Source organism: Stenotrophomonas sp. GD04054, from assembly GCF_029836955.1.
GTDB lineage: Bacteria > Pseudomonadota > Gammaproteobacteria > Xanthomonadales > Xanthomonadaceae > Stenotrophomonas > Stenotrophomonas maltophilia_A.
In genome coordinates this window covers 1-54647 of record NZ_JAOECR010000034.1, presented here as the reverse complement: position 1 = coordinate 54647, position 54647 = coordinate 1, and the positions used below count along the sequence as shown (strand labels likewise).

The following is a 54647-nucleotide window of genomic DNA, read 5'->3' as shown; positions in this document are numbered from 1 at the left end:
CCACACCGCCCCGCCAGGTCCGGCATCTCCGCCGCCGCTTCTGCTGTTGCTTCGGTTGTGGCCGTCGCCTCTGCGGGTCCCGGGCCGCAGGCCCGGGCGACAAAACCCTACCGATCGTCGTGCAGGGTGCCGCCCGGCAGGAACACCCACGTGCGGGTGACCTGCAGGATATCGATCTCATCCTCGGTCTTCGGCAACGGCGGGAACGGCTGCGCCAGCTTCACCACCCGCAGCGCCGCCTCATCCAGCAACGGCGTCCCGCTCGAACGCAGGATCCGGCTGCTTTCCACGCTGCCATCGCGGCGCACACCCACGCTGATCACCACCTGGCCACCCAGGCGGCGCTGCCGGGCCTCGTCCGGGTAGTTCAGGTTGCCGACGCGCTCGGCGCGATCGACCCAGGCACGCAGGTAGTTGGCATAGGCATATTCGCGCGTGCTGGCCGACACGAACTTGCGGTTCGGACGCTTGGCGTACTGCGCCGAGCGCAGGTGCACTTCGGCGGCCAGGCGCGCCATCTCCACGTCGCGCTGTTCGCGTGCGCTCAAGGGCGCATCCGGTTCGGGCTGATCCGGCGTGGGCCGGGACTGCGCCTGCGCGACCACCTCTTCGCCATTGCGGCTGCTGACCACCCGCGCCTGCGGCGGCGGAACCGGTGCGGCCGATTGCTGCTGCTGCGGAATCGGGCTGATTCCGGACTGGGCCTGCGGCACGATGCCGGCCTGGTTGTCAAGCGGACGCTGTGCGCGGTCGTGTTCGCCACCGCCTTCCTGGTTGGCTGCGGCCAGGAAATCAGCCTGCTTCGGCGTCAGTGCGGTGCGGGTCTGGCTGAAGATCACTTCCAGCGTCGGCACCAGCGGTGCATCGCCCTTCACGGCGAAGCCCACGCCCAGGATCAGCAGGGCGTGGACCAGCACCGACAGCGCGATGGTCGCCCCCAGCCGTTGCGCTTCGCGCGGCGGCGGGGGCAGTACGGCAGGTGCGGCAGACATCAGCGCAGGCCGGCCTCGAGTGCGTCGAACAGGGTGCCGGCAATGTTCAGGCCGTACTGTGCGTCCAGTTCGCGCACGCAGGTCGGGCTGGTCACGTTGACCTCGGTCAGGTAATCACCGATCACGTCCAGGCCGACGAAGCGCATGCCGCGACGCTTCATCTCCGGCCCGACCTGGGCGGCGATCCAGCGGTCGCGCTCGCTCAGCGGGCGGCCTTCGCCGCGGCCACCGGCGGCGAGATTGCCGCGGAATTCATCACCCTGCGGGATGCGCGCCAGGCAGTAGTCGACGGGTTCGCCATCGACCAGCAGGATGCGCTTGTCGCCGGCGGTGATGTCGGGAATGAACTTCTGTGCCAGCGCCATCCTGTGGCCGCCGTCGGTCAGGGTTTCCAGGATCACATTCAGGTTCGGATCGCCCTGGCCGCTGCGGAAGATCGAGCGGCCGCCCATGCCATCCAGCGGCTTCAGCACGGCCTGGCCGTGTTCCAGGGCAAAGGCCTTCAGCGCCTTGGCGTCGCGGCTGACCAGGGTCGGCGGGCAGCACTGCGGGAACAGCAGGGCGGCAAGCTTCTCGTTGTAGTCGCGCAGGCCCTGCGGGTTGTTGACCACGCAGGCACCGGCAGCGGCGGCCACATCCAGCACCTGGGTGTCGTAGATGTACTCGGCGTCGACCGGCGGGTCCTTGCGCATCAGCACGATCTGGCCGGGACCGAACTCGGTACGGCTGAACGCACCCAGCTCATACCAGCCGGCCGGGTCGTCGCGCACCTGCAGCGGTGCGGTCTGGGCCACCGCCACGCCACCTTCCAGGGCCAACCCGCCCGGGCGCACGTAGTGCAGGGCATGGCCGCGGCGCTGGGCTTCCAGCAACATGGCGAAGGTGGTGTCCTTGGCGATCTTGATGTGGGCGATGGGGTCCATCACCACGATGACGTTCAACGGCATGGGCGCACCTGTCTGGCAAGGCGTTGATGGTAGCGGCAACGCCGGTCGCGCGCCTCCCCGCCGTACTGCAACGCTGCGTCCGCCCGGCGCCGCGCACGCATTGCGAAACCCGTCACGTTCAGGAGGGTGCCATGCCCCACGCCACGGGGCGGCCTTGAAGCGGGCGCGGAAAGTGCGATATAGATACGCTTTCGTAGCGGCCCCCGACAGAGATCGGGCCGTGCGCTTGGGGATAGGCAATGACTGAAAACACGACTGCGGGCGGGGAACTCGCAGGACTCCGGGTGATGGTCATCGATGATTCGAAGACCATCCGCAGGACTGCGGAAACGCTGCTCAAGCGCGAAGGCTGCGAGGTGGTCACCGCCACCGACGGCTTCGAAGCACTTGCGAAGATCGCAGACCAGCAACCGCAGATCATCTTCGTCGACATCATGATGCCGCGCCTGGACGGCTACCAGACCTGTGCGCTGATCAAGGGCAACCAGCTGTTCAAGGCGACCCCGGTCATCATGCTGTCGTCCAAGGATGGCCTGTTCGACAAGGCGCGGGGACGCATCGTCGGCTCGGAGCAGTACCTGACGAAGCCTTTCACGCGTGAAGAACTGCTGGGTGCCATCCGCACATACGTCAACGCCTGACCAGGGGGGAAAGGCACAATGGCTCGTATCGTTCTGATCGAGGATTCACCGACCGACCGCGCGGTGTTCACCCAGTGGCTGCGCCGTGCCGGCCATGAGGTGCTGGAAGCGGACAACGCCGAGGATGGACTGCAGCTGGTCCGCGACCAGGTGCCGCAGCTGGTGCTGATGGACGTGGTCCTGCCCGGCATGAGCGGCTTCCAGGCCACCCGCGCGATGGCCCGTGACGCAGCGATCAAGCACATCCCGGTGATCATCGTCAGCACCAAGGCGATGGAAACCGACAAGGCATGGGGCCTGCGCCAGGGCGCAGCCGATTACATCGTCAAGCCGCCGCGCGAGGATGAACTGATCGCGCGGATCAACGAACTGGTGGCCTGATGCGCTCGCCCTTCGACATCCTCGAAGCCTATGAACGGCGCAGCCTGGCCCATGCGGTGCAGCTGCCCGAGCGGCAGTTCGCCCAGGACCTCTGGCGTGGCGTGGGCTACCGCGTCGGCCAGCGCCGGCTGGTGTCCGATTTCCGCGAAGTGGTGGAAATCGTGCCGATGCCGCCGGTGACCCCGGTGCCGTGCGCGCAGCCGTGGCTGCTGGGCGTGGGCAACCTGCGCGGCAACCTGTTCCCGGTGGTCGACCTGAAGTACTTCCTGGAAGGCACGCGCACCGTGCAGCAGGAAGGCCAGCGCGTGCTGATCATGCGCCAGGCGGGTGGCGACGTCGCGCTGACCATCGATGAACTGTTCGGCCAGCGCAGCTTCGAACTGGACCAGCAGATCGCGGCCGGCACGCTGGCCGAAGGACGTTACGGCCACTTCGTCGATCGCGCCTTCCACGCCGACGGCCACGACTGGGGCGTGTTCTCGCTCTCGCTGCTGTCGCGTACCCCTGAATTCCGGCAAGCCGCGGCCTGAGGCCGGGCATCGCCCCCTGCATTGAAGATCGAGGTTGAACGATGAGTACTGCTTCGGACGCCACCAAGACCGGCAAGCTGCGGCTGGGCGGCAGCAACCTCTGGTTGTTCCTGCTGCTGGCATCGATGATCCTGTTCGGCGTCAACACCGGCGTCGCCACCTGGCAGGGCAGTCGCCTGGCCGATGCCGGCTCCAAGGCGGCCGACCTGCAGGTGCTGTCACAGCAGCTGGCCAACCAGGGCCGTGATGCGGTGGGCGGCAACGCGCAGGCGTTCACCGCCTTCAAGGCCACCCGCAACGCGATCGAACAGAACGTGTCGACCCTGCAGGGGCGCTACGGCAAGGAACCGGGCGTGTCCGGTGCGATCGCCACCCTGGCCGAGACCTGGGCGCCGCTGGGCAAGCAGGCCGGGCAGCTGGTTGCCAGTGAACCGGCGGTGCTGGCGCTGGCCGGCAATGCCAACAACTTCACCGGCGCGGTGCCGGGCCTGCAGGCCCAGCTGAACGAGCTGGTGCGCGCGATGTCCGCCTCGGGCGCGCCGTCGTCGCAGGTGTACAGCGCACTGCAGCAGGTCGTGGTGGCCGGTTCGATGGCCCGCCGCGTGACCGAAATGCGTGCCGGTGGCAGCGCCGCTGCCACCTCGGGCGATGCACTGGCACGCGACATCACCGTGTTCTCGCAGGTGCTCGACGGCCTGCGCAACGGCAACGAGGAACTGGGCATCACCGCCGTGCGCGGTGCCGCCGCCGTGGCCGCGCTGGAGCAGTCGCAGCAGAAGTGGGAAGCAATGAAGCAGGACGCCGATGCGATCCTGGCCAGCTCGCGCCAGCTGTTCGCCGCCCAGTCCGCCGCCACCGCGCTGGGCCAGGGTTCGGCGCACATGCTGGACGACAGCCGCAAGCTGTTCGAGGCGTTCTCCTCGTTCGGCTCGGTGTCCGATACCCGCCTGTTCCCGAACTTCTGGATCGGCGTGGTCTCCGGTGCGCTGTCGCTGATCGCGATCATCGGCTTCGTCTCCACCAACGTGCGCAGCCGCTCGCGCGAGCAGGAACTGCGCTACCAGACACAGGTGGAATTCAACAGCCGCAACCAGCAGGCGATCATGCGGTTGCTGGACGAAATCTCCTCGCTGGGTGAGGGCGACCTGACCGTGAAGGCCTCGGTGACCGAGGACATGACCGGCGCCATCGCCGACGCGATCAACTACGCGGTGGACGAGCTGCGCCACCTGGTGACCACCATCAACGACACCTCGGCCAAGGTCGCGCTGTCCACCCAGGAAACCCAGGCCACCGCCATGCAGCTGGCAGAGGCGGCGGGCCATCAGGCCAACCAGATCACCTCGGCCTCGGACCGCATCGGTGAAATCGCGGCGAGCATCGAACAGGTGTCGCGCAACTCGGCCGAGTCGGCCGACGTGGCACAGCGCTCGGTGGTGATCGCTGCCGAAGGTGCCGGCGTGGTGCGCGAGACCATCCAGGGCATGGACCAGATCCGTGACCAGATCCAGGAAACCTCCAAGCGCATCAAGCGCCTGGGCGAGTCGTCGCAGGAAATCGGCTCGATCGTGGAACTGATCAACGACATTTCCGAGCAGACCAACATCCTGGCATTGAACGCGGCGGTGCAGGCGGCTTCGGCCGGTGAAGCGGGCCGCGGTTTCGCGGTCGTGGCCGACGAAGTGCAGCGCCTGGCAGAACGCACTTCGGGCGCAACCCGACGCATCGAGAACCTGGTCCAGGCCATTCAGGCCGATACCAACGAAGCGGTCACCTCGATGGAACAGACCACCGCCGAAGTGGTGTCCGGTGCACGCCTGGCCGAGGACGCCGGCACCGCACTGACCGAAATCGAGCGCGTGTCCAATGCACTGAACACCCTCATCAAGAACATCTCCATCGCCGCCCAGCAGCAGTCGGCTGCGGCCTCGGACATCACCCGCACCATGGGCGTGATCCGGCAGATCACCGGCCAGACCTCGCAGGGTGCCGGGCAGACCGCCGAATCGATCGGTCACCTCGCGCAGCTGGCGGCCGACCTGCGTCGTTCGGTCGCCGACTTCAAGCTGCCGGCGTGACGCGGGCAGGGCGGCGAGCAAGGAACCAGTCGATGAAGCATTTCCATTCCCCACGCCAGAACTCGCGCGGCTTCCGCGCGGCGGCGAACGGAGCGCGTCCATGAGCAGTCTGCGCGATGCGATGAGCCACGCAGCGCTGGGCTGGGTCAAGCCCGAGCTGGACGAGACCCTGCGCCAGGTGCGCAACGAGGTCGAGTACTACGCGGAAGACCCGGCCGATGCCAGCCGCATGCGCATCTGCGCCGGCTACCTGCACCAGGTGCAGGGCACCCTGCGCATGGTCGAGCTGTACGCCCCGGCGATGGTGGCCGAGGAGCTGGAACAGCTGGCCAATGCCATCGGCGCCGGTAGCGTGGCTGATCGGGATGAAGCCTGCGCGACCCTGATGCGCGGCAGCGTGCTGCTGCCCGATTACCTGGAGCGCCTGCAGAACGGCCACCGCGACATTCCGATCGTGCTGATGCCGCTGCTCAACGAAATCCGTGCCGCGCGTGGCGAAGAGGGCGTGCATGACAGCGTGCTGCTGGCGTTCGCGCCGGACAGCGTCAGCGCCACCGAGGCCGAGCTGGACCATGCCCGGGGCAGCCTGAGCGGGCGCAACCGCGAGCTGCTGGATACCGTGGGCAGCGCGGTGAAGGAAGAACTGCTGCGCATCAAGGATGCGCTGGACCTGCACCTGCGTACTGGCGGTGCGCCCGAACAGCTGCAGACCCAGGCCAACGAACTTGGCGCCGTGGCCGATACGCTGGGCATGATGGGCCTGGGCGTTGCCCGCGGCGTGGTCGTGCAGCAGCGCGATGCGCTGCGTGGCGTGGTCGAAGGGCGCCAGCAGATCGACGAGAACCTGCTGCTGGATATCGCCGGCGCATTGCTCTACGTGGACGCGTCGCTGGACGACCAGGTCGCCCATCTGGGCGCCGGCGGCAGTGGCGAAGATGACCCCAGCGCGGTGGAGAACCGGCGCACGGTGGAGGTGCTGGCACATGAGGCCATCGCCAACTTCGCCGCCGCCCGCGAGCATTTCGTCGCCTTCATCGAAACCAGCTGGAACCATGCCGAGCTGCAGGACGTGCCGCGCCTGCTGGGCGATGTGTCCGGTGCGCTGCGCATGCTCGACCTGAACACCGCCGCCGATTACCTGCGCGGTGTGCAGCAGTACATCGAAGCCGAGCTGATCGGTCGCCAGCGCGTGCCCAGTGGCCGCCAGCTGGACACCCTGGCCGATGCCATGGCCAGCCTGGAGTACTACCTCGAGGCTCTGCGCGACCGCCGCCCGGGCCGCGAGGACATCCTCGACATCACCCGCAGCAGCCTTGAAGCGCTGCGCTATTGGCCGTTGCCGGACCGCAATGCGGTGGAGCCTGTTGCCGCCGCGCCGATTCCGTTCGCATCGCTGCTGGTGGACCGCGAGCCGATCGCGCTGCAGGCCGAGCCGGTGCAGCCGGAGCCCATCGAGATTCCAGTGCAGCCGGCCGCGCCCGCCGCCGGCACGGTGCCGGTGCCGCTGCCGGACTTCACCTTCGATCCGCCACCGGCCGCGCCTGCACCGGAGGTGGTGGACAACCGCCTGATGTTCGGGGCGCTGGGGAGTGTCGCCTCCACACCGCTGTCGCTGCATGACGACGCGGATGCACCGCTGGTCTTCGCCGCCTCCAGCGCGCCTGCGCCCGAGGTACCGCAATGGGATCTCGCACCGTTCCATCCGGACTCCGAGCCGACCGCGAGTGCCGAAGACGAGCGCAGTCCGACCTTCGCCAGCTTCGACCCGGTCAGTTTCGAACGGGCCGAAACCAGCGTGGAACCGGCGCCGCAGTGGACACTGTCGGGGGCAACACCGCCGGCATTGGCCGATGTGGCTGTGATGGATGTCGAGGACGACGTCGACGCGTCGGTGCCCTTTGACACCGCTGACGTTGCCGCGCCCGTGTTCGACCCGGTGGCTGCCGAGCACGATGTGGTCGCCGCCGGTGACGACGTGGTGTTCCGTTTCGACGCCGATGCGCTGGACAATGCCGACGACGTGCTGTCGCTGCACGCGATGGAGACGCTGTCGCTGGACGACGACGCCGGATTGCACCCGGCGCTGGAGATCGTCGATCCCGCTGCATCCGTGCGGGTGGACGAAAGCCCTGTGGTTGCCGAAGCGGACGCGGTTCCGGCGGATGTGCAGGAGGAGGTGCCCGCGCCGATGGCCGAGGTGCTGACGCCGGTCTCCGATGCACCGGCACCGGCGGTGTCGGTGATTGATATCGACACCATCGCGCCGATCGACTTCAGCGAAGCCGACGCGCAGTTCTTCGCCGAGCTGAGCGCCGCGGCGGCCGATTTCAATCCGCAGGCCATGGCGGCTCCACCCGCTGCGGACATCCCGGTCGTGGCCGGCACCGAGACCGGCTTCGAGGCCGGCTTCGACGACGATGCCGAGAACATCGACGAGGACATCCGCGAGGTGTTCCTGGAAGAGTTCGACGACGAGCTGGCCAACCTGGGCACGCTGCTGCCGGCATGGCGCATGCAGCTGGACAACATGGACCGGCTGCGGCCGATCCGCCGCATCTTCCACACCCTCAAGGGCAGTGGCCGCCTGGTGGGTGCACGCACCCTGGGCGAGTTCGCCTGGAAGATCGAAGGCATGCTCAATCGCGTGCTCGATGGCAGTCGCCCGGCGACTCCGGCGGTGCTGGCGATGATCGACAACGCCCATGCCGCGCTGCCGCAGCTGAACGCCGCGCTGCGCCATGGCCAGCGCATCAGCGTGGACCTGCAGGCGATGCAGGCCATTGCCGATCGGGTCGGTGCCGGCGAGGAGACCTTCTACGTGCCGTTGCCGGCTGCGGCCGCACCGGCAGCGACACTGGCCGAGTCCGAAGGCGAAGACGAAATCAGCCGCCTGCTGGAAGCCGAGGCCGCTGCGTCGGCGCAGGCCGATGCCACGGCGGTGGCGGAAGACGCCGGTACCCCGGCCAACATCGACAGCGTACTGCGCGAGATCCTCGAGGCCGAGGTCGAAGTCCACCAGGCGACCCTGCAGGAATGGCTGCGTTCGGCGCAGCAGGCACCGCAGCCGGTCAGCGACGCACTGCTGCGTGCGGTGCACACCATGAACGGCGCCTTCGCGATGACCGAAGTGCCGGAAATCACGGCGGTCACCGGCGGTGCCGAGTTCTACATCAAGCGTGCACTGGCCGCCGACGTGGTGCCTGGCGACGAGGGCGTAGCCGCACTGGATGCGACCGCGCAGGCGATCACCGCGACCATGGAAGCGCTGCAGGCCGAACAGCCGCGGATTGTTCCGCAGGGCGCGCTGGTGCAGCGGCTGCAGGCATTGGCCGGCGAGCTGCCGGAAGCGCGCTGGCCGCTGTTCGCGCTGGAAGACGAGGACGAAGAGGGCGTCGAGCTGGCGCCTGATGCCGAGCAGGCATCCGCGGCCGAAGCGCCGCTGGCCGGGCTGGACACGCTGGACGAAACCAGCATGCCGTCCGCTTTCGATGCGGCGACCGATCTCATTGCCGAGCCGCAGTCGCATGCCGAAGATGCGCTGGAACCGGTTCCAGCTGCAACCGGGCTGGAGGCGCTGGACGTCGCAGCCGATAGCGGCCTGGACGTGGGTGAGCTGACCGCCAGCGACGATCTTTCGCGTTACTTCGACGCCGGCTGGCCGTCGGTGCCGGGCGAAGGTGAACCTGCCGCGGACGACACCGGCGCGATTGAATCGATCCAGCCGATTGAACGTGCGCCTGATGTTGCCCAGCACGAATCAGATGCCGTGCCGGCGATCGCGACGGTCGACGACGCTGACCTGACCATGGCGGACGATCTGTCGCCGTACCTCGATGCCAGTGCGCTGCCGGTGGATGACCGCGACGCGGAAGAGTTGCCGGTGTCTGCGGAAGTTGACGCGATCGACCTGAATACGCCGTTGCCGTTTGATTCGGGCAGTGACGATGACAACGTCATTGACGACGCTGCTGCACTGCCACTCGACAGCGAGCTGTCGAGCCTGCAGGATGAAATGGCTGTGCCGGGTTTTGCAGAACCGGTCACGCTGGCAGCCGCGCTCGAGGCCGGCCTGCACGTGATCGAGGAGGAGCAGACCCTGGACGACGACGGGCAATGGCCCGTGATCGGCCTCCAGGCCAGCGAACTCGCGCCGGGCGAGGCAGATGCCTTTGCCGAGGATGCGGACGTCGGCGGGGAGGCGGCGGTCGGTGAAGGAGAGAGCGCCGATCAGCCGTCCCCGGCGACGGTGATTGAGGAGATCACCGCGGAGGCGCCGCAGGGCGGCACTGCTGCGGTGCGCTTCTTCGAAATGGAAGACGCACCGGGCCAGGGCACGGTCGATACCGATGCACAGGTTGCAGCGACCGACATCGTGCCGCGTGCGCCGCACCACGAGCAGGCACCTGTTGCGGCGGATGCCGAGGACGGCGCCGATGCACTCGACTTCAGCGTGTACGACCGCGAGCTGGTCGATATCTTTGTCGAGGAAGGCAAGGACCTGCTCGACCACTGCGATGGCCTGATCAGCGAGCTGCGTGATGCGCCGCAGGACCGCGAGGTGCTGGCCGGCCTGCAGCGTGATCTGCACACCCTGAAGGGTGGCGCACGCATGGCTGGCATCAATGCCATCGGCGACCTTGGCCACAGCATCGAATCGCTGCTGGAGGCGGTGGCCGCTGGCCGTACCGAGATCGAACGTCGCGACGTGCAGCTGCTGGAGCGTGGCTTTGACCGCCTGCACCAGCTGCTCACCCGCACCGGCGCGCACCGCGTGGTGGAGCCGGCGCAGGATCTGGTCGAAGCCTTCGAGGTCCGCACCACCATCGATATCGCCGCAGCCGCTGCGGCCGCGCGTGCGGCCAGCGAGATCGAGACCGTGCCCGCACAGGCCGCGGGCCCGCTGGCGACCCCGATCGAAGCGCCGCTGTCGGCTCCGCTTCCGGCCGAGGGCGTGGTCGATGAAGATCCGCTGGCGCGTCCGCAGCAGGAGCAGGTGCGCGTGCGTGCCGACCTGCTCGACCGCCTGGTCAACCATGCCGGTGAAGTGGCGATCTACCGCTCGCGGCTTGAACAGCAGCTGGGTGCCTTCCGTGGTGCCATGGGCGAACTGGAGCGCACCAATGCGCGACTGCGCGACCAGCTGCGGCGACTCGACCTGGAAACCGAGGCGCAGATCGTCGCCCGCTACCAGCGCGAGCAGGACCAGGCCGACCAGAAGTTCGATCCGCTGGAGCTGGACCGCTTCTCCACCCTGCAGCAGCTCAGCCGTGCGCTGAACGAGTCGGCGGCCGACCTGGGTGGCCTGCAGGGCGTGCTGGACGATCTGTCGCGCCAGTACGATTCGCTGCTGCAGCAACAGTCGCGCGTCAGCTCCGAGCTGCAGGATGGCCTGATGCGCGCGCGCATGGTGCCGTTCGATGGCCTGGTGCCGCGCCTGCGCCGCGTGGTCCGCCAGTCCGGCATGGATACCGGCAAGCAGGTCCACCTGACCCTGGAAGGAACCCACGGCGAACTGGACCGCAACGTCCTCGACCGCATGGTCGCGCCGCTGGAACACATGCTGCGCAACTCCGTGGCCCATGGCCTGGAAGCGCCGGAACAGCGCCGCGCCGCCGGCAAGCCGGAGGAGGGCGAGATCGCCATCCGCCTGCACCGCGAAGGTTCGGAAATCGTGCTGGAAGTGGCCGATGACGGTGCTGGCCTGGACCGCGAGGCGATCCGCCGCCGCGCCATCGACCGTGGCCTGCTGGCCGCCGATGCGCAGCCGAACGAGCAGGAGCTGGACAACCTGATCTTCGCGTCCGGCTTCACCACCGCCGACCAGGTCAGCCAGCTGGCCGGTCGTGGCGTGGGCATGGACGTGGTGCGCAACGAAGTGCGCCAGCTCGGTGGCTCGGTCGACATCCAGTCGGTGCGGGGCCAGGGCGTGCGCTTCACCCTGCGCCTGCCGCAGACGCTGGCCGTCACCCAGGCGGTGTTCGTGCAGATCGGCGAAACCACCTTCGCGGTGCCGGTGGCCTCGGTCAGTGGTATCGGCCGCCTGTCGCGCGAGCGTTTCGAAGCCGCCGACAGCAGCTACCGTTACAGCGGTGAAGACTATCCGCTGTACGACCTCGGCAGCCTGGTCGGGCAGGCCCCGGCGCGTGCCGATGGCCAGGACCAGGTGCCGCTGCTGCTGGTCCGTGCCGGTGATCTGCGTGCCGCCGTGGCGATCGACCAGGTGCTGGGCAACCGCGAAATCGTGGTCAAGCCGGTCGGCCTGCAGATCGCGTCGGTGCCGGGCATCTACGGCGCGACCATCACCGGCGATGGCCGCGTGGTGGTGATCCTGGACGTGGCGCCGCTGGTGCGCCGCTTCCTCGCCAACCCGACGCTGCCTGTGCTGGCCAACGCACCGCGCCAGGAGCGCCAGGTGCCGCTGGTGATGGTGGTCGACGACTCGCTGACGATGCGCAAGGTCACCGGCCGCATCCTCGAACGCCACAACTTCGAGGTCAGCGTCGCCCGCGACGGCGTGGAAGCGCTGGAACGCCTGGAAGAGCGCGTGCCGGACCTGATGCTGCTGGATATCGAGATGCCGCGCATGGATGGCTACGAACTCGCCACCGCGATGCGTGCCGACCCGCGCTACAGGGACGTGCCGATCGTGATGATCACTTCGCGCAGCGGTGACAAGCACCGCCAGCGCGCCTTCGAGATCGGTGTCCAGCGTTACCTGGGCAAGCCGTACCAGGAACTGGACCTGATGCGTAACGTGTACGACCTGCTGGGGATCGCCCGTGTCCGTGAGTGAAACCCAAGCGGCTCCGGCCGTGGCCCTGCTGGCCCGTCCCGGCGCGGCGCGTGAGCGCCTGCGTGAGGCGTTGTCGCACGCCGATGTGCAGCTGGTGCTGGAAGATGATCCCAACACGCTGGAGGCGCGGGTCCTGCAGGAGGCGCGCCCACAGTTCGTGGTGATCGCGCTGGAAGCCGCCATCGAGGACGCCTTGGAGCGCCTGGAAGCGGTGCTGTCCGCACCGGGTCTGACCCTGGTCTTCGACGAGGCCGAACTGGCTGCACGTCGTGATGGCTGGGAGGCTCAGCGCTGGGGCCGTCATCTGGCCGCCAAGCTGCATGGCCACCAGCAGGTGTTGCCGCCGGGGGCCGAAGAAGAACCCAGCCTGCAGTTGGAGCCGGGCCACCCGGCACCGCCACCGGCGCCGCAGGAAGAAGCGCTGCAGCCGCACCTGGAGCAGGCATTGAGCTGGGCCGACGAGGTCCCCGCTGACACTCTGTACTCGCCGCCTGTACAGCTGCACGAACCGATCGCGCTGGAACAGGCGCTGGCGGCCTTGCAGCCGGTGGTGCCTGAGCGGCTGGAGGCCCCCGCACTGCCGTCGCTGGCAGAGACCGCGTCCGCAGCACCGCCGCTACCGCCGGTCTCCTTCGACCACACCGCCTGGTCGCTGGTCGAGGACGAGGCCGATGCCTCGGCAACCGCTCCGCACCACGCTGCGGTGGAGGCTCCGCTGCCTTCCTTCGATACCGGTCATCTGAGTCTGGTCGATCTGGATGCCGCAGCGCCCGTGGGCGCACGCGCCGGATCGCTGCTGGTGCTGGCCGGCATCGGTGGCCCGGATGCGCTGCGTCGCCTGCTCGGCGCGCTGCCGCCTTCGCTGAGCGTGCCGGTCCTGGTGCACATGCGCCTGGATGGCGGGCGCTACGGAAACCTGGTCAAGCAGATGGCACGCGTGTCGCCGTTGCCGGTGCAGCTGGCTGAAGCCGGCCAGCGTGCAACTCCGGGTGAAGTGCACGTGCTGGCCGATGACATCGGCGTGCAGGCAGCCAGTGACGGCCTGCATTTCGTCAGCGACGCGCAGGGCATTGCGATTGCCGCGCTGCCAGCTGACCACACCGCGCTGGTCCTGCTCAGCGGCGCTGACCTTGCGCATGTTGGTCCGGCGCTGGATCTGGCCGCCGCCGGTGCATGGGTGGCCGGGCAGGTGGGCGAGGGCTGCTACGACCCGGCTGCAGCCACGGCGGTGGTTGCTGCCGGCATGGTGGCCGGTGAACCGCAGGAACTGGCGCAGGCGATTGCCGCGCGCTGGGGTGAGCAGGACGACAACGGAGAAGCACCATGAGCTATGCCAGCAATGACGAAATCCGTGGCGTCCTGATCCAGGCTGGCAACGCGCGCGTGCTGCTGCCCAATGCCACCGTGGCCGAAATGATGTCGCGCGTGCCAGTGCAGCCGGTCTCCGATGCGCCGCGCTGGCTGGTCGGCAAGATCGGCTGGCATGGCTGGCAGGTGCCGCTGGTGTCGTTCGCACGTCTTTCGGGACTGGGCGAAGAAGCCGTGGGCGGCCACAACAAGGTGGTGGTGCTGAAGGCCCTCAGCGGCAACGCGCAACGCCCGTACTACGCCCTGCTGACGCAGAACTTCCCGCAGCTGATTTCGGTGCCGCGCGACGGCCTGCTGGCTGACGCCTCGGAAGAAACCCTGCCGGACATCGTGCACATGCGTGTGCTGCTGGGCGAGCAGAGCGCGCTGCTGCCGAACCTGGACGCGCTGGAAGCCGCGCTGGATTCGCTGGCGGCCTGATCGGCAATCCGCCGGTCGGGTTCCCGGTAGTGCCGGCCGCTGGCCGGCAACCTCATGATCCCTTGGATGCCGGCCAGCGGCCGGCACTACCACCAATCAACCTTACCCCAGGTCGCCCAACCGCGCCTGCAATGCCGCGATCGCGGCCAGCCCGGCGGTCTCCGTGCGCAGGATGCGCGGCCCCAGCTGCAGGCCCTGGAATCCTGCCGCTGCCAGCTGATCCCGGTCGCGCGGCGACCAGCCGCCTTCCGGGCCGATCGCGATCACGATGCCGCCCGTCGGCGCCGCGTCGAGCGTCGACAGGCGATGGGCACCGTGCGGGTCCAGCGTCAGCCGCAGCGTATCGGCCGGCAGCGTCGCCGCCGCCTGCGCCAGCGACAGCGGGGATCCCACCTGCGGAATGCGCGCGCGCCCGGACTGGCCGCAGGCCGAGGTCACCACGTTGTTCCAGTGCGCTACGCGCTTCTCCGCGCGCGCGGCATCCAGCTTCACTTCGGTGCGCTCGGCATTCACCGGAACGATGGCGCTCACGCCCAGCTCGGTGGCCTTCTGCAGGATCAGGTCCATCTTCTCGCCTCGGGCAATGCCCTGCAGCAGAGTGATCGCCAGCGGCGATTCGTTGTCCACCGCCTGCACCGCATCGATGCGCACCTGCACCTCGCGCTTGCCGGCGGCAGTCAGCGTGGCGCTGTAGTCATGGCCGTCGCCGTTGAACAGCACGCAGGTGTCTCCCTCGCGCAGGCGCATCACCCGCACCAGATGGTTGGCGGTCTCTTCCGGCAGGGTCACGGTCTGGCCGCTGTGCAGCGCCAGGTCGATGGGGCAGCGGGTCACGCGCATGCAATCGCCTCGTCAATCGCCGCCAGCGTGGTATGTGCCAGCAGCTCCAGTTGTTCGTCATCCACGCAGTAGGGTGGCATCCAGTACAGCACGTCGCCCAGCGGACGCAGTACCACACCGCGCTTCAGCGCGGCCTTGTAGGCGTGCAGGCCCAGCCGCATGGCCGGGTCGAACGGTGTGCGCTTGTTGCCATCGCGCGACAGCTCGAACGCCACCACCATGCCGGCCTGGCGCACGTCGGCCACGTGCGGATGGTCGCTGAACGGTGCGGCCAGCGTGCCCATCACCGAGGCGATGCCGCGGTTGCGCGCGATCACATCGTCGTCGCGGAAGATGTCCAGCGTCGCCAGCGCGGCCGCGCAGGCCAGCGGGTTGCCGGTGTAGCTGTGCGAATGCAGGAAGGCGCGCTCGCGCGAGTCGTCGAGGAACGCGTCGTACAGGGCCTGTGTGGCCAGTACCGCGGCAAGCGGCAGGAAGCCGCCGGTCAGGCCTTTCGAGAGGCACATCAGGTCCGGCATCACCCCGGCCTGCTCGCAGGCGAACAGGGTGCCGGTGCGGCCGAAACCGGTGGCGATCTCGTCGGCGATCATGAATGCACCGTGCGCATCACACAGTTCGCGCACGCGCTGCAGGTACACCGGGTCGTGCATGCGCATGCCGCCCGCGCACTGCAGGCGTGGCTCCAGGATCACCGCACAGATCTCGCCCGGATGCTGGTCGAACAGTGTGGCCAGGCCATCGGCGGCCTGGCGCGCGCGATCGGCGGCGCTCTGGCCGGGCTCGGCCAGGTAAGCGTCGGGCGAGGGCGCGAACAGCCCTTCGGCCAGCAGCGGCGCATAGACGCGGCGATACAGCGGGATGTCACCCAGCGCCAGCGCGCCCAGGGTCTCGCCGTGGTAGCCGTTCTCCAGTGCGATGAAGCGCGTGCGCCGCGGCTCGCCACGGTTCTGGAAGTACTGGAATGCCATCTTCAGCGCCACTTCCACGCCAGCTGAACCGTTGTCGGCGTAGAACACCTTGGCCAGCGGCTCGCGGCCGGGCTGCCGCGGCGCCAGCGCCAGCAGGCGTTCGGCCAGGGTGATCGCGGGCTCGTGGCCGAAGCCGGCCAGCATCACCTGTTCCAGCTGCCCGGCCTGGGCGGCAATGGCACCGCCGATGCGCGGCTCGGCATGGCCGAACAGGTTGGTCCACCAGCTGCTGACCGCGTCCAGGTAGCGGTTGCCGTCGTGGTCGAACAACCAGGCGCCCTGGCCGCGTGCGATCGGGACCAGTGGCAGGGTGTGCGGATGCTCGCGCATCTGCGTGCACGGGTGCCACAGCACCTTGAGGTCGCGTTGCCGCCAGTGCTCGACCAGCGGGGAGGGGGTTGGGTCTGCTAGCATTTCGGGCTCATGAACATGTTGCTGCCTGCACATTCTATCGGCCCCGGCGCAGGCGCCGGCCGCCGCGGAGATTCCGCATGAACGATGACCGTGCCGGCCGTCGCTTGCCGATCATCCATCGGATCACCGATGAGGAGAACGGTCCATTCCAGCGCCAGCACCTGGACCTGGAGTTCTCCAACGGCGAACGCCGCCGCTTCGAGCGGCTGGTCAGCCGGGGGCATGGCGCGGTGGTGGTGGTGCCGATGCTCGACGACGAAACCGTGCTGCTGGTACGTGAATACGCCGCCGGCATGCACCGCTACGAACTGGGCCTGGTCAAGGGCCGGATCGATGCCGGCGAGACCCCCGAGCAGGCCGCCGACCGCGAACTGAAGGAAGAGGCCGGTTACGGCGCGCGCCGGGTGGATGTGCTGCGCGCGATGACCCTGGCCCCGACCTACATGAGCCACCAGTCGTGGCTGGTGGTGGCGCGCGACCTGTACCCGGAAAAGCTGGCCGGCGACGAGCCGGAAGAGCTGGAAGTCGTCCCGTGGAAGCTGGCCGAGCTGGACCAGCTGATGCTGCGCGAGGACTTCTCCGAGGGACGCTCGCTGGCGGCGCTGTTCATTGCCCGCCAGTGGCTGCAGGGATTGCGATGATCAAACTGACCACGGACCTGCGCGAGACCGCCATCGCCATTGCCCAGGAAGCCGGACAGGCCATCATGCAGGTCTATGCCGATGGCTTCGACGTGCAGCTCAAGGACGACAACAGCCCGGTCACCGCCGCCGACCTGGCCGCCAACCAGGTCATCGAGCAGGGCCTGCAGCAGCTGACCCCGGATCTGCCGATCCTGTCCGAGGAATCGGCGCAGGTCCCCTGGGAACAGCGCCGCCACTGGGGCGCCTACTGGCTGGTCGATCCGCTCGATGGCACCCGTGAGTTCGTCAAGCGCAACGGCGAGTTCAGCGTCAACATCGCGCTGATCTACCAGGGCGCACCGGCCTTCGGCGTGGTGCTGGCCCCGGTGACGGGCATCGTCTGGCATGCCATGCGCGGCGAGCTGGCCTATCGGCGGCAGGGCCTGCACGACACCGTGCTGCGCACCCGCACGCCGGCCACCGCACCGCTGCGGGTTGCCGCCAGCCGCTCGCACCGCTCACCGGAAACCGAGGCGCTGCTGGCGCGCATGGGCCGCATCGAGACCATCGCGCAGGGCTCGTCGCTGAAATTCTGCCGGATCGCCGAAGGTGGCCTGGATGTCTATCCTCGTCTGGGCCCGACCTCCGAATGGGATACCGCCGCCGGCCAGTGCGTACTGCACGCCGCCGGCGGTGCGGTACTGTCGGCAGCGACCGGCAAGCCGTTCCGCTACAACCGCCGCGAGACCCTGTTGAACGGTGATTTCATTGCCCTTGGTGACACCAGCCTGCCCTGGCGCGACTGGTTGTCCGATTGACCCTGGAGACCGCATGAGCGCGCACGACACCCCCACCACCGGCAGTGCCGCCAGCAACGAATTGGAACGCCTGCTGTCGATCATGGCGCGCCTGCGTGATCCGCAGGGTGGCTGCCCCTGGGACCTGGAGCAGAACTTTGCGACCATCGCCCCGTACACCATCGAGGAAGCCTACGAGGTGGCCGATGCCATCGATCGGGGCGACCTCGATGATCTCTGCGATGAGCTCGGCGACCTGCTGCTGCAGGTGGTGTTCCATGCGCGCATGGCCGAGGAGCAGGGCGCCTTCGCCTTCGCCGAGGTCGCGCGCGCGATCAGCGACAAGATGCAGCGCCGCCACCCGCACGTGTTCGCCGATGTCAGCGTCGATGACGCCGACGGGGTGACGCGTAACTGGGATGCGATCAAGCGCGCCGAGCGAGTCGCCAAAGGAGAGCAGGACACTTCCGCGCTGGCCGGCATCTCGCGTGGCCTGCCGGAATGGCAGCGGGCAGTGAAGCTGCAGTCGCGCGCGGCCAAGGTCGGTTTCGACTGGCCGGGCCCGCTGCCGGTGCTGGACAAGGCGGCGGAGGAACTGCAGGAGCTGCGCGAGGAGTTCGAGCGCGGCGACATTGCCGGCAACAAGGCGCGCCTGCAGGAAGAGCTGGGCGACCTGCTGTTCGTCTGCGCCAACCTGGCGCGCCACGCCGATATCGATCTGGGTGCGGCGCTGCGCGGGGCCAACCACAAGTTCGAACGGCGCTTCCGTGCGATGGAAGCGCAGGCTGACGCCCATGGTGGAGCGCTGGCGTCGATGGACCTGGATGCGCAGGAAGCACTGTGGCAGCACGCCAAGGCGGCGGAGAAGGCGTGAAGACGCTCGCGCTGTTCCTGCTGACCGCGCTGGCCGAAATTGTCGGCTGCTACCTGCCGTGGTTGTGGCTGCGCAAGGGCGGCAGCGTGTGGCTGCTGCTGCCGGCTGCCGCCAGCCTGGCCCTGTTCGCCTGGCTGCTGACCCTGCACCCGACCGCCAGTGGCCGGGTCTATGCGGCCTACGGTGGTGTCTACATCGGCACCGCGCTGTTCTGGCTGTGGCTGGTCGATGGCATCCGCCCCAGCCGCTGGGACCTGTTCGGCGCAGCCCTGTGCCTGGCCGGCATGGCGGTGATCATGTTCGGGCCGCGCACGCCCCCGGTGTAGCGTCGAGCCATGTTCGGCCGCTTCGGCTTTTGTAGCGTCGAGTCATGCTCGACGGCTTCCGCTCTTATGTAGCGTCGAGCCATGCTCGGCCGCGTCGGCTTTTGTAGCGTCGAGCCATGCTCGACGGCTTCCGCTCTTATGTAGAGTCGAGCCATGCTCGACTGCAACTGGGAGGGCCAGTCGAGCATGGCTCGACGCTACAAAGGCAGCGCCACCGGATCATGCACTGCCTTGTCAGAATCGGCCACGCTGTCCAGGCCGCTTTCCCTCCCGGGAAGGCGCATGATGGCGGTGACCACGGCCCCCGGAACACGCACATGTCCCGCTTCGCCAGCTTCCGCGAGTTCTATCCGTTCTATCTCAGCGAGCACCGCCACCCGGTATCGCGCCGGCTGCACTTCGTCGGCAGCTGCGGCGTGCTGCTGCTGGTCGTTGCAGCGATCCTGCGCGGGCAGCCGGTGCTGTTGCTGGCCGCCCTTTTCTGCGGTTACAGCTTCGCCTGGGGCGGCCATTTCTTCTTCGAGAAGAACCGCCCGGCCACCTTCCAGCACCCGCTGTACTCGTTCATGGGCGACTGGGTGATGTTCGCCGACATCCTGCGCGGGCGCGTGCCCTGGTAGCTCCGCTGTGAATGTGGCCTTCACGCGCTATGCTGGGGCCTGGACGTCATAGATAAGGAAAGCAAGATGTTCCCGACCATGTTCTTTACCGTGGTACTGGCCTTCGTGGCCGTGGTGATCCTGTTCAAGGCAGTACGGATGGTGCCCCAGGGCTACGAGTGGACCGTCGAGCGCTTCGGGCGCTACACGCACACCATGACCCCCGGCCTGCATTTCCTGATCCCGATCGTGTACGGGGTGGGGCGCAAGGTGAACATGATGGAGCAGGTGCTGGACGTGCCCAGCCAGGAAGTGATCACCAAGGACAACGCCGCCGTGCGCGTGGACGGCGTGGTGTTCTTCCAGGTACTGGATGCCGCCAAGGCCGCCTATGAGGTGGCCAACCTGGAAGTGGCGATGATCGCCCTGGTGCAGACCAACATCCGTACCGTGATCGGTTCGATGGATCTGGATGAATCGCTCAGCCAGCGCGAGGTGATCAATGCCCAGCTGCTGAGCGTGGTCGACCATGCCACCAATCCCTGGGGAGTGAAGGTCAACCGCATCGAGATCCGCGACATCCAGCCGCCGCGCGATCTGCTGGATGCGATGGCGCGGCAGATGAAGGCCGAGCGCGAGAAGCGCGCGCAGATCCTCGAGGCAGAGGGTTCACGGCAGTCGGAGATCCTGCGCGCCGATGGCGAGAAGCAGGCCACCGTGCTGGAAGCCGAAGGCCGTCGCGAAGCCGCGTTCCGCGATGCCGAGGCGCGCGAGCGCCTGGCCGAGGCCGAAGCGATGGCGACCAAGGTGGTGTCGGCCGCGATTGCCGAGGGTGACGTGCAGGCGATCAACTACTTCGTCGCGCAGAAGTACGTGGAAGCGTTCAAGGAGCTGGCCAGTTCGCCGAACCAGAAGCTGGTGCTGATGCCGATGGAGGCCAGTGGCGTGATCGGTTCGATCGCGGGCGTGGCCGAACTGGCGAAGCAGGCGCTGGCCAGCCAGGACAACAAGGCCGCCGGCAAGCGGCCGCCGCCGCTCGGAGGCTGACATGCGCTGGGAAGTCGTCGGTTGGGGCGCGCTGGCGCTGCTGCTGTTCGCGGCCGAAGCGCTGGCGCCGGGTGCGTTCATGTTGTGGATCGGCATTGGCGCGGCGGCAGTCTTCGTACTGGTTGCGGTGTTCAGCGACATTCCACTGTTGTGGCAGGTGATCGCCTTCGTCCTGCTGAGTGTGGTCTCGATCCAGTGCTACCGGCGCTGGGGGAGGCCGCGGGCACGGCCCAGCGATGCGCCGTTGCTCAACCGCCGTGCCGAGCAGCTGGTCGGCCGGGAGGTGGTACTGCAGCAGGCCATCGTTGGTGGCCAGGGACGGGTCAGCATTGACGATGCGTCCTGGCAGGTGAGTGGACCGGAGTTGCCTGCAGGTACGTGGGTGCGGGTGCGCAGCGTGCAGGGCACGGTGCTGGTGGTCGAGGCCATGGCCCAGGGCTGAGGCTGCGGTGGTTTGGCCGCGTCCGCGGGTCGTCAAGGCCAGCGGGCGCGGTCGCATGAGGTTTGCTTGCAGATAGCCGCTGCGCTGCGGCACGCCTGCGGGCGACCGATCTGGGATAATGGGGATTCTTGTTTCCTCTGCTGCCGGACCCGGTCATGACCCAGAAGACGCTGCTCAACGATACCCACCGCGCCCTCGGCGCCAAGATGGTCGATTTCGGGGGTTGGGACATGCCCATCCACTACGGCTCGCAGCTCGACGAGCACCACCTGGTTCGTCGCGAGTCGGGTGTGTTCGACGTCAGCCACATGACCGTGGTCGACCTGCGCGGTGACCAGGTCAAGCCGTTCCTGCGCCGCCTGCTGGCCAACTCGGTCGACAAGCTGAAGGTGACCGGCAAGGCGCTGTACTCGTGCATGCTGAATCCGCGCGGCGGCGTCATCGACGACCTGATCGTCTACTACCTGGGCGACGATTTCTTCCGCATGGTGGTCAATGCCTCCACCCGCGAGAAAGACCTGGCCTGGCTGCGCGAGCAGGCTGCACCGTTCGGCGTCACCGTCGAGCAGCGCCCGGACCTGGCCATCCTCGCCGTGCAGGGCCCGCAGGCGCGCGACATCGTCATCGGCCTGGCCCGTGATGCGGACCGTCAGGCGCTGGCCAAGCTGGGCCGTTTCGCCGCCCTGCAGGTGCAGTCCGATGACGGCGTCGAACTGTTTGTCGCCCGTACCGGTTACACCGGCGAAGACGGCTTCGAAATCCTGCTGCCGCAGGACGCCGTGGTCGCGTTCTGGAACCGCCTGCTGGCGGCGGGCGTGAAGCCGGCCGGCCTCGGCGCACGCGACACGCTGCGCCTGGAAGCCGGCATGAACCTGTACGGCCAGGACATGGACGAAGAGATCAGCCCGTACGAAGCGGCGCTGGCCTGGACCGTGTCGCTGGACGAAGGTCGCGACTTCATCGGCCGCGACGTGCTGGAAGCGCAGAAGGCTGCCGGCACCGCCCGCCAGATGATCGGCCTGGTGATGGACGAGAAGGGCGTGCTGCGCCATGGTCAGGCGGTGACCACCGCCGGCGGCCAGGGCGAGATCCTGTCCGGCACCTTCTCGCCGACCCTGGCCAAGGGCATCGCCTTCGCCCGTGTACCGGCCGGTGAACTCGGTGAGGTCACCGTCGACATCCGTGGCCGGCAGGTGCCGGTGCGCGTGGTCAAGTTCCCGTTCGTGCGCGAAGGCCAGGCCCAGCCCGGCGTGCTCGCCGACGCCTGATCCGAAACTGCCGATCGTCACTGACAGCAGTGGCGGCCGGTTGGTTACACTAGCCCCGTTTTTTCCACCCCTGCATATCTCTGGAGCAGTCCCATGAGCGAGATCCCCGGCGACCTCAAGTTCCTCAAGTCCCATGAGTGGGCCCGTGTCGAAGGCAATGGCCGTGTCACCGTCGGTATTTCCGACCACGCCCAGGGCCTGCTGGGTGACCTGGTCTACGTCGAACTGCCGGAAGTCGGCGCCGACGCAAAGGCTGGCGAGCAGATCGCCGTTGTCGAGTCGGTGAAGGCCGCCTCGGACGTCTACAGCCCGATCAGCGGCAAGGTCGTCGAGGTCAACTCGGCGCTGTCCGACAAGCCGGAAACCATCAATGAAGATGCCTACGGCGAAGGCTGGATGTTCGTGGTCGAACTGACCAACGCTGAAGAGGTCAACGAACTGCTGGATCCGGACGCATATGCCGAAGCCCTGGAAAACGACGACCACTGAGTCGTCACTTCCGGGTTCTGGAACGGCCACCTTCGGGTGGCCGTTTTTGTTTTGGCGAGTGCGTCGGACTCATGACGGCGGGTTCGCTCTGCACCCTCGGCGTGGCATCAGCCGACAGACGAACGGTGCCGATCAGCGTGCGCAGTTTTGCGCAAATCCGCGTTTCCGCCCCGCGCCCAAGCGATCGAATGTGAAAACTTTTCGCCCCCCGTTGCGGCCCCGTTGTGCTGGCGTTGGCGACGGTGCCGGTGACCATCGGCGATGCACGTGTGCTGTTGTCCGGAACATGTGCCTATCTGCGCAGAGTGCTTATTTCAAGTGTTTTTTGTTCAGAGAGCGCATCGACTTCGTCGTATGCGGCGCGCGTGCGCGCCGCTTCAATGGTCGTTGCAGGGCGCGCACGGCGGTGGCGAGGGCGGCGTCCGGGATGGCGCGGATGTGAAAATTTTTCGCGGGGGTTGTTGACAGTAAAAAAAACCGTGATTAGGTTTCGCCTCAGCAGACCTTGCCTGCCCAACCGAGTGCGCAGAATCAATCGTCCGATGCGAAGCAGCCCCTTCAAGACCACCGCGACCCTGATGACGGTGGACATGGCCCCGCTTCCCCCGGAGAAATGCAAGGCAACTCCCGTTCCGATGTCCGCTCCGCCGATCGAGGCGGGCATTGCCGCATCCGTAACGGCGCGCCTGACGCGCCGGCGGTCCCCGCACGCAGCATCCGCGGGTTTGATCCACCTGGGCGTTTCAACTCCCTATCACTGACGAGGAGCCATCCCATGGCAACCAAGAAAGCTGCGAAGAAGAAGCCCGCCGCCAAGAAAGCGGTGAAGAAGGTCGCGAAGAAGGCCGCTGCCAAGAAGGCAGTGAAGAAGGTCGCGAAGAAGGCGACCGCCAAGAAGGCAGTGAAGAAGGCTGCGAAGAAGGTCGCCAAGAAGACCACTGCGAAGAAGGCAGTGAAGAAGGCGGCGAAGAAGGTAGCCAAGAAGTCCACTGCCAAGAAGGCAGTCAAGAAGACCGCGAAGAAGGCCGTCAAGAAGGTAGCCAAGAAGGCCACCAAGAAGACTGCCAAGAAGGCAACGGCCCGCAAGCCGGCCAAGAAGGTCGCGAAGAAGGCCACTGCCAAGAAGGCCGTCAAGAAGACCGCCAAGAAGGCAGTAAAGAAGACCGCGAAGAAGGCGACCAAGAAGGCTGCCCCGAAGAAGGCAGCGAAGAAGGTTGCCAAGCGCAAGCCGGCCGCCCGCAAGAAGAAGGCTGCTCCGGTCGCTCTGCCGGCAACCCCGGCGCCGCTGATCTAAGTACTTCCCGATAGCCGCATCCTGAAACCCCCTTCCCTGACTGCCCAGCGGGGAGGGGGTTTTTTTATGGGCCGTTTGCAGGGTCGAGCCGTGCTCGACTGCTTTTCCGACGGTCGACGCTAGCGGTGCGGCGCCGGTGGAAAGCGCTCCACCAGGAAGTCCAGGAAGCTGCGCAGGCGGGTCGAGTGGTAGCGATCGTGGGCGTAGACCACGTGCATCGGCCGACCGGTCTGGCCGAACTCAGGGAACAGCTGCACCAGGCGTCCGGTGTCGATGTCGGCAGCCAGCAGCAGTGCCGACTGCAGCACGATGCCCAGCCCGTGCAGCGCTGCCGTGCGCAGCGCTTCGCCGTTGTTGATCTGCAGCCGGCCGCCGGGCACACGCTCGAGTTCGCCAGCATCGGCCTGCAGCCACTGTGCGAGTGCGCTCGGTTCGAAGGACAGGCACTGATGCAGGGCGAGGTCCTGCAGGCTGCGAGGCGTGCCATGCCTGGCCAGGTACGCCGGCGATGCGCACATCATCAAGCGATACGGTGCCAGCGCACGCGCCACCAGCATGCTGCTGTCGGCCAGCGTGCCGATGCGCAGCGCCGCTTCGAAACCCTCCTCGGCGAGGTCGACCACGCGGTCGCTCAGCGTGACTTCGACCCGGACATCCGGATGGCGTGCCATGTATTCGGCCAGTGCCGGTACCAGTGCGTGCGTGCCGAAGATCACCGGCGCACTGATGCGCAACGTGCCCGCCGGTGCCAGCTGCTGGTGCTGCGCCTGTGCGTCCGTTTCTTCCACCAGCCGCAGGATCTCCCGGCAGCGCGTGTAGTAGTCCTCGCCGAAGGGCGTCATGTGCTGGCGCCGGGTGGTACGGCTCAACAGCTGCATCCCCAGCCGTGCTTCCAGCGCACGCAGGTGCTTGCCGGCCATCGTCGCCGAGATATCCATCGCCGCCGCCGCAGCGCTGAGGCTGCCCTTGTCCACGATCAGCACGTAGACCTGCATGCTCTCCAGCAGATTCATCTGACACCCCGGGTGTTGAATGCTGAAACCTGCGCGGAGTTTATCAATCAGGGGTGATCAAACAGCATGTACTGCACGGGCCGGATGTACCGGCTGGCGGATTGGGAGAACATCATGGATCTGGGGCTTGAAGGGCGTACCGCGCTGGTCACCGGGGCGGGCAGTGGCATCGGTGCCGGTGTGGCCAGGCTGCTGGCGGCACAGGGAGTACGCATTGCGATCAGCGCACGGCGTGCCGAGCCGCTGCATGCACTGGCGGCGGAGATCGAATCTGCAGGCGCGCCGGCACCGATCGTCCTGCTGGGCGACCTCACCGATGCGGAGCAGGTACGCCACATTGCGGATGCAGCCTCGGCGGCACTGACGCGTGTCGACATCCTCGTCAATGCGGCTGGAGGAGGCCGGCCGACCACGGTGGATGCGGGGGATGATGTCTGGGAGGAAGCCATGGCCTTGAACTTCTCTTCGGCACGACGCCTGACCCAGGCACTGCTGCCGGCGATGCAGGCGCAGGGCTGGGGGCGGGTGATCAACCTCAGCGGTTCAATGGAACCGCGCGCGGTGAATGCTGCCACGGCGGCGAAGGCGGCGTTGCATCTGTGGAGCAAAGGGCTGTCGTCGGCGCTGGCCTCACAGGGCATCACGGTCAATGCAATCGCGCCGGGACGCATCAACAGTGCTCAGATCCGGGACCGGCTGCATCCCACCGAGGAAAGCCGGCGTGAGTTCATCGAACGCAACATTCCGATCGGGCGTTTTGGCGATCCGGAGGAGGTGGCGCCGCTGGTGGCCTTTCTGGCCTCGCCCTTGGCCGGCTACATCACCGGCGCGGTGATTCCGGTGGATGGCGGCATGCACTACTTCGCGCATTAGCCTTCCGTTTGTAGAGTCGAGCACTGCTCGATTGCTTTGCTCTACAACTGCCACTAAAAAGGGCGACCCGCAGGCCGCCCTTCGCACACACGGTGAAGCCCGCCAACTCAGCGCGGCGAGGCCACCGCACGGTTGCTCGAAGCACCCTTGCCCTTGCGCTTGTCCTGCTGCGCCGGGCTCGCGCCCTCGGCCATCAGGTTGTCGCTGCCGAAGTCGGTGTCCACGTCCAGCCAGCGCTGCGTCGGCAGGCCGAGCGCGGAATCGAGCACCGTCGGCAGCAGGCCGCTGGGCAGGCCGCTTTCGCCGTTCCACATGATGGCGATGCCGAGATCGCGTTCCGGCACCAGCGCGACCAGGCCGCGATAGCCCTGCACGGCACCGGCATGGAACACCACATCGTGGCCGGCGTAGTCGAAGGTGCGCCAGCCCAGTGCGTAGCCGGCCGAATGCAGGCGCTCGCGGCGCCAGCCCGAACGCATTTCGCCCGGGGTGTTGATCAGGCTCGAATGCAGGGTGGCCAGCAGCGGTGCCGGCAGCACGTCCGGGCGATGGCCGGTGTGGGCCAGCAGCCACTGCGCCATGTCGCTGGCGCTGGCGTTGACGCCGGCGGCCGGGGCGACGCGGTAGTAGGTCGGCTTCGGTGTCAGCGACACCCAGCCATTGCGGCTGCGCACGTGCGGACGCGCCCAGCGCGAGCTGGCCTGGATGCCGGCCAGGCCGAGGCTGGCATCGTTCATGCCCAGCGGCTTGAAGATGCGGCGCTCGACCGACTGCTCGTAGAAGCTGCCCGAGGCGGCATAGACGACGTCGCCGATCAGGCTGAAGGCCACGTTCTGGTAGGCGTAGCAGTCGCCGGGCAGGCACTTCAGGCTGGTATTGGCCAGCTTCTGGGTGAGTGCGTAGTACTCGGCGTTGCCTTCGATGTCGCGGTCGTAGGCGTTGTACGGCAGGCCGACGCGGTGGCTGAGCACGTCGGCCACGGTCAGGCGATCGGTCGCTTCCGGAGAGTTCAGGCGGAAGCCCGGCACGTAGTCGGTGACCTTGCTGTCCCAGCGCAGCGTGCCATCGTTGACCAGCAGTCCGGCCATGGTGCCGGCGAAGGCCTTGGAAAGCGATGCCAGGCGGAACACGGTGTGGGCGTCGACCGGCAGCGGGTTGTTGACATCGGTAACGCCATAACCACGCGCGCTGAGTACGCGGCCACCCTGCACGATGGCCACGGCCATGCCGGGCACACGCTCGCCATAGGTGAGCTGCTGCGCCATCGATTCGATGTTGGCCACGTTGAAGCCGGCCGCCGGCAGCTGCACCTGCGGCACCAGGCCGGTGCGGTAAGCGGCGGGCTGGGTGTGGGCGACGGCGGTGGCGGCGGATTCGATGTTGGCCGGCATCGGCGGCAATGGTGGTGGGGTCTGCGCAGTGGTGGACAAGGCAACGGGCATCAACATGCCCAGCAAACCGGTGGCCGCCGAACGGATCGGACGACGCAGGCTGTTCTTTTTCATCGTGGAGACCCGTGCGCGACTGCTGATGGCGATTCTAGCGCCGCTTTTCCCTTGTGCACAAACAAAGCGAAGATGAATGCGCATCTCGTTGAAAAAGTTGGAATTTTGACGCCCCGAAAGCATGTGTCGGAACGTGTCGTCCGGGCGGGGCCGTGACACTGCGTTGCGGCCTTCTGCGTGGCTGCTGCTGGCGATGTTGCAGTGCATTGGCTAACGTACGCGCTTCACCGCCCCCGGAGCCTGCCATGCTGCTGTCCAACCGCCGTCTGCTGGCGAGGGACACCGCGTGAGCGCGGTGAAGGGCAAGGGGCCGTTGCGTGGGCTGACGGCGGCACTGCGTGAGTCGCCGGCGCTGTGGTGGTCGTTCCTGTACTTCTTCTGCCTGCTCAGTGGCTACTACGTGCTGCGCCCGGTGCGGGAGGCGATGGCCGCCTCGGCCGACCTGGAAACGGTGTTCCCGCCGATGCTGATCGCCTGGTTCGCCAGTCATGGCATCGCGCTGAAGGATTTCGTCCTGCAGTTCCTGTTCTCCTGCGTGTTCGTGATCATGCTGGTGCTGCAGCCGGTGTACGGCTGGCTGGTCAGCCGCTTCCCACGGCGGGTGTTCCTGCCGGCGGTGTATGGGTTCTTCATCGTCACCCTGCTGGGTTTCTACGTACTGTTCGACAGCGGTGTGCCGGGCCGCGGCATGGCGTTCTTTTTCTGGATCACCGTCTTCAACCTGTTCGCGGTGGCGGTGTTCTGGAGCTTCATGGCCGATGTGTTTTCCAACGCGCAGGCACGAGCCTTCTACGGTTACATCGGCGCGGCCGGCACCATCGGTGCCTTTCTCGGGCCGATCATCACCGGTGCCCTGGTGCAGCGTGTGGGCATCGCCAACCTGATGCTGGTCTCGGCCGGATTCCTCGCCATCTGCCTGTTGAGCATCTGGCGACTACGGCACTGGGCGGTGCTGCGTGAGCAGGAGCAGCAGCTGGTATCCGGCGAGCAGCCGATGGGGGGCAGCGTGCTGGACGGTCTGAAACTGATCGTGCGTGAGCCGTTGCTGCGCTGGCTGGCGATCATGGTGGTTTTCGGTGTGGGCGTGGGCACCCTGCTGTACAACCAGCAGGCCAGCATCGTGCGTGCGGCGTTCAACGATGCAGGCGCTGCCACGGCCTTCTTCTCGCGTATCGACCTGGCGGTGAACGCACTGGCGCTGCTGATGCAGCTCGGCCTGACCCGCTGGCTGCTGTCGCGCCACGGTATCGCGCCGGCCCTGTTGATCCCTGGTTTTGCGATCCTGATCGGCTTTTCGGTGCTTGCCGCTTCACCCATGCCGTTGATGGTCGCAGTGGTGCAGGTGATGACCCGCGCCAGCGAGTTCGCATTGGCCAAGCCGGCACGCGAAACCATCTATACCCGCGTGGACCGGCAGTGGCGCTACAAGGCCGGTGCGGCCATCGATACCGTGGTGTACCGCGGCGCGGACCTGAGCTTTGCGTGGGTGCACAAGGGCTTGTCGCTGTTTGGTTCACACGTGGTGTTCATCGGCGGCGTGGTGGTTGCCGCGTGCATGACCGCCGCCGCATTCGGTGTGCTGCGCGAAGAAAAGAAGCTGCCGCGCGACCGCTGAGCCGCGCGGGGTCGGCTCCCTCTCCCACGGAGAGGGCTCTGACCCCATCACCCCATTCATCTATCCAAGGAACCGCCCATGTACTGGATCGCACTCGCCCTGACCCTGCTGGTCGCCCTGCTGCACGTCTATTTCCTGGTGCTGGAGATGTTCCTGTGGACCCGCCCGCTGGGCCTGAAGACCTTCCGCAACACGCCAGAGAAGGCAGAGACCACGCGCGTGCTGGCGGCCAACCAGGGCCTGTACAACGGCTTCCTGGCGGCGGGCATCGTGGTGGGGCTGGTGATCGATCAGCCGGTGCTGGTGACGTTCTCGCTGGCCTGCGTGGTGGTGGCCGGGTGCTATGGCGCGTACAGCGTGAGCCGGCGCATTTTCATGATCCAGGCCGTACCGGCCATTCTGGCGCTGGTGTCGCGAGCGCTCTGACGTGGGCGCGTGCTGGCAGGCGCCGCCGATCAGCGGCTGATGGCGCGCATGAAGCCCAGCCACATTGGCACGGCATGCAGCGCCGCACCCAGCACGAACAGGCCCGTCAGCAGGTGTACGCGCCAGTCGTTGATGCGCAGGAAGACGAATTGTTCAAGCGCGCGGCCCACCCAGAACACCGCCATGAAACCCAGCAGGACCAACCCCAGACGAGTGCCGACCAGGTCCGGGGCAAAGATCAGCGCGATCAGCCCCATTCCCAGGAACACATAGATCACGCGCAGATTGAGGATCTGCATGATCGCGCGGTTGACCGTGCCGAGCTGGGCGAGTTCGCGTTTCCAGCCGAACAGCCGCCAGAACGCCAGATGGAAGGCGGCAAACCCCAGGCTGTGAATGCCTGCCAGGCGCACAAGCAGTTCAGCGGTCGTCATGGTTGATCAGCCTATACGCGGAGGGCGCGGCGATACCCACATCGCGATGGTCGCATGGAACACCTCGGTCCCTGCCGCATCGGTCACGCTGACCTTCACGGGCAGGTCGTAGCCGTCCGCAGCACTGACGATGGACAACATGGGCGTCGCCACGGCCTTCAACGTGCCCAAGGCCTTGGCCTGGTATTTCACTTCCATGCCCTTGGGGATCCAGCGCATGTCTGGCGGCAGGCTGGCGTCCACCATCACCCCGCCGACCAGCTCGGCCAGGTTGCACATCGCGATCGCATGTACCGTGCCGATGTGGTTGTTGATGCGGCGGTGCTGGCGGATCACGCCTTCGCAGCGGCCTGGCTCCAGTGCGGTGATGGTGGGCGCGATGCTGGCGAAGTAGGGCGCCTTGAAGCACACCGCGCGTGAGAACAGCCAGTTGCCGGCAGGCCAGCGCTGCAGGCGGTGGTAAAGCGAGAGCAGGGGCGTGGACATGGTTGATGTTCCGGTCGGCGGATAAAGCGACGGCGGGCCGAGGCCCGCCGTCGTGGCAACGCGTGTCGCGGGCGATCAGGCCGCCTGCGAATGCGGGTCCTTGTGCTGGCGGTCGTAGTAGCTGGCCGCGCGCAGTTCGTGGGTGTCGAAGTCGTCCACGGTGATGGTGTCCAAGGTCAGCGTACGCAGTTCTTCCAGCAGGCTGCGCTCGTCCTGGGTGATCACGCCTTCGGCCACGGCCTCGTCCAACTGGCTCTTGAAGTCCAGCGCTTCGATGCCCTTGCTCTTCAGCGCCTTCAGGAACTTGCGCTCCACCGGCTCGGCCATGATCGCCTTGCTCAGGTAGCTGTTGATACGGCCGCCCGGGTTGTTCTCGCACGGGGTCAGGAACACGCCGCTGGCCAGACGGTCGCGGGCTTCGTTCGGCGCCATCAGCAGAGCGGCAACACGGCGGCTCAGGCGGTCGCCGGGGGCCTCGGCACGACGGCCCAGCGGGAAGATCAACGCCCACATCAGCCAACCGATCGGACGGATCGGGAAGTTGCGCAGCGCGGCCGACAGCGATTCTTCGATCTTGTGCACGCTGTCATGGAAGGCCCAGGCCAGCAGCGGCTGGTCGGCCTGCGGTGCGCCTTCGTCGTGGTAGCGCTTGAGCATGGCGCTGGTCATGTAGACGTGGCTCAGCACATCGCCCAGGCGGCCGGACAGCGATTCCTTGAACTTCAGCTTGCCGCCGAGGGTCATCATCGAGATGTCGGCCATCAGCGCCAGGTTGGCCGAGTAACGGTCCAGCTTGCGGAAGTAGCGGCGGGTGTAGGCGTCACCCGGGGCAGCACCGAAGCGTGCACCGGTCAGGCCGAACCAGAACGAACGCACGGCATTGGAGAGGCCATAGCGGATGTGGCCGAACAGGCTGCGATCGAACTCCTGCAGACCGGCACGGGTATCCGGATCCTGCGCGGCCTTCATTTCCTTCAGCACCCACGGGTGGCAGAGGATCGCACCCTGGCCGAAGATCAGCAGGCTGCGGGTCATGATGTTGGCGCCTTCCACGGTGATCGCGATCGGCGCGGCCTGCCAGCTGCGGCCGGCAAAGTTGCGCGGCCCCAGGATGATGCCCTTGCCGCCGATCACGTCCATCATGTCCGAGATCACTTCGCGGCTCATGTTGGTGCAGTGGTACTTGGCGATCGCCGACGGCACCGACGGCACGTCACCACGGTCAACCGCCGCGGCGGTGGCCTGCGACAGCGCACTGATCTTGTAGGCCTTGCCGCCGATGCGGGCCAGCGCTTCTTCCACGCCTTCGAAGCGGCCGACCGACAGGCCGAACTGCTTGCGGATGCGCGCATAGGCGCCGGTCACCGCGGCACCGGCCTTGGCACCACCACTGGCGGTGGACGGCAGGGTGATCGAGCGGCCCACGGCCAGGCACTCGTTGAGCATGTTCCAGCCCTTGCCGGCCATGGCAGCGCCACCGATCAGCTGGGTCAGCGGAATGAACACGTCCTTGCCGCGGATCGGACCGTTCTGGAACGTCGAGTTCAGCGGGAAGTGGCGACGGCCGATTTCAACGCCGGCGGTGTCGCGCGGCAGCAGGCCCAGGGTGATGCCGATGTCGCGGGTATCGCCGATCAGGCCATCCGGATCGTACATGCGGAAGGCCAGGCCGATCAGCGAAGCGACCGGGGCCAGGGTGATGTAGCGCTTGTCGAAGGTCAGCTTGACGCCGAGCACCTGCTCGCCGTTCCACTCGCCCTTGCAGACGATGCCGTAGTCCGGAATCGAGGTGGCGTCGGAGCCGGCGAACGGACCGGTCAGGCCGAAGCACGGCACTTCGCGGCCATCGGCCAAGCGCGGCAGATACTGGTCCTTCTGTTCCTGGGTGCCGTAATGCACCAGTAGTTCACCCGGGCCCAGCGAGTTGGGCACGCCGACGGTGGAGCTGACCACCGAAGACACCGACGCCAGCTTCTGGATCACCTTGTGGTGGGCCAGCGCAGAGAAGCCCAGGCCGCCGTACTCCTTCGGGATGATCATGCCGAAGAACTTGTTCTTCTTGATGAAGGTCCACAGTTCCGGCGGCAGGTCGGCGTGGACGTGGGTGATTTCCCAGTCGTTGACCATGGTGCACAGCTCTTCCACCGGGCCATCGAGGAAGGCCTGTTCTTCGGCGGTCAGCTGCGGCTTGGGATAGTTGAGCAGGATGTTCCAGTCCGGATCACCGGTGAACAGTTCACCCTCGAAACCGACCGAGCCGGTTTCCAGCGCGATGCGCTCGGTCTGCGACAGTGGCGGCAGCACCTTGCGGAACACCTTCATCATCGGGCCGGTCAGCAGCGGCTTGCGGATGAACGGCAGCAGCAGCGGCACGGCGATGACGGCCAATACAGCGGCCGCGACGATCGTGGCGGTCTGGTTGACGTAGGGAATGAGCCAGCAGGCGGCCAGCAGGGCCACGCTGATCAGCGTCCAGGTAACCAGCCGCATGCGGTGGTAGGCGACGAACGCGCCTGCCAGCAGCAGGGCGAGGAAGGGAAGAACGATGCTCATGAGCGTGCTCCGGTGACGTGCTCGTTTGTGGCGGACGAAGCCGCAGCGTCTGCTGCGGGCAACACGTCCAGATAGTCCAACACAGTAGCGGTAAAGGCGTCGTTGTCATCGCCGGCGACCATGTGCGTGGCCTGCGGCAGCTGTACATGACGCGCGTGCGGCGCCAACGCCAGGAATTCGGCCACGGTCTGCGGCGTGACCAGGTCGCTGCGACCGCCGCTGACCAGCAGCAGCGGGCACTTTACCTGGCGCGCGGCTTCGGCCAGTGCGTCCTGGTGCTGTTCGCTGTCGCGGGCCAGTTCGGCCACCAGGCGCGGATCCCAGTGCCAGCGCCAGCGGCCGTGACCGTCTTCGCGCAGCAGCGCGCGCAGCGACTGCTCGGATTTGCGCGGACGGTGCGGCATGTAGGCCGAGATCACGTCGGCGGCCTGGCTCAGCGAGGCGAAGCCGTCGGGATGGGCGGTCATGAAGGCGAGGATGCGCTCGACACCGGCGGTATCCCAGCGCGGGGTGATGTCGACCAGCACCATCGCCGAGAACAGGCCCGGCCAGCGCGACTCGGCCAGCAGGCCGAACAGGCCCCCCATCGAGGCCGCAACCAGCACCGGCGGGCGCGGCTGTTCACCGGCCAGCACGATCAGGTCATCGGCGAACTGTTCGCCGTGGTAGGGCAGGTCGGCGGCATTCCAGTCCGAATCGCCGTGACCACGTGCGTCATAAGCCAGCGTCTGCAGGCCGGCTGCAGACAGGGCACGCGCGGTGGCATTCCAGGCGTGACGGGTCTGGCCGAAACCGTGCGCGAACAGCACCCGGCCACGACGACCGTGGTCGCTGGCAGTGGCGGCGAGGCGGGCACCATGGGCCGCCTCCAGGTGCAGGTCATGGAACGCAGCGGGAGTAGGGGACGTAACCATACTTGCTAGTATGGATCGCTTGTGAGGGAAGTCAATACTGCATCGTATGGTGCGGTGCGGCAGCCCTGCAGGTGAGCCCTTTGGCGGTTTCGCCCGCAACGGCGTACTGCAACGAACCCCGGCGTATGGTTAAATCAGCCCATGAATCAACCTGACGCTTCCGCCGGCGAACCGCGCGCCGGCCGCAACAGCCGCCTGAGTGCCGAAGACTGGGCCCAGGCGGCCCTCGACCTGATTGCTGAACAAGGCGTAGGCGCCGTTGCGGTGGAACCGCTGGCGCGGCGCCTCGGCGTGACCAAGGGCAGTTTCTATTGGCATTTCCCCTCGCGTGACGCCTTGCTGCAGGCCGCGCTGGAACGCTGGGAACTGTTCGAACAGGAACAGGTGTTCGGCAGCTTGGAAGACGTACCGGACCCGCGCGTGCGCCTGCGCCAGCTGTTCCAGATGGTGGCGCATGAAGTGCAGCCGCACATCATCTACAGCGAGCTGCTGAAGGCACTGGACCATCCGATGGTGCGTCCGGTGATCGACCGCGTGTCGCAGCGCCGCCTCGACTATCTGATCGCCTCGTTCCGCCAGGCTGGGCTCAGCTCGACCGATGCGCGCCACCGCGCACGCCTGGCCTACGCCGCCTATGTCGGCTTCCTGCAGCTGTCGCTGCAGCTGCAGCAGCCCAAGCAGGCGCGCGAGGATTTCGAGGCCTATGTCGAGCATCTCATCGAGACGCTGATTCCGAACGGTTGAGCGTCGTTGCTGCGTTGAATGCAGAAAGGCCGCGGCAATGCCGCGGCCTTTTCCGTTGGTGCTGCCGCAATCTGGCAGGCACAAAGAAACAACGGCCCCTTGCGGGGCCGTTGCTGCATCAGCTGATCAGTGGATCGATCAGAACTTCTGCTTGTACTGCATGTACATGTAGCGGCCCGGCAAGTCGTACTGCGGGTCGAACATGTTGTACGAGGTGTAGTACGAAACCGGCGGGCTCTTGTCCCACGCGTTGTTCAGGCCGACCATGATGGTGCCCTTCCACGGCGTGTTGTAGCGGAACTGGATGTCGTGGTAGGTCGTGGCACCAATGTGGTTCGTTCCCTTCGCGCCATCAGAGCAGTATGCGAAGGTTTCCGGTTCCTTGACTGGATCAAACGGGCACGGTTCGGTCATGCCGGACTTGTAACGAATGCCGTAGTTGACCCCGAAGTCCCCGTAGGACCAGTCCACATACAGATTGGAACGGATGCGCCAGTACGGATCCTGGTCGAGATAGCGTCCCTGGCGACCCTCGATCGGAGCATCCTGAGTCGACTTGGTATCCCACTTGGACAGGTAGGTGCCGTCCAGAGTGATGGTGAACTGGCCGATCGAAGTTTCCGGCAACTTGTACAGGATGCCCAGATCCCAACCTTCCACCTTGTACGACGCCAGGTTCTGCAGCGGCATGTTGACGTTGGTGATGGTGTAACGCTGGTTGGTGCTGCCGTAGTTCGGGTCACGCGTGATCAGGCCGCAGTTGGCTGCCTGCTCCTGCGCGGTGCCGCCATAGCAACGATCCATGATGTCCTGGATGGCCGGACGGGTGATGGCGTCCTCGATCTTGATCTGCCACCAGTCCAGGGTCACGTTCAGACCCTGCACGAAGCTCGGGCTCCACACCAGGCCCAGCGTCTTGCTGGTCGAGGTTTCCGGCTTCAGGTTCGGGTTGGCCTGCCAGGTGAACGGCTCAGGAGTCTGCTTCGCACCACTACCAGCGCCCGGCTGAACGAAGCCGATCGGCACGCCCTCTGCCGCACATTGTGCCGCGATAGCGCCGGTACGGCGACCAGACGTTGAGGAGCACGGATCGATGTAGCTCTCGAACGAGTCAGCATCACCGCGATACAGGTTGTTGATGCTCGGGGCGCGGAAGCCTTCCGAGTAGTTACCACGCACCATCAGGTCGTCGATCGGCTTCCAGCGGAAACCGAACTTGTTGTTGGTGGTGTTGCCGAAGTTGCTGTACTTCGAGTAGCGGGTTGCCGCGCTGAAGTCGAGCAGCTTGGCGCCCGGCAGGTCAGCCAGCACCGGGATCGACAGTTCCAGGAAGAACTCGTCCAGGTCATAGCTACCCTTGGTGGGCGATGCTCCGTTGCCGGTGCTCAGGCCAGAGGCGATGAAGGCGTCCGGATCGAACTGACCGGTTTCCTTGCGATATTCGTAACCAGCTGCGAAGCCCAATGCACCCGCCGGCAGCTGCACGATTTCGCCGGAGATGTTGGCGTAATAACCCTTGGACACCAGGCTGGCGGAGTCATGCGCGGTGAACGAGGTGTAATCCAGTGCCTCCTGCGAGATCGAACCCATCCCACCCAGCGGATTGATCGGGGCGCAGCCCGGAATGATTGCGCCAGCGGAGTTGAGGCACACTGCCTTGCCATCGCGGATCGCCGAGGGACCATATGCCTCGGCCAGACGCTGCTTGTTGAACAGACCGTAGGTCAGATCGTTCTGGTCGGTCTTGTCGTAGCGGTAGCCGACATCCCAGTCGAAATTACGGTCGGCGAATTCGAAGAAGCCCTCGAAACCACCGTAGAAGTGCCAGTTCTTGACGTTCTGGTTGAACGAACGTCCACCGGTTTCGTTGAAGCGGCGCGCGACGCCAGTCAGGTCAACGCCGTACGGATTGTACATGCTGCCCGCGCTGAGGCGCTGGCCGGTGACCGGCATGGCAGCCAGCAGCTGTTCTGACTTGCGTTCGTTGTACATCGCCTCGGTGCGGAAGGTGATGTTGTCGGTAACGTTGTAAGAACCCACCGCGAACAGCGAGGTGCGCTCGTTGGGGGTCAGCAGGTAGTTGTCCGGCGCGGTGTTGTAGCCGTGAACATTGGGATCGAACGGCGTTTCCACGCCGTTGAGGATGATGTAACGCTCGTCGTTACGCAGATACGAACCCGGAATACCGGTGCTGCTCTGGCCGCTGAAGAACGGCGGGCCACCGGCGGAGATCTTGCGATCGCCGGCCATCACGGCCTTTTCGTTGACGTAGGAGACGCCCAGCACCAGCGAAGCGCGGTCAGTGGTGGTGCCCAGAGTGAAGTCGGCCGCTTCGCGGTCGCCGTCACCGGCGCTGTACTGGCCCTTGTAGAAGTTGGCTTCCGCGCCATCGAAGTTCTGCTTGGTGATGATGTTCACCACGCCGGCGATCGCGTCCGAACCGTAGATGGTCGATGCGCCGTCCTTCAGGATGTCGATGCGCTCGATCATCGCGGTCGGGATGGTGTTCAGGTCGACGCTGCCATCCAGGCCGGTGGTCCAGCGACGGCCATTGACCAGTACCAGGGTGCGCTCGGAACCCAGGTTGCGCAGGCTGACGCCGGCCGAACCGTCACCGCCGTTGTTGTAGGTACGGTTCAGGGCGGCACCGTTGGCGGCAACGCGCTGCAGGATGTCGGCGACCGAAGTCACGCCCTGCTTGTCGATGTCGGCGCGGGTCAGGCTCAGGACCGGCTGCGAGGTTTCGATGTCGGTGCTCTTGATGCGCGAACCGGTGACCGAGATGCGGTCAAGGTTGGTCGCTTCCTGGGCCTGGGCAGTGGCAGTGGACGCCACACCGGCAACGAGCGCGACCAGAACGGCATCGCGCAGCTTGTTGGACTGGAAATTCATTGGCTCTCTCTCTCCAAGAAATCTTGGCTGGGTTAATGCCCGGCGGGGGAGCGAAAAGCGCTCCCAAATCGCGAGGCTGAGCCGATAGTAGCGGGCGTTCGCCAAGAATTAAAGCTGCGTTAATCAAGTCTATGATTTTGGTGAAAATGAAAATTGATGCACGAAATCAAGGGGTTGAATCGCAGGTGACATCACTCTGTCTCGTTTGTTAGCGCAAAGTGACGAAAAAAGTTTCCGTTGATGTGTATCGCAGTGTGTCGACGTGAATTGCGCGGTATCCAATTCGTCGAAAAGCGCTCTGCGTGTATCACGAACGCGCATACGCAACGGGCGCCTTTCGGCGCCCGGGAGAAGTCACTGCAGGAAGACCCAGGAGGTGGGGTCAGAGATCCTGTTCGTAACGCACATACGGCACGGTGCCGTCGTCATTGCTTTCATTGCGCGGGGAGAACGGATTCTTGCCGCGGCTGATCACGTTCTCGGCGCCAACGGTAAGTTGGCCAGACCACGGGGTACGCCAGGTCAGGCCGATGCCCAGGCCCTCCCACTTGCCGGGCTTGCCCGGCACGTCGATCACGCGGCCGATGATGCTGCCGGTGAAGTTGCCGTAGCCGGCGCCGATGCTCAGGCTCTTGCTGTCCCAGCGGTCGACGATGGACGGTGCGGCATCGGCCAGCGGTACCAGGCGGGCCTTGGCGTAGGTACCGGCGATCGAGACAAAACCCTCGCGGCCGATGTTCTTCTGCGCGAATACGGTCAGGTCGTTCTGCTCGGCGCGCAGCGAGGGGGTCTTGTTCGGGCCGGACAGCCACGCCGGCAGCGTTTCACGGCCGGTGCCGGCGGTGATGCCGAGACGGCTGCTGCCGCGGTTCAGCGCAGCGGTACCGGTGAAGCGGCGGCTGTTGAGGTCGTCGTCGTCACCCAGGCTGGCCAGCATGCAGTGACTGGCCAGGCCGCTCATGCTGGTCCCGCTGCTGCTGTTGCAGAGCAGGCCCAGCGAATCGCCGGAGGACAGGCCGAAGGCTGCATCCAGCGAGTTACGGCCGAAGTGCCAGCGGGCGCCGGCGGCCTGTTCACCGGTGGGCTCCAGGTACAGCAGGGCCTCGACCTTGCCGCTGCCCTTGTTCCATACCGGCAGCACGGTCCGGGTGTCCTTGCTCTGCGCGTGCACGCCCGTGATCGCGCCAAGGGCGATCAGCAGGGCCAGCGGTAGACGCAGGAAGGTACGCATCGGACCAGTTCAGACAGGGACGGACAACGGAAGTTCCCGCGGAGACGGGAACTTGATCCTAGGGTGTTTATGAATTCTTAACAAGCCTTGATCCCCCCAGATGCAAGACAAGCCGTTTACTGAAGCCGTTCAGGCGCCGGTACAGTCCCCTCGGCACCGTGGAACAGTATGCCGAACTCCGTCAAAGGAAAGTGATACTCCCGCCCGCAGAATTCGCAACGGACCTCGACGGCGCCGGTGTCTGCGGCTGCGGCACGGGCCTCGTCCTCGCCCAGCGACTGCAGCATCGACGCGACCCGCTCGCGGGAACAGGAGCAGGCGAAGGACAGCGGCTTGCCGCCCATCAGTTCCGGCTTCTCTTCGTGGAACAGGCGGTGCAGCAGCTGCTCGGCCGGGGTCGCCAGCAGCTCGGCTTTGCCCAGGGTCTCGAACAGGGCGCTGGCACGCGCCCAGCCGTCCTCGTCACCCTCGTCGCCCGGCAGCTTCTGCAGCAGCAGGCCGGCGGCGCCGTTGCGGTCGGCGGCCAGCAGCAGGCGGGTCGGCAGTTGTTCGGACTGGCGGAAGTAGTCCTCGAAGGCCTCGTCCAGCTCCGGTGCGGTCAGCGCGACCAGGCTCTGGTAGCGCTGCGGCTCGCGCGGGTCCAGGCCCGGGTTCTCAATGGTGATCGCGAGCAGGGCGTCATCACCCAGGCTGGACAGGTCGCGCGGCGCATCGGTGCCCTCGCTGAGCTGGGCGATGCCGCGCAGGGTACCGGCAGCGGTGCACTCGGCAAACAGGGTGCGCAGCGCGGTGCTGCTGCGCAGCTGGATCGAGAGGCGGCCATCGATCTTGGTGTGGCCGGTGAACAGCGCCGAGGCCACGCAGGCCTCGCCGAGCAGTTCGGCGGCGGTATCCGGGTACTCGGCGTGGGACAGGATCTCCTGCCAGGTCGCCTGCAGGCGCACGTGGACGCCACGGACGCCAGCGGCGGGAAGCAGGAAGCGGATCAGGGAATCGGGGTTGGCGGTCATCGGCTCACATCGCGCGTAAACGAGGGCGGTTGCCGGATAATGCGCCGACAACCGGATAGAAGAAGGATGCACCAGTAATGGGGGCAGGGGGAGAGCAGCACAAGGTGGAGGCCATCGCGGAAGTCCCGCGCCGCAGGCGCTGGCGCTGGAAACGGCTGCTCTGGCTGCCGCTGCTGCTGGCCGCTTTCAGCTGCCTGCAGGTACTGGTGCTGCGGTTCATCGACCCGCCGGTATCCACGGTCATGCTGTGGCGCTATGGCGAGGCATTGGGGGAGGCCGACTGGTCCTATCGCCTGCATTACCAGTGGCGCGACCTGGACCAGATGGCAGCGAGCCTGCCGATCTCGCTGGTGGCCGCGGAGGACCAGCGCTTCCCCGACCACAATGGCTTCGACCTGCAGGCCATCGAGAAGGCCCGCGACCACAACGCCAAGGGCGGACGCCTGCGGGGGGCCAGCACGATCAGCCAGCAGGTCGCCAAGAATCTGTTCCTCTGGCAGGGCCGCAGCTGGATCCGCAAAGGCCTGGAAGTCTGGTACACGGTGCTGATCGAAGCACTGTGGCCGAAGGAACGGATCCTGGAGATGTACGCCAACATCGCCGAGTTCGGCGACGGCGTCTATGGCGCGCAGGCGGCGGCGCAGACGTTCTGGGGCAAGGATGCGTCCCGGTTGAGTCCGGCCGAGAGTGCACGGCTGGCGGCGGTGTTGCCGGCACCGCGGCGCTACAACGCGGCAAAGCCAGGGCCGTACGTGCAGCGGCGCGCGGCATGGATCCAGCGCCAGGCACGGCAGCTGGGCGGCGCGGCTTACCTGTCGGAAGACTGAGGACACCTGCCCTCGGGGCGGCAGGCCATGCACCTGCAGGCAACGTACAATCCGGGCATGAACCGCGAACGCCTTACTTTCGTCATCGCCGCCTACAACGAGGAGCAGGCGCTGCCGTGCCTGCATCCCCGCCTGTGTGCGGTGCTGGACGGAATGCCCGACATCGATGGCCACATCCTGTATGTGGACGATGGCAGCCACGACGGTACCTGGCAGGTGATCGCAGGATTGGCGCAGGACGACGCGCGCGTATCGGCGTTGAAGCTGTCGCGCAATTTCGGCAAGGAGGCCGCGCTGACTGCCGGCCTGGATCTGGTGCGCGACGGCGCGGCGATGATCCTGGATGCCGATGGCCAGGACCCGCCGGAACTGGTGCCGCAGTTCGTTGCGCGCTGGCGCGAGGGCCATGACAACGTCTATGGCACGCGCATGGCCCGCGATGGCGAAGCCTGGATCAAGCGCGCCACGGCGGCGGCGTTCTATCGGGTGATCGGTCGCCTGTCACGCACGCCGATCCCTGCCGACACCGGTGATTTCCGCCTGTTGTCGCCACGCGCGCTGAGTGCGCTGCGCGAGATGCGTGAACGCCACCGCTTCATGAAGGGCCTTTTCAGCTGGGTCGGATTCAAGCGTATTGCTGTGCCCTACCACCGTCACGCGCGGGTGGCCGGCTCCAGCAAGTTCAGCCTGTGGCGGCTGTGGAACTTCGCGCTGGAGGGCATCACCGGGTTCTCGACCGTTCCCCTGCGGGCGGCGACCTACATGGGCCTGGCAACGGCGGCGGTGGCCTTCGTATTTGGCGTGTGGGTGATTGCCAAGGCGGCCCTGTACGGTGACCGGGTGGCGGGTTGGCCGACGATGATGGCGGTGATCCTGTTCCTGGGCGGGGTGCAGTTGATCGCGCTGGGCCTGATCGGCGAGTACCTGGGACGGCTGTACGAGGAATCCAAGCAGCGCCCGTTGTACCTGGTTGACGCCTGGCTAGCATCCGCCGTGGCAGACTCGGCCCTGCAACCCACCCTCGGAGGGCAGGCAGATGACCACGGTACGGCAACTGTTGGACGGCAAGTCTCCTGAAGTACATTCGGTCGCGCCGGATGCGGCGGTGATCGATGCGATCCGGTTGATGGCGGAAAAGGGCATTGGCGCGGTGCTGGTGATGGATGGTCCGCGGCTGGTCGGGATCCTTTCGGAGCGCGATTACGCTCGCAAGATCGTGCTGCGTGATCGTTCGTCGCGGGATACGGCGGTGGCCGAGATCATGACGGCGAAGGTGGTGACGGTCTCGCCGGGCGAGCAGGTGGAGCACTGCCTGCAGCTGGTGACCGACTACCGCATCCGCCACCTGCCGGTGGTGGAGGGCGCACAGGTGCTGGGGGTGATTTCCATCGGCGACTTGGTGAAGTCGGTGATCGATGCGCAGCGGCGCGAGCTGGATCAGCTGCAGCAGTACATCGTGGCAGGGTGAGTTGTTCGCTGGCGGGCCTGCGGCCCGCCGGCCCGCTTTTCGAAGCCAGAGCCAGAGCTGAGGGCAGCGCCTTCCTGCTACGCCGGGAGGCTGAGGGCATGGGCGTGCAGGACACGCCGTAAACCCCGCTCCGCGGTCCGGCCCAGCCGCTGGCGGCTGTGCGTTCGGGCGCTTGCGAAGCAGTGCTTCGCAAGCAAAGCGTCCTCACCCATGGGGGGCTCGATGGCGCCATCCATGGCGCCAACGGTCCTGCACGCCCATGCCCTCTGCCTCTGGATACATTGCCGCGAGCGCGGTGAGATTCGCCGCAGACGATCTGCTTTTGGTAGCTGCCAACCTTGGTTGGCAACAGCTTTTGAATTTGCTTTTTTCTTCTGACTTTGAATTTCCGCTCTCGTTCCGCGCGCAGGAACCTGTCCGGAGCCGGAGCAAGGCGGCAGGCAGGACCGTGAGGCGCATGGATGCGCCGACCGAGCCTACAGGGCCGTATTTACGGCGTGTCCTGCCTGTCGCCTTGCTCCGGCTCTACGCGCGGGAAAAGAGGCGCCGCGAACAACGCTGTAACTCTACTTCGCATACTGCCCCCCGCAGTCGGCATCCTTCCCCGGCCCCAGTTCGATGGTCGCCAGCAATGCCGCTGGCGGCGCGATGCTGCCCAGCGCCAGAGCCACGGCTCCCCGGATGCCCAACGCCTTGAAGTCAGGGCGGAACGACGGGTCCTTGAACGTGCCGCTGATATGCAACGGTGACCGCAGTACCAGGATGCTCTTGTCCTTCGGGCGCGGTTTCAGCAGCAGGTCGAGGGTCTCGTCGCGCAGGCTGACCGTGCCTTCGCCGATGAGGATCGTATCGGTGGTGTCCACCGCCAGCGCCTGGCTGGTCATCAGGCCGTCGCGCACGCCGAAGTCGGCGAAGGCGCAGCGCAGGGGAATCTGTTTGTCGCCGGTCACCAGGAATTTCAGCGATTCGGTGATGTCCAGCCCTGCCAGTTCCATCACCAGGTTGCCGACATGGCCGCGGCCCATCGCCAGGCCGACCTTGCCACTGCTGCTGCCGAGCATCGCGGCGATCGAGTTGCCGCGGCCGCTCAGGTCCACCTCGCCGCCGATGCCGCCCTTGGCCTGCTCGGCCAGTTTCGCGTCCGGAAACAGCTGGCCGAGCTGCACGCCGCGCACACTGGCCTTCAGGGCGGTGCTGATCTGCGGACGGCGCGCGTCCATGCGGATCGTGCTGCGGATATCGCCTCCGGCCACGCCGAAGTTCAGCGGGTCCAGCCGCAGTACGCCGTCATCCAGCAACAGGTGCGCGTCCATGTCGTCCAGCGGCAGCGATGGCGCGTTGATGCGGTGGGCTTTCCAGCGCACGTCGGCATCCATCGCGCGCAGCTTGCCGAGGTTGTAGGGCGTGTCGGGCAGCACGCGTGCGCGGGCGGCAACCCGTGCGGCCTCGGCCTTCTGTTCGGCGTTGGCGGTTTCGCCGCCGCCGGTTTTCGGTGGGGCACCGACGAAGCCGGCAAGGTCATCGAAGTCCAGGCGCTTGGATTCCAGCGTGGCGGTCAGCCGCGGCCGCGCACCGCCCACGTCGAACTGCAGATTGCCACCGAGGTCGCTGTCGCCGACCTTGCCGGTGAAGGCGTCGTAGCGCCAGACGTTGTGGTCACGCTTGAGCCGGCCGTTCAACGCATAGGGTGGCGACGGCGGAATGGCAATGCCGAGCAGCGGATAGAGGTCGGCGAGGTCCTGGCCGCTGAGCGCAAACTGCAGATCGAACACGCGCAGCTGGAAGGGATTGGTCAGCGTGCCACTGGCTACCGCGTGGGTGGCGCCTGCTCGGCCATCGAGATGGATGCGGAACGGATGGTCGCTGTCGGTCAGCTCCAGCGGTGATTCCGTGCCGCCACGCAGGGTGAACGGATTGCCCTGCCAGTGTCCCTTGCCCTGTACCAGCAGCGGTGGCGCCGCATCGGCCTGTTTCGGCTGGCCGCTGCGCACGTCCACGCGGATATCGGTACGGCCGAGCGCGTCGAGGAACTGCAGGCGACCGTCATCGATGCGCAGCCGTTTGAGCTGCGGGCTGGTCCCACCGGCGCTGCCACCGAGGAAATCCCAATTGCCCGGGTCGCCCTTGCGCGGCGCTGTTTCCAGCAGCACGTCCGGCCGGGTCAGGCGTACTTCGGGCAGCTGCACGCTGCCGCGCAGCAGCGGCCACACCCGCACGTCGATCTCGACGCGGTCTGCGGTGACCATATCGGGTTGCTTCGCCCAGCTTGCATTGGCGAAGGTGATCGCATCGGCGCGGATCGTACTGGTGCGGCCGAGGTCGACATCAAGGTTCCCGATGTGCAGCGCACGGCCGGTGCGTGCCTGCACCGCGCGCTCAACCGGCCCCTTGAACCAGTTCCAGTCCCACAGCGCGATCAGCAGCAGGAGTGCCGCCAGCAGGAAGATCAGGATCGTGAGCCAGCGCCGGCCTCGTGGGCCGGGGCGGCGGAGGCGCCAGCGGGTCGTGCGCTTTGCGGCAGGGGAGGCGGCAGCATTCACGCCGCCATGGTTGCCCCCTCTTCGTGGACAGGGCGCGAAGCGTCCATGTGCGTGGCGTGCACACGCCGCGTTCGAACGCTGGTTTACAGCACCTGCATGGTGACCGCGACGAAGTGGCAGACGCTGCCACCGATCACGAACAGGTGCCAGATCGCATGCGAATACGGGATCGATTCACGGTGGTAGAAGTAGGTCCCCAGCGTGTACGACAGGCCACCGGCGAACAGCCAGGTGAGGGTGCCGCCGTCGATCGAAGCCCACATCGGCTTGATCGCCACGACCACCAGCCAGCCCATGGCGATGTAGATCACCGTTGAGAGCACCTTGAAGCGGCCGGTGTAGAACAGCTTGAACACCACGCCGCCCAGCGCCAGCGCCCAGATCGCGGTGAACAGGCCCCAGCCCCACGGGCCACGCAGGCCGATCAGGGTGAACGGGGTATAGGTGCCCGCGATCAGCACGTAGATCGCGCAGTGGTCGAACACCTTCAAGCGGCCCTTGGCGACCGGATGCTGGATGGCGTGATACAGGGTGGAGGCGGTGTACAGCAGCAACAGCGCGATACCGAATACGATCGCGCTGGCCAGCTGCCAGCCGTCGCCGTAGATCGCAGCCAGGGTGATCAGCACCGCGCTGGCTGCCAGGGCGAACACCGCGCCCAGGCCATGGGTCAGGGCGCTGGCGATTTCTTCACGGATCGAAGCAATGGACGTCGTGGACATGGGCATGGGCATCGTTCACGGGGAGGGGGACCCGCGTCCCCCTATCATCGCCGCGATGGCCGCCGTGTGCACGCCCGTCACCGTATGGTGGGTGAATCCCTGCGTTGCGCCGATGAATCCGTGAGCGGTAGATCCACGCCATGCGTGGATGAACCACCCGCGACGGCCGGGGGCAGAGCCCTTTCCCTGCGGAAAGGGATCCGGCCCGCTGGCATCAGCCCACCGAAACCGTATGCGCCGCTTCGCGGGTGGCTGAGAAGCGCACGTCCGGCGAGCGTTCCTGGGCCAGCTGCAGGTTGACCCGGGTCGGTGCCAGGTAGACCAGGTGGCCGGCCGCATCCAGCGCCAGGTTCAGCGCATTCTTCTCGCGGAACTCTTCCAGCTTCTTCTCGTTGCTGCAGTGGACCCAACGCGCAGTGGTCACGCTGACCGGCTCGAAGGTGGCTTCCACGCCGTACTCGTCCTTCAGGCGGTAGGCGGCCACGTCGAACTGCAGCACGCCGACCGCACCCAGGATCAGGTCGTTGCTGGTCAGCGGGCGGAAGAACTGGGTCGCACCTTCTTCGGACAGCTGGGCCAGGCCCTTCTGCAGCTGCTTGAGCTTGAGCGGATCGCGCAGGCGTGCGCGGCGGAACAGTTCCGGCGCGAAGTTGGGGATGCCGGTGAAGGTGACCGCTTCGCCTTCGGTGAAGGTATCGCCGATGGAAATGGTGCCGTGGTTGTGGATGCCGATCACATCGCCCGGCCACGCCTCGGCGGCGATCTCGCGGTCGCTGGCCATGAAGGTCAGCGCGTTGGCCAGCTTCATTTCCTTGCCGGTGCGCACGTGGAAGGTCTTCATGCCGGCGCTGAAGCGGCCCGAGCAGACCCGCATGAACGCCACGCGGTCACGGTGCTGCGGGTCCATGTTGGCCTGGATCTTGAAAACGAAGCCGGTCAGCTTGTTCTCTTCCGGGGCGATCTCGCGGCCGGTGGTGGAACGCGCCTGCGGCGACGGGGCATGTTCGACGAAGAAGTCCAGCAGCGGCTGCACGCCGAAATTGTTCACGCCCGAGCCGAAGAACACCGGGGTCTGCTTGCCGGCGCGGTAGGCGTCCAGGTCGAACGGATGGCTGGCGCCCTGCACCAGTTCCAGTTCGTCGCGCAGGTCGGCCAGCATCTGTGCACCGATCTTCTCGGCCAGGCCGGGCGCATCGATGGACGGGAAGATGGTCGAGTCCTGGCGGGTGAAGTTGCGGCCCGGTTCGTACAGGTGCACTTCGCCGGTCAGCAGGTGGACCACGCCCTTCAGGCGCTGGCCCATGCCGATCGGCCAGGTCACCGGCGCGCACTGGATGCCCAGCACGGTTTCCACTTCATCCAGCAGCTCGATCGGGTCCTTGCCCTCGCGGTCGAGCTTGTTGATGAAGGTCATGATCGGGGTGTCGCGCAGGCGGCAGACTTCCATCAGCTTGATGGTGCGCTCTTCCACGCCCTTGGCCACGTCGATGACCATCAGCGCCGAGTCCACCGCGGTCAGCACGCGGTAGGTGTCCTCGCCGAAGTCGGCGTGGCCGGGGGTGTCGAGCAGGTTGACGATCTTGCCTTCGTACGGGAACTGCATCACCGAGGAGGTGACGGAGATGCCGCGCTCCTTTTCCAGCGCCATCCAGTCGGAGGTGGCGTGGCGGGCGGCCTTGCGGCCCTTGACCGAACCGGCCATCTGGATCGCGCCTCCGAACAGCAGCAGCTTTTCGGTCAGCGTGGTCTTGCCGGCGTCAGGGTGGGAGATGATGGCGAAGGTGCGGCGACGCGACGCTTCGTTGGCGACTTCGGACATGGCAGTGGCGCCCGCCCGGGGCGCTTTTCAAAGAGATAAGCGCCCGATTATACCGGCCGGGGCCGTTCAGCGCCCGATGCCGCCCTCGACCTCGCCCTGGCGGGCGAACTGCAGTTGGCCCTGTTCGGCGAAGATGCGTGCCGGCACCGAGCGCAGGCCCATGCCGCGGTTGACCTGCACCACGAAGTGCAGGTGCGGTGCGCTGCTGTAGCCGCTGTTGCCGGACAGGCCGATCGGCTGCCCGGCGCCCACTGCCTGGCCACGACGCACGCGCATGCCGCCGGCCTGCAGGTGGCCGTACAGGGCCATGCTGCCGTCGCTGTGCAGCACGCGGATGAAGTTGGCGCGGGCACCATCACGTTCGCGGTCCTGGCCGTTGCCACGGAAGCCATCCTGGATCTGCATCACCGTGCCCTCGCGCGCGGCCAGCACCAGGGTGCCCTCCGGCAGCGCGAAGTCGACCGCATCGCGGTTTTCCTCGTCATCGTGGCTGAATCGGCCCTGTGGCGCTTGGTCCACGCGTGGGCGGGTCGTATCGAACGGCAGGCGGTAGGCGACATCTTCGGCCTGTGCGGCCGGGTTGCCCGGCACCGACTGCAGGCGCAGATCCAGCGTGCGGCCATCGAGCGGGGCGGTCAGGTGGCCGACCACCAGGCTGCTGTCGCCCTGGATCAGCGATTGCAGAGGCAGCCCTTCGACCGGGCGTCCGGGTGCAGCGCGCAGTTCGATCTGCAGCGGTCCTGCCAGCCCATTGTCGATCCGGGCCTGCCATTGCGTGCCGACCGGCTGCAGGCGCAGCCGGGCCATGGGGGCGGCGCCCTCGGCACTGCCAGCGTGGGTGGTTGAGGTGGCGGGGGAAACCAGTCCCCAGCCCTGGCGCCAGTCACCGGCGCTGGCCGTCGTGCTCGCCAGCAGGGACATCAGCAGGCAGGTCAGGGGCAGGCGCAGCATCAGTGGTTCCAGAGGGTAGGGACCGCCGGGACTGTAGCCGATCCTGAACAGGACGACCGCGACCGCCTTCGCATAGTCACGTTGAAAATATTCATCGCTTTATCCGCATGAAGGGATTGACAGTGCCGGAAAGGGCTGGCATCGTGGCTCCACCATCGAGACCGGCAGAGGGACAGGCCCTTTGAAGCCGGGGCAGCCCGCGGATGCGAAAGCGTCTGCGTAGGTGCCAAATCCTGCGGGGACCGTGGCGTCCACCGAAAGATGGTTCGAACCATGCACCACACGTGCATCTCGAACGCGGGCCCCGCGAAGGCTCGATGGCCGATTCCCCAACCGGATCCCGCCATGAGCTTCGCCGCCAGTACCGCGCTTCGCCCCGAACCCTTTGTCCCCGTCAGCGTGCCGGTCGAAGACCGCGTGCATGCCGAGCGCGGTGAGTTCGCCGCGGTGCTGTCGATGCGTCACGCCGGCCCCAGCCCGGTGCGCCTGCGCTATGAGTGGGTCGGCCCGGCCAATGCGCCGGTGGTGGTGCTGGCCGGCGGTATTTCCGCCCATCGCCACGTGGCGTCCAATGCACAGTTCAGCGAGAAGGGCTGGGCTGAAGACCTGGTCGGCAGCGGGCGCGCGCTGGATCCGCAGCAGCTGCGTGTACTGGCCTTCGACTTCATCGGCGCCGACGGTGCACTGGATGTGCCGATCGATACCGCCGACCAGGCCGATGCACTGGCGCTGCTGCTGGACCATCTCGGCATCCGCACGCTGAAGGCGTTCGTGGGCTACTCCTACGGGGCGCTGGTCGGCCAGCAGTTCGCGATCCGCCACCGTGCACGCGTGCGCCAGCTGGTGCTGGCCAGTGGCGCGCATCGCCCGCATCCGTATGCCGCCGCCTGGCGCGCATTGCAGCGCCGCGCGGTCGCGTTGGGCCAGCTGCAGTGCGGCGAAGACCACGGTCTGGCGTTGGCCCGGCAGTTCGCCATGCTCAGCTACCGCACCCCGGAAGAGTTCGGCGAGCGCTTCGATGCCGCGCCGGAAGTGATCAATGGCCGCGTGCGCGTGGCCGCCGAAGACTATCTCGACGCTGCCGGTGCGCAGTACGTCGCGCGCACGCCGGTGACTGCTTACCTGCGCCTGTCCGAATCGATCGACCTGCACCGCGTCGACCCCACCGCGATCCTGCCGCCCACCGTAGTTGTCGCGGTGGAGGGTGACCGCCTGGTGCCGCTGGCCGACCTGGTCGGTCTGGTCGAAGGGCTGGGCCCGCGCGGCAGTCTGCGCGTGCTGCGCTCGCCCTACGGCCACGACGCCTTCCTCAAAGAAACCGATCGCATCGACGCGATCCTCGCCACCGCCTTCCGCACTTCTGGAGAGTCCGCATGAGCCTGCACGCAAACGAGCCGTCCTGTAGTCGCACCACTGCCGCCGTCCGTGCCGGCATCGATCGGGACACCGCGCATGGTGCGGTCACGCCGCCGATCGTGCTGTCGTCGAACTTCAGTTTTGAAGGCTTCGGCAACAAGCGCCAGTACGACTACACGCGCAGTGGCAACCCGACCCGTGACCTGCTCGGCGAGGCGCTGGCGGAACTGGAGGGCGGCGCCGGCGGCGTCATCACCGCCACCGGCATGGGTGCGATCAACCTGGTGTTGAACGCATTGCTGCAGCCGGGCGACACCCTGGTGGTGCCGCACGATGCATACGGCGGCAGCTGGCGCCTGTTCAATGCGCTGGCGAAGAAGGGCCACTTCGAACTGGTCACTGCCGATTTGACCGATCCGCGCGCGCTGGCGCAGGCGTTGGCCACCCAGCCGAAGCTGGTGCTGGTGGAAACGCCATCCAACCCGCTGCTGCGCATCACCGACCTGCGCTTCGTCATCGAGGCCGCGCACAAGGCCGGCGCACTTGTGGTGGTCGACAACACCTTCCTGTCGCCGGCCCTGCAGCAGCCGCTGTCGTTCGGTGCCGACCTGGTGCTGCATTCCACCACCAAGTACATCAATGGCCACAGCGATGTGGTCGGTGGTGCGGTGGTCGCGCGCGATCCGGCGCTGCACGAGCAGCTGGTGTGGTGGGGCAACGCGCTGGGCCTGACCGGCTCGCCGTTCGATGCTTTCCTGACCCTGCGCGGCCTGCGCACGCTGGATGCGCGCCTGCGCGTGCACCAGGAAAACACCGCGTCGATCGTCGCCCTGCTGGACCAGCATCCGGCGGTCGGCACGGTGTACTACCCGGGCCTGGCCGATCACCCGGGCCACGCCATCGCCGCGCGCCAGCAAAGCGGCTTCGGCGCGATGCTGTCGTTCGAACTGGCCGACTGCGAAGGCGATGATCCGCATGCCGCAGTGCGTGCCTTCGTCGATGGCCTGCGCTGCTTCACCCTGGCCGAATCGCTGGGTGGCGTCGAAAGCCTGATCGCGCACCCGGCCACCATGACCCATGCGGCGATGACCGCTGAAGCGCGCGCGGCCGCCGGCATCAGCGAAGGCCTGCTGCGCCTGTCGGTCGGCATCGAGGCCGAGCGTGACCTACTGGCTGATCTCGGCGCAGCGCTGCAGCGCGCCGAAGCCGTGATCGATGCGGCTGCGCGCCGCAAACAGGTGGTGGATGCATGAGCGCGCTCGCCGCTGACATTCCTGCGCTGGGCGTGGGACGCCTGGCGCTGCTCGGCACCGGCACGGTGGGCTCCGCCTTCGTGCAGCGCTACCAGGCGTTGCAGGCACGCGGGTTGGAACTGCCCAGCGTGCAGTGGCTGGCCAATTCGCGCACCGCACTGGCGATCGACCGTGATCTGGCGTTGCCGCTGGAGCTGGCACGACGCGCACCGCGTGACGGTCTCAGCTCACCGCCATGGGCGAGCGCCGAAGGGCTGGAACGGGGTGACGTGGTGGTCGATGCCACTGCCAGCGAAGATGTGGCCGCACGTCACGTGCAGTGGCTGGCGCGTGGGGTGCACGTGGTCACCGCCAACAAGCTGGGCCGCGGTGCGCAGCTGGCACGTGCCACGGCCATCGCCGAGAGCTGCGCAGACAGTGGCGCACGCTATGGCGACAGCGCCACCGTCGGTGCCGGCCTGCCGTTGCTGAGCAGCCTGCGCGCGCTGGTAGCCGGTGGCGACCACATCCACGCCATCGAGGGCGTGCTGTCCGGCTCGCTGGCGTGGCTGTTCCATCGCTATGACGGCCAATCGCCGTTCTCGGCGGCGGTGCGCGAGGCGCTGGCGGCCGGTTATACCGAACCGGACCCGCGTCTGGATCTGTCCGGCGAGGACGTGCGCCGCAAGCTGCTGATCCTGGCGCGCAGCAGCGGGCTGGCGCTGGATGCTTCGCAGGTGCAGGTGGATTCACTGGTGCCTGAAGCGCTGGCAGCGCTGCCGCTGGAGGATGCGGTGGCTGCGCTTGAGCAGCTGGATGCGCCGCTGCAGGCGCGCTGGCAGCAGGCACGCGACAATGGTCGTGTGCTGCGTTTCGTCGGCCGCGTTGATGGCGAGGGTGCGCAGGTAGGTCTGCGCGAGTTGCCGGCCGATCACCCCTTGGCGCAGGGTGCGGGCACCGACAACCGCGTGGCCATCCACAGTGATCGCTACCGCCGCCAGCCGTTGCTGATCCAGGGGCCGGGCGCGGGTGCGGAAGTCACTGCGGCCGCGTTGCTGGATGACGTGCTGCGGATCGTGGGTTGATGTCCGTGCTGCTGCGCTCGCCGGGCCATGCCCGGCGGGCCCGCAATCTCAACGCGACCTCAACGCCTTCAACAATGCCGCATTGAACTGCTTCGGGTCCTGCACCTGCGGCGAATGGCCCAGTTCGGCGAACTCGACCAGCGTCGCGCCCGGAATGGCCGCCGCCGCTGCTCTGCCCAGCACCGGATAATTGCCCAGCGTCGCCTTCACCGCAGGCGGCGCCAGGTCACGGCCGATCGCGGTGCGGTCCTTCTGGCCGATGAACAACGTGGTCGGCACCTGCAGATTCTTCAGTTCGTAGACCACCGGCTGGTTGAACACCATGTCCGATGCCAGTGCCTGGCTCCATGCAACGACCTGCTTGCCCGGGCCTTCATACATGCCCGACTGCATCCGCGCCCACGTTTCATACGCCGGCTTCCACTTGCCGTCGTAGTACACGTCCAGCTGGTAGCGGCGGATGCTGTCATAGCTGATGTTCATTTCGCCGGCGTACCACGTGTCGACGCTGCGCCAGGGAACACCCAGCGCCTTCCAGTCTTCCAGCCCGATTGGATTGACCAGTGACAGGCTGCACAGGTCCTGCGGGAACATCAGCGCGTAGCGCACCGCCAGCATGCCGCCCATCGAATGACCGACCAGGTGCACCGGTACATCCCCCAGTTGCAGCTGTTGCAGCAGGGCATGGGTGTTGGCGGCCAGCTGCGCGAACGAATACTGGTAGCGTTCGGGCTTGCTGGATTTGCAGAAGCCCACCTGGTCCGGGGCGATGACCCGGTAGCCGGCGTTCAGCAGCGGTGCGATGGTCTGTTGCCAGGTGGCTGCGCAGAAATTCTTGCCGTGCAGCAGTACCACCACACCGATGGCGCGGCGCTTGGGCAGGACATCCAGATAGGCCATCTCCACAGGCTGCCGCTGTGATTCCAGCGCGAACGTTTTGACTGGATAGCCGTAGTCGAAACCCTCCAGCCGCGGCCCGTAAGTGGGCGCGGCCAGCGCCGGCAGTGGCAGGCAGGCAAGCAGGGCGGCAGCGATCACGCGCATGGGGTAGTCCGGGGCGAGGGAGCCCCGAGCCTAACCGGAACGCGGTGACGGTGTCGTCCGATGTTGAGCCGGGCTCACGCCCGGCTGCAGGGTAGAGCCAGGCCATGCCTGGCTGCGGCCATCAGCACTCGATGACGTTCACCGCCAAGCCACCGCGGCTGGTTTCCTTGTATTTGTCCTGCATGTCGCGGCCGGTATCGCGCATGGTCTTGATCACCTTGTCCAGCGACACCTTGTGCTTGCCGTCGCCGCGCATCGCCATGCGCGAGGCATTGATCGCCTTCACCGCACCCATCGCATTGCGCTCGATGCACGGAATCTGCACCAGTCCACCAATCGGGTCGCAGGTCAGGCCCAGGTTGTGTTCCATGCCGATTTCCGCAGCATTCTCGATCTGACTCGGGTTGCCGCCCAGCGCCGCGACCAGGCCGCCGGCCGCCATCGAGCAGGCCACGCCCACTTCGCCCTGGCAGCCCACTTCGGCACCGGAAATCGAAGCGTTTTCCTTGTACAGGATGCCGATCGCCGCCGAGGTCAGCAGGAAGTCGAACACACGCTGCTCGTTGGCGCCCGGGCAGAAACGGTCGAAGTAATGCAGCACGGCGGGCAGCACGCCGGCCGCACCGTTGGTCGGTGCGGTCACCACGCGGCCACCGGCGGCGTTTTCTTCGTTCACCGCCAGTGCGTACAGGTTGACCCAGTCCAGCGTCGTCAGCGGATCGCGCATCGCCGCTTCCGGCTTCGACGACAGCTCGCGGTACAGCGCCGGTGCGCGACGGCCGACCTTCAGGCCACCCGGCAGCACGCCTTCCTCGCGGATGCCGCGCGCGACGCACGACTGCATCGCGCTCCAGATCTCGCGCAGGTTGGCGCGGATCTCGTCTTCGCTGCGCCAGCACTTCTCGTTCTCGAACATTAACTGGGCAATGCTCAGGCCGCTGCGTGCGGTCTGCGCCAGCAGCTCGTCGCCGCTCTTGAACGGGTAGGGCAGCGGGGTCTCGTCGGGCACGATGCGGTCATCGGCCGCGTCGTCCTGGTTGACCACGAAGCCGCCACCGACCGAGTAGTAATCGCGGGTGGCAATTACTTCGTCCTCGGCGTTGTACGCGGTGAAGCGCATGCCGTTGGTGTGGTACGGCAGCTTCTGGCGCTTGTTCATGCCGAGGTCGCGCTTTTCGTCGAAGGCGATCTCGTGCTGGCCCATCAGCTGGATGCGCTTGCTGCTGCGGATGCGCTCCAGCGTGGCGGGGATGATGTCCGGGTCGATCAGGTTCGGCCGCTGCCCTTCCAGGCCGAGCAGGATCGCCTTGTCGGTACCATGGCCGCGGCCGGTCAGCGCCAGCGAGCCATAGACATCGGCGCGGATGCGCGCGACCTCGTGCAGGCGGCCCGGGTCGAGCAGCCAGCGGTGGATGAATCGCTCGGCGGCCTTCATCGGCCCGACGGTGTGCGAGGAGCTCGGGCCAATGCCGATCTTGAAAACGTCGAACGTGCTGACAGCCATGGTTGCCGTACTGCGGGTACCGGAAGAGACCGCTATTCTAGCGGTTCACGCCGCACTTCAATGGCTGCGGCGCAGCATTTCCACCAAGGGGACCCTGCCGGTGTTGACTCTGTTCCAGCGTGACGACTGCCACCTGTGCGACATGGCGCTGGCCGAGCTGGCCAAGGCCCGGGCGCCGGAATTCGAATCGGTGTTCCTGGACGACCAGCCAGCGCTGGAATCGCGCTACGGCGCGCGGGTGCCGGTGCTGCGCGACGAGCGCGGCGACCGTG

At 66.7% G+C, this 54647-nt stretch carries 48 protein-coding genes and 1 riboswitch; of the genes, 28 read left to right on the top strand and 20 right to left on the bottom strand.

Annotated features, from left to right (window positions below; all coding sequences use genetic code 11):
• Nucleotides 1-107 precede the first annotated feature (107 nt).
• Both N7573_RS15395 and gshB read right to left on the bottom strand, forming a co-directional pair.
• Entirely contained in the window at nucleotides 108-992 is an 885-nt protein-coding gene (locus N7573_RS15395; RefSeq protein ID WP_279913465.1) for an energy transducer TonB, read from the bottom strand.
• Nucleotides 992-1939 (bottom strand): glutathione synthase, encoded by a 948-nt coding sequence (gene gshB / locus N7573_RS15390; protein ID WP_012511876.1) that lies wholly within the window; start codon nucleotides 1937-1939, stop codon nucleotides 992-994. Before gshB ends, N7573_RS15395 begins: the two co-directional genes overlap by 1 nt.
• 239 nt (nucleotides 1940-2178) lie before the next feature.
• Here gshB and pilG point away from each other — a divergent pair, with 239 nt between their 5' ends.
• The 7 genes from pilG (at nucleotide 2179) to N7573_RS15355 (ending at nucleotide 14150) form a co-directional block, all read left to right on the top strand.
• The gene (pilG, locus tag N7573_RS15385) at nucleotides 2179-2580 is read left to right on the top strand and encodes a twitching motility response regulator PilG (RefSeq protein ID WP_005418455.1); all 402 of its coding nucleotides are present in this window, start codon (nucleotides 2179-2181) and stop codon (nucleotides 2578-2580) included.
• Between the two features lie 18 nt (nucleotides 2581-2598).
• Nucleotides 2599-2961 carry a response regulator gene (locus N7573_RS15380; protein WP_005410717.1) on the top strand — a complete coding sequence of 121 codons (363 nt, stop codon included), beginning with the start codon at nucleotides 2599-2601 and terminating at the stop codon, nucleotides 2959-2961.
• A complete protein-coding gene (locus tag N7573_RS15375; protein ID WP_005410716.1) occupies nucleotides 2961-3491 on the top strand; it encodes a chemotaxis protein CheW in 531 nt (176 codons plus the stop codon). The genes N7573_RS15380 and N7573_RS15375 overlap by 1 nt, the downstream gene beginning before the upstream one ends.
• A 41-nt stretch (nucleotides 3492-3532) precedes the next feature.
• Complete coding sequence (locus N7573_RS15370; RefSeq protein WP_032130100.1) at nucleotides 3533-5569, top strand: methyl-accepting chemotaxis protein; 2037 nt, start codon at nucleotides 3533-3535, stop codon at nucleotides 5567-5569.
• Between the two features lie 100 nt (nucleotides 5570-5669).
• Nucleotides 5670-12362, top strand: coding sequence for an Hpt domain-containing protein (locus N7573_RS15365; protein ID WP_279943213.1), 6693 nt, complete (start codon nucleotides 5670-5672; stop codon nucleotides 12360-12362).
• Nucleotides 12349-13689, top strand: a complete 1341-nt coding sequence (locus N7573_RS15360; RefSeq protein ID WP_279912769.1) for a chemotaxis protein CheB — start codon at nucleotides 12349-12351, stop codon at nucleotides 13687-13689. The genes N7573_RS15365 and N7573_RS15360 overlap by 14 nt, the downstream gene beginning before the upstream one ends.
• A complete protein-coding gene (locus tag N7573_RS15355; RefSeq protein WP_049400402.1) occupies nucleotides 13686-14150 on the top strand; it encodes a chemotaxis protein CheW in 465 nt (154 codons plus the stop codon). The genes N7573_RS15360 and N7573_RS15355 overlap by 4 nt, the downstream gene beginning before the upstream one ends.
• A 102-nt stretch (nucleotides 14151-14252) precedes the next feature.
• On the opposite strand, the gene N7573_RS15350 is transcribed toward N7573_RS15355, so the two are convergent.
• Nucleotides 14253-14990, bottom strand: coding sequence for a 16S rRNA (uracil(1498)-N(3))-methyltransferase (locus N7573_RS15350; protein ID WP_279912768.1), 738 nt, complete (start codon nucleotides 14988-14990; stop codon nucleotides 14253-14255).
• Nucleotides 14981-16372, bottom strand: a complete 1392-nt coding sequence (gene bioA, locus N7573_RS15345; RefSeq protein WP_240792081.1) for an adenosylmethionine--8-amino-7-oxononanoate transaminase — start codon at nucleotides 16370-16372, stop codon at nucleotides 14981-14983. Before bioA ends, N7573_RS15350 begins: the two co-directional genes overlap by 10 nt.
• 77 nt (nucleotides 16373-16449) lie before the next feature.
• On the opposite strand from bioA, the gene nudE reads away from it, so the two are divergent.
• From nudE to gcvH, 9 genes are all read left to right on the top strand, one after another.
• Nucleotides 16450-17013: an ADP compounds hydrolase NudE gene (nudE, locus tag N7573_RS15340; protein ID WP_010482713.1), complete on the top strand. Its 564-nt coding sequence runs from the start codon at nucleotides 16450-16452 to the stop codon at nucleotides 17011-17013.
• Entirely contained in the window at nucleotides 17010-17813 is an 804-nt protein-coding gene (cysQ, locus tag N7573_RS15335) for a 3'(2'),5'-bisphosphate nucleotidase CysQ (RefSeq protein ID WP_049400405.1), read from the top strand. The genes nudE and cysQ overlap by 4 nt, the downstream gene beginning before the upstream one ends.
• A gap of 13 nt (nucleotides 17814-17826) precedes the next feature.
• Nucleotides 17827-18666: a nucleoside triphosphate pyrophosphohydrolase gene (gene mazG, locus N7573_RS15330; RefSeq protein WP_279912767.1), complete on the top strand. Its 840-nt coding sequence runs from the start codon at nucleotides 17827-17829 to the stop codon at nucleotides 18664-18666.
• A complete protein-coding gene (locus N7573_RS15325) occupies nucleotides 18663-18992 on the top strand; it encodes a YnfA family protein (protein WP_032130110.1) in 330 nt (109 codons plus the stop codon). Before mazG ends, N7573_RS15325 begins: the two co-directional genes overlap by 4 nt.
• Nucleotides 18993-19309: 317 nt before the next feature.
• Nucleotides 19310-19612 carry a DUF962 domain-containing protein gene (locus tag N7573_RS15320; protein WP_279912766.1) on the top strand — a complete coding sequence of 101 codons (303 nt, stop codon included), beginning with the start codon at nucleotides 19310-19312 and terminating at the stop codon, nucleotides 19610-19612.
• Between the two features lie 66 nt (nucleotides 19613-19678).
• Complete coding sequence (locus N7573_RS15315; RefSeq protein WP_005410704.1) at nucleotides 19679-20638, top strand: SPFH domain-containing protein; 960 nt, start codon at nucleotides 19679-19681, stop codon at nucleotides 20636-20638.
• 1 nt (nucleotide 20639) lies between these two features.
• The gene (locus N7573_RS15310) at nucleotides 20640-21080 is read left to right on the top strand and encodes an NfeD family protein (RefSeq protein WP_049463546.1); all 441 of its coding nucleotides are present in this window, start codon (nucleotides 20640-20642) and stop codon (nucleotides 21078-21080) included.
• A gap of 155 nt (nucleotides 21081-21235) precedes the next feature.
• Complete coding sequence (gcvT, locus tag N7573_RS15305) at nucleotides 21236-22348, top strand: glycine cleavage system aminomethyltransferase GcvT (RefSeq protein ID WP_279912764.1); 1113 nt, start codon at nucleotides 21236-21238, stop codon at nucleotides 22346-22348.
• A 93-nt stretch (nucleotides 22349-22441) separates the two neighbouring features.
• Complete coding sequence (gene gcvH, locus N7573_RS15300; RefSeq protein WP_005410701.1) at nucleotides 22442-22837, top strand: glycine cleavage system protein GcvH; 396 nt, start codon at nucleotides 22442-22444, stop codon at nucleotides 22835-22837.
• Between the two features lie 292 nt (nucleotides 22838-23129).
• Here the strand turns inward: gcvH and N7573_RS15295 are convergent, their stop codons facing one another.
• The gene (locus N7573_RS15295; RefSeq protein WP_125895567.1) at nucleotides 23130-23429 is read right to left on the bottom strand and encodes a hypothetical protein; all 300 of its coding nucleotides are present in this window, start codon (nucleotides 23427-23429) and stop codon (nucleotides 23130-23132) included.
• Nucleotides 23430-23612: 183 nt separating this feature from the next.
• Between N7573_RS15295 and N7573_RS15290 the strand changes: the two genes are divergently transcribed.
• The gene (locus tag N7573_RS15290) at nucleotides 23613-24131 is read left to right on the top strand and encodes a hypothetical protein (protein ID WP_032130057.1); all 519 of its coding nucleotides are present in this window, start codon (nucleotides 23613-23615) and stop codon (nucleotides 24129-24131) included.
• 119 nt (nucleotides 24132-24250) lie between these two features.
• Here the strand turns inward: N7573_RS15290 and N7573_RS15285 are convergent, their stop codons facing one another.
• Nucleotides 24251-25144, bottom strand: a complete 894-nt coding sequence (locus N7573_RS15285; protein ID WP_049422154.1) for a LysR family transcriptional regulator — start codon at nucleotides 25142-25144, stop codon at nucleotides 24251-24253.
• A 114-nt stretch (nucleotides 25145-25258) separates the two neighbouring features.
• Here N7573_RS15285 and N7573_RS15280 point away from each other — a divergent pair, with 114 nt between their 5' ends.
• Nucleotides 25259-26017: an SDR family oxidoreductase gene (locus N7573_RS15280; protein WP_049400632.1), complete on the top strand. Its 759-nt coding sequence runs from the start codon at nucleotides 25259-25261 to the stop codon at nucleotides 26015-26017.
• A gap of 107 nt (nucleotides 26018-26124) precedes the next feature.
• On the opposite strand, the gene N7573_RS15275 is transcribed toward N7573_RS15280, so the two are convergent.
• Entirely contained in the window at nucleotides 26125-27522 is a 1398-nt protein-coding gene (locus N7573_RS15275; RefSeq protein ID WP_032130059.1) for a serine hydrolase domain-containing protein, read from the bottom strand.
• A gap of 286 nt (nucleotides 27523-27808) precedes the next feature.
• Here N7573_RS15275 and N7573_RS15270 point away from each other — a divergent pair, with 286 nt between their 5' ends.
• Both N7573_RS15270 and N7573_RS15265 read left to right on the top strand, forming a co-directional pair.
• Complete coding sequence (locus tag N7573_RS15270) at nucleotides 27809-29137, top strand: MFS transporter (RefSeq protein WP_006464416.1); 1329 nt, start codon at nucleotides 27809-27811, stop codon at nucleotides 29135-29137.
• 78 nt (nucleotides 29138-29215) lie between these two features.
• The gene (locus N7573_RS15265) at nucleotides 29216-29563 is read left to right on the top strand and encodes a DUF1304 domain-containing protein (protein WP_049463540.1); all 348 of its coding nucleotides are present in this window, start codon (nucleotides 29216-29218) and stop codon (nucleotides 29561-29563) included.
• Nucleotides 29564-29592: 29 nt separating this feature from the next.
• Here the strand turns inward: N7573_RS15265 and N7573_RS15260 are convergent, their stop codons facing one another.
• The 4 genes from N7573_RS15260 to N7573_RS15245 all read right to left on the bottom strand — a co-directional run bounded on the left by N7573_RS15260 (nucleotide 29593) and on the right by N7573_RS15245 (nucleotide 33950).
• Nucleotides 29593-29976 carry a hypothetical protein gene (locus N7573_RS15260; protein ID WP_256200917.1) on the bottom strand — a complete coding sequence of 128 codons (384 nt, stop codon included), beginning with the start codon at nucleotides 29974-29976 and terminating at the stop codon, nucleotides 29593-29595.
• Between the two features lie 27 nt (nucleotides 29977-30003).
• On the bottom strand, nucleotides 30004-30483 hold the full coding sequence (locus tag N7573_RS15255; protein ID WP_279912763.1) for a hotdog fold domain-containing protein: 480 nt from the start codon (nucleotides 30481-30483) through the stop codon (nucleotides 30004-30006).
• 75 nt (nucleotides 30484-30558) lie between these two features.
• Complete coding sequence (locus N7573_RS15250; RefSeq protein WP_279912762.1) at nucleotides 30559-33036, bottom strand: acyl-CoA dehydrogenase; 2478 nt, start codon at nucleotides 33034-33036, stop codon at nucleotides 30559-30561.
• Nucleotides 33033-33950, bottom strand: coding sequence for an alpha/beta hydrolase (locus tag N7573_RS15245; protein ID WP_032130065.1), 918 nt, complete (start codon nucleotides 33948-33950; stop codon nucleotides 33033-33035). The genes N7573_RS15250 and N7573_RS15245 overlap by 4 nt, the downstream gene beginning before the upstream one ends.
• 141 nt (nucleotides 33951-34091) lie before the next feature.
• Here N7573_RS15245 and N7573_RS15240 point away from each other — a divergent pair, with 141 nt between their 5' ends.
• Nucleotides 34092-34694, top strand: a complete 603-nt coding sequence (locus N7573_RS15240; RefSeq protein WP_006464233.1) for a TetR/AcrR family transcriptional regulator — start codon at nucleotides 34092-34094, stop codon at nucleotides 34692-34694.
• A 138-nt stretch (nucleotides 34695-34832) separates the two neighbouring features.
• Here N7573_RS15240 and N7573_RS15235 read toward each other — a convergent pair whose 3' ends face one another.
• The 3 genes from N7573_RS15235 to N7573_RS15225 form a co-directional block, all read right to left on the bottom strand.
• On the bottom strand, nucleotides 34833-37586 hold the full coding sequence (locus tag N7573_RS15235) for a TonB-dependent receptor (RefSeq protein WP_049401415.1): 2754 nt from the start codon (nucleotides 37584-37586) through the stop codon (nucleotides 34833-34835).
• A 382-nt stretch (nucleotides 37587-37968) separates the two neighbouring features.
• Complete coding sequence (locus N7573_RS15230; RefSeq protein ID WP_049420960.1) at nucleotides 37969-38817, bottom strand: hypothetical protein; 849 nt, start codon at nucleotides 38815-38817, stop codon at nucleotides 37969-37971.
• 116 nt (nucleotides 38818-38933) lie between these two features.
• Nucleotides 38934-39827, bottom strand: a complete 894-nt coding sequence (locus tag N7573_RS15225) for an Hsp33 family molecular chaperone HslO (protein WP_279913162.1) — start codon at nucleotides 39825-39827, stop codon at nucleotides 38934-38936.
• A gap of 77 nt (nucleotides 39828-39904) precedes the next feature.
• Between N7573_RS15225 and mtgA the strand changes: the two genes are divergently transcribed.
• From mtgA to N7573_RS15210, 3 genes are read left to right on the top strand one after another with little or no spacing between them, the layout of a single operon-like run.
• Nucleotides 39905-40654 carry a monofunctional biosynthetic peptidoglycan transglycosylase gene (gene mtgA / locus N7573_RS15220; protein ID WP_032130069.1) on the top strand — a complete coding sequence of 250 codons (750 nt, stop codon included), beginning with the start codon at nucleotides 39905-39907 and terminating at the stop codon, nucleotides 40652-40654.
• Between the two features lie 57 nt (nucleotides 40655-40711).
• Nucleotides 40712-41731, top strand: coding sequence for a glycosyltransferase family 2 protein (locus N7573_RS15215; RefSeq protein WP_049401430.1), 1020 nt, complete (start codon nucleotides 40712-40714; stop codon nucleotides 41729-41731).
• Entirely contained in the window at nucleotides 41691-42122 is a 432-nt protein-coding gene (locus N7573_RS15210) for a CBS domain-containing protein (RefSeq protein WP_279913163.1), read from the top strand. The genes N7573_RS15215 and N7573_RS15210 overlap by 41 nt, the downstream gene beginning before the upstream one ends.
• A gap of 566 nt (nucleotides 42123-42688) precedes the next feature.
• Here N7573_RS15210 and N7573_RS15205 read toward each other — a convergent pair.
• The 4 genes from N7573_RS15205 to N7573_RS15190 all read right to left on the bottom strand — a co-directional run bounded on the left by N7573_RS15205 (nucleotide 42689) and on the right by N7573_RS15190 (nucleotide 48154).
• Nucleotides 42689-44662 carry an AsmA family protein gene (locus N7573_RS15205; protein ID WP_279913164.1) on the bottom strand — a complete coding sequence of 658 codons (1974 nt, stop codon included), beginning with the start codon at nucleotides 44660-44662 and terminating at the stop codon, nucleotides 42689-42691.
• An 83-nt stretch (nucleotides 44663-44745) separates the two neighbouring features.
• Nucleotides 44746-45384 carry a hemolysin III family protein gene (locus N7573_RS15200; RefSeq protein WP_005410682.1) on the bottom strand — a complete coding sequence of 213 codons (639 nt, stop codon included), beginning with the start codon at nucleotides 45382-45384 and terminating at the stop codon, nucleotides 44746-44748.
• 214 nt (nucleotides 45385-45598) lie between these two features.
• Complete coding sequence (locus N7573_RS15195; RefSeq protein WP_014038155.1) at nucleotides 45599-47203, bottom strand: peptide chain release factor 3; 1605 nt, start codon at nucleotides 47201-47203, stop codon at nucleotides 45599-45601.
• A 66-nt stretch (nucleotides 47204-47269) separates the two neighbouring features.
• Nucleotides 47270-48154, bottom strand: a complete 885-nt coding sequence (locus N7573_RS15190; RefSeq protein WP_279913165.1) for a M23 family metallopeptidase — start codon at nucleotides 48152-48154, stop codon at nucleotides 47270-47272.
• Nucleotides 48155-48303: 149 nt separating this feature from the next.
• Nucleotides 48304-48422: riboswitch (SAM riboswitch) on the top strand.
• 77 nt (nucleotides 48423-48499) lie between these two features.
• On the opposite strand from N7573_RS15190, the gene N7573_RS15185 reads away from it, so the two are divergent.
• From N7573_RS15185 to N7573_RS15175, 3 genes are read left to right on the top strand one after another with little or no spacing between them, the layout of a single operon-like run.
• A complete protein-coding gene (locus N7573_RS15185) occupies nucleotides 48500-49531 on the top strand; it encodes a homoserine O-succinyltransferase (protein ID WP_049401407.1) in 1032 nt (343 codons plus the stop codon).
• Nucleotides 49528-50763, top strand: a complete 1236-nt coding sequence (locus N7573_RS15180) for an O-succinylhomoserine (thiol)-lyase (protein ID WP_049401406.1) — start codon at nucleotides 49528-49530, stop codon at nucleotides 50761-50763. The genes N7573_RS15185 and N7573_RS15180 overlap by 4 nt, the downstream gene beginning before the upstream one ends.
• On the top strand, nucleotides 50760-51827 hold the full coding sequence (locus tag N7573_RS15175) for a homoserine dehydrogenase (protein ID WP_032127793.1): 1068 nt from the start codon (nucleotides 50760-50762) through the stop codon (nucleotides 51825-51827). The genes N7573_RS15180 and N7573_RS15175 overlap by 4 nt, the downstream gene beginning before the upstream one ends.
• Before the next feature lie 48 nt (nucleotides 51828-51875).
• Here the strand turns inward: N7573_RS15175 and N7573_RS15170 are convergent, their stop codons facing one another.
• Both N7573_RS15170 and N7573_RS15165 read right to left on the bottom strand, forming a co-directional pair.
• Nucleotides 51876-52871 (bottom strand): alpha/beta hydrolase, encoded by a 996-nt coding sequence (locus N7573_RS15170; RefSeq protein WP_279943212.1) that lies wholly within the window; start codon nucleotides 52869-52871, stop codon nucleotides 51876-51878.
• 121 nt (nucleotides 52872-52992) lie between these two features.
• Entirely contained in the window at nucleotides 52993-54375 is a 1383-nt protein-coding gene (locus tag N7573_RS15165; RefSeq protein ID WP_024956918.1) for an L-serine ammonia-lyase, read from the bottom strand.
• Between the two features lie 100 nt (nucleotides 54376-54475).
• On the opposite strand from N7573_RS15165, the gene N7573_RS15160 reads away from it, so the two are divergent.
• Nucleotides 54476-54647: glutaredoxin family protein (locus N7573_RS15160; protein ID WP_279943214.1), on the top strand; the 172-nt coding region annotated here is incomplete at its 3' end.

Bases quoted from the DNA above. Each gene is read 5' to 3' on its own strand.
- N7573_RS15395 (WP_279913465.1), bottom strand. From the start codon at position 992: ATGTCTGCCGCACCTGCCGTACTGCCCCCGCCGCCGCGCGAAGCGCAA.
- gshB (WP_012511876.1), bottom strand. From the start codon at position 1,939: ATGCCGTTGAACGTCATCGTGGTGATGGACCCCATCGCCCACATCAAG.
- pilG (WP_005418455.1), top strand. From the start codon at position 2,179: ATGACTGAAAACACGACTGCGGGCGGGGAACTCGCAGGACTCCGGGTG.
- N7573_RS15380 (WP_005410717.1), top strand. From the start codon at position 2,599: ATGGCTCGTATCGTTCTGATCGAGGATTCACCGACCGACCGCGCGGTG.
- N7573_RS15375 (WP_005410716.1), top strand. From the start codon at position 2,961: ATGCGCTCGCCCTTCGACATCCTCGAAGCCTATGAACGGCGCAGCCTG.
- N7573_RS15370 (WP_032130100.1), top strand. From the start codon at position 3,533: ATGAGTACTGCTTCGGACGCCACCAAGACCGGCAAGCTGCGGCTGGGC.
- N7573_RS15365 (WP_279943213.1), top strand. From the start codon at position 5,670: ATGAGCAGTCTGCGCGATGCGATGAGCCACGCAGCGCTGGGCTGGGTC.
- N7573_RS15355 (WP_049400402.1), top strand. From the start codon at position 13,686: ATGAGCTATGCCAGCAATGACGAAATCCGTGGCGTCCTGATCCAGGCT.
- N7573_RS15350 (WP_279912768.1), bottom strand. From the start codon at position 14,990: ATGCGCGTGACCCGCTGCCCCATCGACCTGGCGCTGCACAGCGGCCAG.
- bioA (WP_240792081.1), bottom strand. From the start codon at position 16,372: ATGCTAGCAGACCCAACCCCCTCCCCGCTGGTCGAGCACTGGCGGCAA.
- nudE (WP_010482713.1), top strand. From the start codon at position 16,450: ATGAACGATGACCGTGCCGGCCGTCGCTTGCCGATCATCCATCGGATC.
- cysQ (WP_049400405.1), top strand. From the start codon at position 17,010: ATGATCAAACTGACCACGGACCTGCGCGAGACCGCCATCGCCATTGCC.
- mazG (WP_279912767.1), top strand. From the start codon at position 17,827: ATGAGCGCGCACGACACCCCCACCACCGGCAGTGCCGCCAGCAACGAA.
- N7573_RS15320 (WP_279912766.1), top strand. From the start codon at position 19,310: ATGTCCCGCTTCGCCAGCTTCCGCGAGTTCTATCCGTTCTATCTCAGC.
- N7573_RS15315 (WP_005410704.1), top strand. From the start codon at position 19,679: ATGTTCCCGACCATGTTCTTTACCGTGGTACTGGCCTTCGTGGCCGTG.
- N7573_RS15310 (WP_049463546.1), top strand. From the start codon at position 20,640: ATGCGCTGGGAAGTCGTCGGTTGGGGCGCGCTGGCGCTGCTGCTGTTC.
- gcvT (WP_279912764.1), top strand. From the start codon at position 21,236: ATGACCCAGAAGACGCTGCTCAACGATACCCACCGCGCCCTCGGCGCC.
- gcvH (WP_005410701.1), top strand. From the start codon at position 22,442: ATGAGCGAGATCCCCGGCGACCTCAAGTTCCTCAAGTCCCATGAGTGG.
- N7573_RS15295 (WP_125895567.1), bottom strand. From the start codon at position 23,429: ATGTCCACCGTCATCAGGGTCGCGGTGGTCTTGAAGGGGCTGCTTCGC.
- N7573_RS15290 (WP_032130057.1), top strand. From the start codon at position 23,613: ATGGCAACCAAGAAAGCTGCGAAGAAGAAGCCCGCCGCCAAGAAAGCG.
- N7573_RS15285 (WP_049422154.1), bottom strand. From the start codon at position 25,144: ATGAATCTGCTGGAGAGCATGCAGGTCTACGTGCTGATCGTGGACAAG.
- N7573_RS15280 (WP_049400632.1), top strand. From the start codon at position 25,259: ATGGATCTGGGGCTTGAAGGGCGTACCGCGCTGGTCACCGGGGCGGGC.
- N7573_RS15275 (WP_032130059.1), bottom strand. From the start codon at position 27,522: ATGAAAAAGAACAGCCTGCGTCGTCCGATCCGTTCGGCGGCCACCGGT.
- N7573_RS15265 (WP_049463540.1), top strand. From the start codon at position 29,216: ATGTACTGGATCGCACTCGCCCTGACCCTGCTGGTCGCCCTGCTGCAC.
- N7573_RS15255 (WP_279912763.1), bottom strand. From the start codon at position 30,483: ATGTCCACGCCCCTGCTCTCGCTTTACCACCGCCTGCAGCGCTGGCCT.
- N7573_RS15250 (WP_279912762.1), bottom strand. From the start codon at position 33,036: ATGAGCATCGTTCTTCCCTTCCTCGCCCTGCTGCTGGCAGGCGCGTTC.
- N7573_RS15245 (WP_032130065.1), bottom strand. From the start codon at position 33,950: ATGGTTACGTCCCCTACTCCCGCTGCGTTCCATGACCTGCACCTGGAG.
- N7573_RS15240 (WP_006464233.1), top strand. From the start codon at position 34,092: ATGAATCAACCTGACGCTTCCGCCGGCGAACCGCGCGCCGGCCGCAAC.
- N7573_RS15235 (WP_049401415.1), bottom strand. From the start codon at position 37,586: ATGAATTTCCAGTCCAACAAGCTGCGCGATGCCGTTCTGGTCGCGCTC.
- N7573_RS15230 (WP_049420960.1), bottom strand. From the start codon at position 38,817: ATGCGTACCTTCCTGCGTCTACCGCTGGCCCTGCTGATCGCCCTTGGC.
- N7573_RS15225 (WP_279913162.1), bottom strand. From the start codon at position 39,827: ATGACCGCCAACCCCGATTCCCTGATCCGCTTCCTGCTTCCCGCCGCT.
- mtgA (WP_032130069.1), top strand. From the start codon at position 39,905: ATGGGGGCAGGGGGAGAGCAGCACAAGGTGGAGGCCATCGCGGAAGTC.
- N7573_RS15215 (WP_049401430.1), top strand. From the start codon at position 40,712: ATGAACCGCGAACGCCTTACTTTCGTCATCGCCGCCTACAACGAGGAG.
- N7573_RS15210 (WP_279913163.1), top strand. From the start codon at position 41,691: ATGACCACGGTACGGCAACTGTTGGACGGCAAGTCTCCTGAAGTACAT.
- N7573_RS15200 (WP_005410682.1), bottom strand. From the start codon at position 45,384: ATGTCCACGACGTCCATTGCTTCGATCCGTGAAGAAATCGCCAGCGCC.
- N7573_RS15195 (WP_014038155.1), bottom strand. From the start codon at position 47,203: ATGTCCGAAGTCGCCAACGAAGCGTCGCGTCGCCGCACCTTCGCCATC.
- N7573_RS15190 (WP_279913165.1), bottom strand. From the start codon at position 48,154: ATGCTGCGCCTGCCCCTGACCTGCCTGCTGATGTCCCTGCTGGCGAGC.
- N7573_RS15185 (WP_049401407.1), top strand. From the start codon at position 48,500: ATGAGCTTCGCCGCCAGTACCGCGCTTCGCCCCGAACCCTTTGTCCCC.
- N7573_RS15180 (WP_049401406.1), top strand. From the start codon at position 49,528: ATGAGCCTGCACGCAAACGAGCCGTCCTGTAGTCGCACCACTGCCGCC.
- N7573_RS15175 (WP_032127793.1), top strand. From the start codon at position 50,760: ATGAGCGCGCTCGCCGCTGACATTCCTGCGCTGGGCGTGGGACGCCTG.
- N7573_RS15170 (WP_279943212.1), bottom strand. From the start codon at position 52,871: ATGCGCGTGATCGCTGCCGCCCTGCTTGCCTGCCTGCCACTGCCGGCG.
- N7573_RS15165 (WP_024956918.1), bottom strand. From the start codon at position 54,375: ATGGCTGTCAGCACGTTCGACGTTTTCAAGATCGGCATTGGCCCGAGC.